The organism is Streptomyces sp. NPDC047017 (genome assembly GCF_040644175.1).
Classification (GTDB): Bacteria; Actinomycetota; Actinomycetes; order Streptomycetales; family Streptomycetaceae; genus Streptomyces.
Genome location: NZ_JBEYVW010000031.1, coordinates 1 through 53,094, shown reverse-complemented (window position 1 = coordinate 53,094; position 53,094 = coordinate 1). Strand labels below are relative to the sequence as shown.

Annotated in this window: 65 protein-coding genes and 3 pseudogenes (1 of these 68 only partly in view); 24 read left to right on the top strand and 44 right to left on the bottom strand. The window is 70.0% G+C overall.

The features are described 5' to 3' along the window. From ABZ858_RS35315 to ABZ858_RS35215, 21 genes are all read right to left on the bottom strand, one after another. Positions 1-262 carry the beginning of a GGDEF domain-containing protein gene (locus ABZ858_RS35315; RefSeq protein WP_361388440.1) on the bottom strand. 419 nt of this gene lie to the left of the window's left edge, so 262 of the gene's 681 nt are visible here — the first part of the coding sequence; the start codon lies at positions 260-262; its stop codon lies off the left edge, out of view. Between the two features lie 89 nt (positions 263-351). Then, positions 352-654 (bottom strand): hypothetical protein, encoded by a 303-nt coding sequence (locus ABZ858_RS35310; protein WP_361388437.1) that lies wholly within the window; start codon positions 652-654, stop codon positions 352-354. 105 nt (positions 655-759) lie between these two features. Next, positions 760-1,170, bottom strand: a complete 411-nt coding sequence (locus ABZ858_RS35305) for an NUDIX hydrolase (RefSeq protein WP_361388434.1) — start codon at positions 1,168-1,170, stop codon at positions 760-762. Positions 1,171-1,235: 65 nt separating this feature from the next. Further along, positions 1,236-2,033, bottom strand: a complete 798-nt coding sequence (locus tag ABZ858_RS35300) for a hypothetical protein (RefSeq protein WP_361388431.1) — start codon at positions 2,031-2,033, stop codon at positions 1,236-1,238. A 43-nt stretch (positions 2,034-2,076) separates the two neighbouring features. Further along, complete coding sequence (locus ABZ858_RS35295; RefSeq protein ID WP_361388428.1) at positions 2,077-2,589, bottom strand: ATP-binding protein; 513 nt, start codon at positions 2,587-2,589, stop codon at positions 2,077-2,079. Then, a complete protein-coding gene (locus ABZ858_RS35290) occupies positions 2,589-3,173 on the bottom strand; it encodes a hypothetical protein (RefSeq protein WP_361388425.1) in 585 nt (194 codons plus the stop codon). Before ABZ858_RS35290 ends, ABZ858_RS35295 begins: the two co-directional genes overlap by 1 nt. Before the next feature lie 76 nt (positions 3,174-3,249). Then, positions 3,250-3,876 carry a hypothetical protein gene (locus tag ABZ858_RS35285; protein WP_361388422.1) on the bottom strand — a complete coding sequence of 209 codons (627 nt, stop codon included), beginning with the start codon at positions 3,874-3,876 and terminating at the stop codon, positions 3,250-3,252. A gap of 84 nt (positions 3,877-3,960) precedes the next feature. After that, positions 3,961-4,659, bottom strand: coding sequence for a hypothetical protein (locus ABZ858_RS35280; RefSeq protein ID WP_361388419.1), 699 nt, complete (start codon positions 4,657-4,659; stop codon positions 3,961-3,963). 96 nt (positions 4,660-4,755) lie between these two features. Further along, a complete protein-coding gene (locus ABZ858_RS35275; protein WP_361388416.1) occupies positions 4,756-5,142 on the bottom strand; it encodes a hypothetical protein in 387 nt (128 codons plus the stop codon). A 109-nt stretch (positions 5,143-5,251) separates the two neighbouring features. Further along, positions 5,252-5,812, bottom strand: a complete 561-nt coding sequence (locus tag ABZ858_RS35270) for a hypothetical protein (protein ID WP_361388413.1) — start codon at positions 5,810-5,812, stop codon at positions 5,252-5,254. A 99-nt stretch (positions 5,813-5,911) separates the two neighbouring features. Next, positions 5,912-6,382: a Pycsar system effector family protein gene (locus ABZ858_RS35265; RefSeq protein WP_361388410.1), complete on the bottom strand. Its 471-nt coding sequence runs from the start codon at positions 6,380-6,382 to the stop codon at positions 5,912-5,914. Positions 6,383-6,474: 92 nt separating this feature from the next. After that, complete coding sequence (locus tag ABZ858_RS35260) at positions 6,475-7,083, bottom strand: hypothetical protein (protein WP_361388407.1); 609 nt, start codon at positions 7,081-7,083, stop codon at positions 6,475-6,477. Positions 7,084-7,183: 100 nt separating this feature from the next. Next, positions 7,184-7,639 (bottom strand): RRQRL motif-containing zinc-binding protein, encoded by a 456-nt coding sequence (locus ABZ858_RS35255; RefSeq protein ID WP_361388404.1) that lies wholly within the window; start codon positions 7,637-7,639, stop codon positions 7,184-7,186. Then, the gene (locus tag ABZ858_RS35250) at positions 7,611-8,114 is read right to left on the bottom strand and encodes a hypothetical protein (protein WP_361388401.1); all 504 of its coding nucleotides are present in this window, start codon (positions 8,112-8,114) and stop codon (positions 7,611-7,613) included. Before ABZ858_RS35250 ends, ABZ858_RS35255 begins: the two co-directional genes overlap by 29 nt. 134 nt (positions 8,115-8,248) lie before the next feature. Next, positions 8,249-8,428: a hypothetical protein gene (locus tag ABZ858_RS35245; RefSeq protein ID WP_164584344.1), complete on the bottom strand. Its 180-nt coding sequence runs from the start codon at positions 8,426-8,428 to the stop codon at positions 8,249-8,251. Continuing rightward, positions 8,425-9,915: a hypothetical protein gene (locus tag ABZ858_RS35240; protein ID WP_361388397.1), complete on the bottom strand. Its 1,491-nt coding sequence runs from the start codon at positions 9,913-9,915 to the stop codon at positions 8,425-8,427. The genes ABZ858_RS35245 and ABZ858_RS35240 overlap by 4 nt, the downstream gene beginning before the upstream one ends. Positions 9,916-10,080: 165 nt before the next feature. Next, positions 10,081-12,261 carry a hypothetical protein gene (locus ABZ858_RS35235; protein WP_361388394.1) on the bottom strand — a complete coding sequence of 727 codons (2,181 nt, stop codon included), beginning with the start codon at positions 12,259-12,261 and terminating at the stop codon, positions 10,081-10,083. Continuing rightward, a complete protein-coding gene (locus tag ABZ858_RS35230; protein WP_361388391.1) occupies positions 12,261-12,716 on the bottom strand; it encodes a hypothetical protein in 456 nt (151 codons plus the stop codon). Before ABZ858_RS35230 ends, ABZ858_RS35235 begins: the two co-directional genes overlap by 1 nt. A 123-nt stretch (positions 12,717-12,839) precedes the next feature. Beyond that, positions 12,840-13,064 carry a hypothetical protein gene (locus ABZ858_RS35225; protein ID WP_361388388.1) on the bottom strand — a complete coding sequence of 75 codons (225 nt, stop codon included), beginning with the start codon at positions 13,062-13,064 and terminating at the stop codon, positions 12,840-12,842. A 298-nt stretch (positions 13,065-13,362) separates the two neighbouring features. Next, positions 13,363-13,617, bottom strand: a complete 255-nt coding sequence (locus ABZ858_RS35220) for a WhiB family transcriptional regulator (RefSeq protein ID WP_361388385.1) — start codon at positions 13,615-13,617, stop codon at positions 13,363-13,365. A 748-nt stretch (positions 13,618-14,365) separates the two neighbouring features. Beyond that, positions 14,366-14,746: a hypothetical protein gene (locus ABZ858_RS35215; RefSeq protein WP_361388382.1), complete on the bottom strand. Its 381-nt coding sequence runs from the start codon at positions 14,744-14,746 to the stop codon at positions 14,366-14,368. A gap of 264 nt (positions 14,747-15,010) precedes the next feature. Between ABZ858_RS35215 and ABZ858_RS35210 the strand changes: the two genes are divergently transcribed. The 3 genes from ABZ858_RS35210 (at position 15,011) to ABZ858_RS35200 (ending at position 17,549) form a co-directional block, all read left to right on the top strand. Further along, positions 15,011-15,763: a GntR family transcriptional regulator gene (locus ABZ858_RS35210; protein ID WP_361388379.1), complete on the top strand. Its 753-nt coding sequence runs from the start codon at positions 15,011-15,013 to the stop codon at positions 15,761-15,763. A 182-nt stretch (positions 15,764-15,945) separates the two neighbouring features. Then, a complete protein-coding gene (locus tag ABZ858_RS35205; protein WP_361388376.1) occupies positions 15,946-16,983 on the top strand; it encodes an AAA family ATPase in 1,038 nt (345 codons plus the stop codon). Then, on the top strand, positions 16,980-17,549 hold the full coding sequence (locus tag ABZ858_RS35200) for a guanylate kinase (protein ID WP_361388373.1): 570 nt from the start codon (positions 16,980-16,982) through the stop codon (positions 17,547-17,549). The genes ABZ858_RS35205 and ABZ858_RS35200 overlap by 4 nt, the downstream gene beginning before the upstream one ends. A 7-nt stretch (positions 17,550-17,556) precedes the next feature. Here the strand turns inward: ABZ858_RS35200 and ABZ858_RS35195 are convergent, their stop codons facing one another. Continuing rightward, on the bottom strand, positions 17,557-18,396 hold the full coding sequence (locus tag ABZ858_RS35195) for a DUF1932 domain-containing protein (protein ID WP_361388370.1): 840 nt from the start codon (positions 18,394-18,396) through the stop codon (positions 17,557-17,559). A 4-nt stretch (positions 18,397-18,400) separates the two neighbouring features. Beyond that, a complete protein-coding gene (locus tag ABZ858_RS35190) occupies positions 18,401-19,048 on the bottom strand; it encodes an HAD family hydrolase (RefSeq protein ID WP_361388367.1) in 648 nt (215 codons plus the stop codon). A 111-nt stretch (positions 19,049-19,159) separates the two neighbouring features. On the opposite strand from ABZ858_RS35190, the gene ABZ858_RS35185 reads away from it, so the two are divergent. After that, on the top strand, positions 19,160-19,468 hold the full coding sequence (locus tag ABZ858_RS35185; RefSeq protein WP_361388364.1) for a helix-turn-helix transcriptional regulator: 309 nt from the start codon (positions 19,160-19,162) through the stop codon (positions 19,466-19,468). A gap of 588 nt (positions 19,469-20,056) precedes the next feature. Then, complete coding sequence (locus ABZ858_RS35180; RefSeq protein WP_361388361.1) at positions 20,057-22,270, top strand: hypothetical protein; 2,214 nt, start codon at positions 20,057-20,059, stop codon at positions 22,268-22,270. An 83-nt stretch (positions 22,271-22,353) separates the two neighbouring features. On the opposite strand, the gene ABZ858_RS35175 is transcribed toward ABZ858_RS35180, so the two are convergent. Continuing rightward, positions 22,354-22,536, bottom strand: coding sequence for a hypothetical protein (locus ABZ858_RS35175; protein ID WP_361388510.1), 183 nt, complete (start codon positions 22,534-22,536; stop codon positions 22,354-22,356). On the opposite strand from ABZ858_RS35175, the pseudogene ABZ858_RS35170 reads away from it, so the two are divergent. Together ABZ858_RS35170 and ABZ858_RS35165 are read left to right on the top strand one after the other, a co-directional pair. Continuing rightward, a pseudogene (locus ABZ858_RS35170) lies at positions 22,498-22,629 on the top strand (hypothetical protein); the annotation flags it as partial. The gene ABZ858_RS35175 and the pseudogene ABZ858_RS35170 overlap by 39 nt on opposite strands. 247 nt (positions 22,630-22,876) lie before the next feature. Further along, positions 22,877-23,086, top strand: coding sequence for a hypothetical protein (locus tag ABZ858_RS35165; RefSeq protein ID WP_361388507.1), 210 nt, complete (start codon positions 22,877-22,879; stop codon positions 23,084-23,086). Positions 23,087-23,131: 45 nt separating this feature from the next. On the opposite strand, the gene ABZ858_RS35160 is transcribed toward ABZ858_RS35165, so the two are convergent. The 7 genes from ABZ858_RS35160 to ABZ858_RS35130 all read right to left on the bottom strand — a co-directional run bounded on the left by ABZ858_RS35160 (position 23,132) and on the right by ABZ858_RS35130 (position 29,669). Continuing rightward, positions 23,132-23,608 (bottom strand): hypothetical protein, encoded by a 477-nt coding sequence (locus ABZ858_RS35160; RefSeq protein WP_361388358.1) that lies wholly within the window; start codon positions 23,606-23,608, stop codon positions 23,132-23,134. A gap of 212 nt (positions 23,609-23,820) precedes the next feature. Next, entirely contained in the window at positions 23,821-24,558 is a 738-nt protein-coding gene (locus tag ABZ858_RS35155; RefSeq protein WP_361388355.1) for an HNH endonuclease signature motif containing protein, read from the bottom strand. Positions 24,559-24,778: 220 nt separating this feature from the next. After that, positions 24,779-25,678, bottom strand: a complete 900-nt coding sequence (locus tag ABZ858_RS35150; RefSeq protein ID WP_361388352.1) for a DUF4231 domain-containing protein — start codon at positions 25,676-25,678, stop codon at positions 24,779-24,781. 27 nt (positions 25,679-25,705) lie between these two features. Then, complete coding sequence (locus ABZ858_RS35145) at positions 25,706-26,266, bottom strand: hypothetical protein (RefSeq protein ID WP_361388501.1); 561 nt, start codon at positions 26,264-26,266, stop codon at positions 25,706-25,708. Between the two features lie 165 nt (positions 26,267-26,431). Beyond that, positions 26,432-28,270: a hypothetical protein gene (locus ABZ858_RS35140; RefSeq protein ID WP_361388349.1), complete on the bottom strand. Its 1,839-nt coding sequence runs from the start codon at positions 28,268-28,270 to the stop codon at positions 26,432-26,434. Positions 28,271-28,419: 149 nt separating this feature from the next. Then, complete coding sequence (locus tag ABZ858_RS35135) at positions 28,420-28,878, bottom strand: hypothetical protein (protein ID WP_361388346.1); 459 nt, start codon at positions 28,876-28,878, stop codon at positions 28,420-28,422. After that, entirely contained in the window at positions 28,875-29,669 is a 795-nt protein-coding gene (locus ABZ858_RS35130) for a DUF4231 domain-containing protein (protein ID WP_361388343.1), read from the bottom strand. Before ABZ858_RS35130 ends, ABZ858_RS35135 begins: the two co-directional genes overlap by 4 nt. 785 nt (positions 29,670-30,454) lie before the next feature. Between ABZ858_RS35130 and ABZ858_RS35125 the strand changes: the two genes are divergently transcribed. Continuing rightward, complete coding sequence (locus tag ABZ858_RS35125) at positions 30,455-30,979, top strand: sigma-70 family RNA polymerase sigma factor (protein WP_361388340.1); 525 nt, start codon at positions 30,455-30,457, stop codon at positions 30,977-30,979. Then, positions 30,976-31,665, top strand: a complete 690-nt coding sequence (locus ABZ858_RS35120) for a hypothetical protein (protein WP_361388337.1) — start codon at positions 30,976-30,978, stop codon at positions 31,663-31,665. Before ABZ858_RS35125 ends, ABZ858_RS35120 begins: the two co-directional genes overlap by 4 nt. 312 nt (positions 31,666-31,977) lie before the next feature. On the opposite strand, the pseudogene ABZ858_RS35115 reads toward ABZ858_RS35120, so the two are convergent. Continuing rightward, a pseudogene (locus ABZ858_RS35115) lies at positions 31,978-32,182 on the bottom strand (hypothetical protein). Between the two features lie 103 nt (positions 32,183-32,285). Between ABZ858_RS35115 and ABZ858_RS35110 the strand changes: the two are divergent. The 4 genes from ABZ858_RS35110 (at position 32,286) to ABZ858_RS35095 (ending at position 36,457) form a co-directional block, all read left to right on the top strand. After that, positions 32,286-32,783, top strand: coding sequence for a DUF721 domain-containing protein (locus ABZ858_RS35110; protein WP_361388334.1), 498 nt, complete (start codon positions 32,286-32,288; stop codon positions 32,781-32,783). A gap of 137 nt (positions 32,784-32,920) precedes the next feature. After that, positions 32,921-35,134 carry a helix-turn-helix transcriptional regulator gene (locus ABZ858_RS35105; protein WP_361388331.1) on the top strand — a complete coding sequence of 738 codons (2,214 nt, stop codon included), beginning with the start codon at positions 32,921-32,923 and terminating at the stop codon, positions 35,132-35,134. Between the two features lie 6 nt (positions 35,135-35,140). Beyond that, positions 35,141-35,698 (top strand): XRE family transcriptional regulator, encoded by a 558-nt coding sequence (locus ABZ858_RS35100; RefSeq protein WP_361388328.1) that lies wholly within the window; start codon positions 35,141-35,143, stop codon positions 35,696-35,698. A 603-nt stretch (positions 35,699-36,301) separates the two neighbouring features. After that, entirely contained in the window at positions 36,302-36,457 is a 156-nt protein-coding gene (locus tag ABZ858_RS35095) for a hypothetical protein (protein ID WP_361388325.1), read from the top strand. Between the two features lie 48 nt (positions 36,458-36,505). On the opposite strand, the gene ABZ858_RS35090 is transcribed toward ABZ858_RS35095, so the two are convergent. After that, positions 36,506-37,108, bottom strand: a complete 603-nt coding sequence (locus ABZ858_RS35090; RefSeq protein ID WP_361388322.1) for a hypothetical protein — start codon at positions 37,106-37,108, stop codon at positions 36,506-36,508. 615 nt (positions 37,109-37,723) lie between these two features. Between ABZ858_RS35090 and ABZ858_RS35085 the strand changes: the two genes are divergently transcribed. Continuing rightward, positions 37,724-37,963: a hypothetical protein gene (locus ABZ858_RS35085; protein WP_361388319.1), complete on the top strand. Its 240-nt coding sequence runs from the start codon at positions 37,724-37,726 to the stop codon at positions 37,961-37,963. Between the two features lie 9 nt (positions 37,964-37,972). Continuing rightward, positions 37,973-38,827 carry a helix-turn-helix transcriptional regulator gene (locus ABZ858_RS35080; RefSeq protein ID WP_361388316.1) on the top strand — a complete coding sequence of 285 codons (855 nt, stop codon included), beginning with the start codon at positions 37,973-37,975 and terminating at the stop codon, positions 38,825-38,827. Between the two features lie 95 nt (positions 38,828-38,922). Here the strand turns inward: ABZ858_RS35080 and ABZ858_RS35075 are convergent. Beyond that, a pseudogene (locus ABZ858_RS35075) lies at positions 38,923-39,096 on the bottom strand (DUF6233 domain-containing protein); the annotation flags it as partial. 597 nt (positions 39,097-39,693) lie between these two features. On the opposite strand from ABZ858_RS35075, the gene ABZ858_RS35070 reads away from it, so the two are divergent. The 3 genes from ABZ858_RS35070 to ABZ858_RS35060 all read left to right on the top strand — a co-directional run bounded on the left by ABZ858_RS35070 (position 39,694) and on the right by ABZ858_RS35060 (position 43,384). Beyond that, positions 39,694-42,936, top strand: a complete 3,243-nt coding sequence (locus tag ABZ858_RS35070) for an RHS repeat-associated core domain-containing protein (protein WP_361388498.1) — start codon at positions 39,694-39,696, stop codon at positions 42,934-42,936. 27 nt (positions 42,937-42,963) lie between these two features. Beyond that, positions 42,964-43,107, top strand: coding sequence for a hypothetical protein (locus ABZ858_RS35065; protein WP_361388313.1), 144 nt, complete (start codon positions 42,964-42,966; stop codon positions 43,105-43,107). 82 nt (positions 43,108-43,189) lie between these two features. Continuing rightward, positions 43,190-43,384, top strand: a complete 195-nt coding sequence (locus ABZ858_RS35060; protein ID WP_361388310.1) for a hypothetical protein — start codon at positions 43,190-43,192, stop codon at positions 43,382-43,384. 836 nt (positions 43,385-44,220) lie between these two features. On the opposite strand, the gene ABZ858_RS35055 is transcribed toward ABZ858_RS35060, so the two are convergent. Further along, the gene (locus ABZ858_RS35055) at positions 44,221-44,739 is read right to left on the bottom strand and encodes a DUF6233 domain-containing protein (protein ID WP_361388307.1); all 519 of its coding nucleotides are present in this window, start codon (positions 44,737-44,739) and stop codon (positions 44,221-44,223) included. 97 nt (positions 44,740-44,836) lie between these two features. On the opposite strand from ABZ858_RS35055, the gene ABZ858_RS35050 reads away from it, so the two are divergent. The 6 genes from ABZ858_RS35050 to ABZ858_RS35025 all read left to right on the top strand — a co-directional run bounded on the left by ABZ858_RS35050 (position 44,837) and on the right by ABZ858_RS35025 (position 47,957). After that, positions 44,837-44,995: a hypothetical protein gene (locus tag ABZ858_RS35050; RefSeq protein WP_361388304.1), complete on the top strand. Its 159-nt coding sequence runs from the start codon at positions 44,837-44,839 to the stop codon at positions 44,993-44,995. 30 nt (positions 44,996-45,025) lie between these two features. After that, complete coding sequence (locus ABZ858_RS35045; RefSeq protein WP_361388301.1) at positions 45,026-45,424, top strand: hypothetical protein; 399 nt, start codon at positions 45,026-45,028, stop codon at positions 45,422-45,424. 105 nt (positions 45,425-45,529) lie between these two features. Then, positions 45,530-46,291 (top strand): hypothetical protein, encoded by a 762-nt coding sequence (locus tag ABZ858_RS35040; protein WP_361388298.1) that lies wholly within the window; start codon positions 45,530-45,532, stop codon positions 46,289-46,291. Positions 46,292-46,464: 173 nt separating this feature from the next. Continuing rightward, positions 46,465-47,292, top strand: coding sequence for a restriction endonuclease (locus ABZ858_RS35035; protein WP_361388295.1), 828 nt, complete (start codon positions 46,465-46,467; stop codon positions 47,290-47,292). Between the two features lie 181 nt (positions 47,293-47,473). Beyond that, positions 47,474-47,710: a hypothetical protein gene (locus ABZ858_RS35030; protein ID WP_361388292.1), complete on the top strand. Its 237-nt coding sequence runs from the start codon at positions 47,474-47,476 to the stop codon at positions 47,708-47,710. Further along, a complete protein-coding gene (locus ABZ858_RS35025; RefSeq protein ID WP_361388289.1) occupies positions 47,664-47,957 on the top strand; it encodes a hypothetical protein in 294 nt (97 codons plus the stop codon). The genes ABZ858_RS35030 and ABZ858_RS35025 overlap by 47 nt, the downstream gene beginning before the upstream one ends. A gap of 187 nt (positions 47,958-48,144) precedes the next feature. Here ABZ858_RS35025 and ABZ858_RS35020 read toward each other — a convergent pair whose 3' ends face one another. From ABZ858_RS35020 to ABZ858_RS34980, 9 genes are all read right to left on the bottom strand, one after another. Beyond that, the gene (locus tag ABZ858_RS35020; RefSeq protein WP_361388286.1) at positions 48,145-48,525 is read right to left on the bottom strand and encodes a hypothetical protein; all 381 of its coding nucleotides are present in this window, start codon (positions 48,523-48,525) and stop codon (positions 48,145-48,147) included. A 37-nt stretch (positions 48,526-48,562) separates the two neighbouring features. Continuing rightward, the gene (locus ABZ858_RS35015) at positions 48,563-48,712 is read right to left on the bottom strand and encodes a hypothetical protein (RefSeq protein WP_361388283.1); all 150 of its coding nucleotides are present in this window, start codon (positions 48,710-48,712) and stop codon (positions 48,563-48,565) included. Positions 48,713-48,732: 20 nt separating this feature from the next. Continuing rightward, entirely contained in the window at positions 48,733-49,230 is a 498-nt protein-coding gene (locus tag ABZ858_RS35010; protein WP_361388280.1) for a nucleoside 2-deoxyribosyltransferase domain-containing protein, read from the bottom strand. Beyond that, complete coding sequence (locus ABZ858_RS35005) at positions 49,227-49,601, bottom strand: HIT domain-containing protein (protein WP_361388277.1); 375 nt, start codon at positions 49,599-49,601, stop codon at positions 49,227-49,229. The genes ABZ858_RS35010 and ABZ858_RS35005 overlap by 4 nt, the downstream gene beginning before the upstream one ends. Position 49,602: 1 nt before the next feature. Continuing rightward, positions 49,603-49,911 (bottom strand): RNase adapter RapZ, encoded by a 309-nt coding sequence (locus tag ABZ858_RS35000; protein ID WP_361388274.1) that lies wholly within the window; start codon positions 49,909-49,911, stop codon positions 49,603-49,605. 41 nt (positions 49,912-49,952) lie between these two features. Further along, a complete protein-coding gene (locus ABZ858_RS34995) occupies positions 49,953-50,300 on the bottom strand; it encodes a hypothetical protein (protein WP_361388271.1) in 348 nt (115 codons plus the stop codon). A 108-nt stretch (positions 50,301-50,408) separates the two neighbouring features. Continuing rightward, positions 50,409-50,891, bottom strand: a complete 483-nt coding sequence (locus ABZ858_RS34990) for a hypothetical protein (protein WP_361388268.1) — start codon at positions 50,889-50,891, stop codon at positions 50,409-50,411. A 218-nt stretch (positions 50,892-51,109) separates the two neighbouring features. Then, positions 51,110-51,514 (bottom strand): hypothetical protein, encoded by a 405-nt coding sequence (locus ABZ858_RS34985; protein ID WP_361388265.1) that lies wholly within the window; start codon positions 51,512-51,514, stop codon positions 51,110-51,112. Continuing rightward, positions 51,508-52,125 (bottom strand): replication/maintenance protein RepL, encoded by a 618-nt coding sequence (locus ABZ858_RS34980; protein ID WP_361388262.1) that lies wholly within the window; start codon positions 52,123-52,125, stop codon positions 51,508-51,510. The genes ABZ858_RS34985 and ABZ858_RS34980 overlap by 7 nt, the downstream gene beginning before the upstream one ends. Between the last annotated feature and the right edge of the window lie 969 nt (positions 52,126-53,094).

Genomic DNA, 53,094 nt, shown 5'->3' with positions numbered 1-53,094 from the left:
GCCCGTCGTTGATCTGCTTGAAGTGGTCCAGGTCCACCAGGACGACCAGGGCGGCGGCGCCGTACCGGTCGGTGATCTGCCGGGCCCGAGCGGTGAAGCCGTCGCGCCCGAGCAGCCCGGTGAGCGGATCCTTCCGGGCGGCGGCGAGCTTGCGGTGCAGGCTGACCGCGTGCACGGTCCAGCCGGTCAGCGGCACGGCGAGCGTGGTGATGATCAGGGCGCGATTTCCCGAACGGGCCTGTACGCGCACGGTGGAGGCCATACTGGTCTCTCCCTCTCGTCTTGTACGGGATGGGTGGCCCAGGGCGGCCGACTGGTTTTCCGGCCTTTGGCGGCCGTCCCGGGGCGGATCTACAGCTCGAAGGACTTGGTGTTGAGCCAGCTGTAGGGGTCGTTCCAGATGCCGGCCGTCGCGGCCTGCCAGTCGAGCGCCCAGTCGGGCCGAAGCCCCCGCGCTCCCCAGCCCCCGGCCTGCTTGCCGGGAACCTCGAGTCCGGCCTGCTGTGCGGCGAGCGCCGCGTCGTACACCTCGTGCGCGATGCGCAGGGCCTCGCTCGTAGACGACGCCTCGCCGGTGAAGACGTGCACGCCGTGCAGCTGGCGGTTGGTGGTGTGGTGTATCGGGACGTCAACCTCGAAGTAGCGAAGCGGCATGACGCCCATCTCCTTCCTGTCGCTGGGCGTGGCGGAACACCGCGACCGCCCCGGCCGACAAGGGCCGGGGCGGCACGGAGGAACGCCGCGCTCGCGCGGGAGGGATCAGCGCTTCACGGCCTCCGCGACGATCTCGGCGTGGTCGAACGCGAGGTCGGGGAGGTCGGCCAGGGGCCACCAGCGGGCGGCGGTGGCGTCGTCCCCGGCGGTCGGTTCGACCAGCGCGGGCAGGGTGGCGGTGTAGGCGACGCTGACGTAGCGGCCGCGCGGGTCACGGCCGACGGCGTCGAAGGCGCCGACCTGCCGGAGGTCGGCAGTCGGGACGGTGATGCCGGTCTCCTCCTCCAGCTCGCGCGCGGAGGCGTCCAGGCTGTTCTCGCCCTTGTCCACGTGTCCGCCGGGCAGCGCCCACCGGCTCTTGAACGGGTCCCAGCCCCGCTCGATCAGCAGGACGTGCCGGTCGGCGAACAGGACCACGTCGGCGGTGTAGCGGATCGTCTCGTCGGTGGTGCTCATCAGGTGTGTCTCCTGGTCTCGGAGCGGAGCCCCGGCCCGGGTGGCCGGGGCGGAATGGAACGCCGTCAGGCCGGTACGGGGGCGGGGGTCTCCAGTCCGGCACCGAGCAGCAGGCCGCGGATCGACTGCTCGTACTCGCCGTTGCGGATCCGGTCAAACATCAGCTGGCCGGCGGCCAGGCAGCGGGCCCGCAGCTGGATCAGGGCGACGGCGTGCGGGGCGGCCCCGGCCTCGGTCGCGGCCTGCGCGGCGGCGTCCCCGGCGAGCTGGTTGGCCGCCTGGAGGCCAGCCTCGCGCCGGGAGTACTGCGCCCGGCAGAACGCCCAGCCAGTCAGGGCCCGGGTGTCGTCCACCCGCTTCTCCCACGCCTTGTACGTGTGGCGGGTGCCCTCGGGGTCGGCGGCCCACTCGGTGGCCCACTGCCGGGCGAGGTCGGGCAGCTGCGCGAGGACGGCCAGGACCTGCTCGCCGCAGTGCCCGAACGCCTGCCACGCCTCGGTCTCCTCCACGACGCGGACCTGCTGGGACATCAGCCAGTATGGGTAGTACCGGCCGCCCCAGTTGCCGGTCTCACCGAGCGGCTCCACGATCCACAGCCGGATCGGCCAGCCGTCCTCGATGCGCTCCAGGATCTCGCCGGGCCGCGTGTACATGTGGAAGTACGAGAACGGCTTGTCGGTGTACCACTTCTGGCCGGGGCTGGGGTGCTCGATGCTCTCGCCGATGTGGTCGGCGAGGTTGACGGTCGGGATCGTCTCGCCCAGGCCGCTGTAGTAGCGGGCGAGGTGGTTGCAGGTGGGCGGGACGGTGCCGTCGGGCCGGGTCGCCATGTAGTGGACGACGGGCCGGGCGCTGGGTGCCATGGGTTCCTCCAGGTCGGGTCAGGACGTGCAGGTGGGGATGGGTTCAGCGGCGGGCGGACCGGCGCAGGACGCCGGAGTTGGCCAGGAGTTCGGAGACCAGGTGCACCGCGGCGAAGCCCTCACTGCGGAGCTGGTCGGCGTCGGGCAGCAGCTGGTGGTGTTCGCGCACGATGTGCAGCGGGACCACGCGGTCGCGGCCGGCGTTCTGGGCCTCCACTGTCGACAGCGGGATGTCGAACAGGACGGCCACGGCGGGGCGCCGCCAGTAGCGGGCGCGGGCGAGAAGCCCGGCCCTGACGTGCGGGAAGACGTTGGTGGAGTCCACCAGCACGTTCAGGTTCCGGGAGAGGCGGGCGTCCAGGAGCAGGTTCTGGATCTCGGCGGCGACCGGGGTCGCGGACTGGTCGGCCTCGGAGTCGGTTGCCAGGCGCCGGTAGACGTCCAGGCACACGCGCCAGCTGTCCGGGTAGCGGGCGGCGAAGGTCGACTTGCCACTGCCCGGCGGTCCGACGAACGCGCAGAGGGCGCCGGCGGGCAGGTTCAACAGGTCGTCCATCAGAGCCGTCCGGCGGTGTTGGCGGTGGCCGAGCCGCGCAGCTCGTCCACGCGGATCGCGGTGTGCGCGAGGTCGCGGGCGAGGGTGGCGAGCCGCTGGGCGTCGTCGCCGACGGGCTGGGACCAGATGAGGCCGGCGGCGAAGTAGGCGGCGTCCGCGGCCAGTTCCCTGGCCTGCTCGGCCAGGCGCTCGCGCTCAGTCTGCAGCGGGTCGGCGAGGGCGACGCGCTCGGGGAGCGGCAGTTCGATCAGCCGCTCCAGGATCACGGCCAGGGCGTCGGCGACGGCGGCCAGGTCGCCGTCGGCGAGCCAGCCGTCGATGCTGTCGTGGCCGGTCAGGTCGGGGGTGTACTTCGCGAACAGGCGCCGGTCGAAGTCGCCCGAGGCGGCCCCGGCCGGGGACAGCTCGAAGATGAGCCGACGGTTCTTCCGGTCGGGGTAGAGGGTGAGGTCGCGGTCGGCGGCCTCGCTCGTGAAGACGACGGGCCAGTCCAGCTCGGTCGGCGGCGTCCAGTCGATGCCGAGAACGTCGGCGATGACGGCGGCGAGGCGAGCGGCCGGGGCCTGGGTGGCGGTGCTGGGCAACAGGTCCTCCTGCGGTGCGGCTGACGGGGCACCGCGCCGTCCCGGCCGGGGAGGGCCGGGGCGGCACGGTGCCGGGTCAGGCGGCGCCCTGCGAGGCGGTGGTGCCCGCGGCTTCGCGTTCGGCGGCGGCCTCGGCCTGCCGGTTCTGCCGGATCACCTTGCCGACGATCTGGCCGGTGGCCTTCTCGGCCTCGGCCTCCCAGTCCGCCTCGATGCGGTACAGCGCGCGGGCCTTGTGCTTGGGCAGGACGTTAGCGCCCAGTTCGTGGCGGGTCAGGGTGAGGCGGTGGTCCCAGGCGCCCTTGCGGCACAGCTGGTCGACCTCCACGAACGCCCAGACGAGTGTCGCGCCGATCTCGCGCTGGCGGCGGCGCAGCCGGGTGGCGTTGACCAGGACGCGGACGACGTTGTTCGGCGCGATCACCGCGACCGAGTACAGGTCGTTGGGGCGGGAGGTCAGGGTGAGCGTCTTGCCGTCCCACGCTTCCGGCTTGAGCTTGGCCGCCGCGCCCTGCGCCATCGCGGCGAGCATCGCGATCCGCTTCGTGGAGGTGACCACGACTTCCACGGCGGTCAGCGGGCGCCGGCCGAAGTGCTCCTTCACCAGGCGCTGCGCGGTGGGCACGGTCTCGGTGATGTCGGCGGTCAGGCGGCGGGAGGTGAACAGGCCGTCGCGGATGACGGTGATCTGGGCGGGCTTCATGCGGGAGGGCCTTCCGGCTCGGGGACGGTCTGATTGGCCACCGCACCGCCCCGGCCGCGGGGCCGGGGCGGAACGGGTAGCCCGTCAGGCTTCGAGGGCCTTGAGGTGGTTGTCGAGTTCGGCGATCGTGCCCGCGACCGTGTCCTCGGTGTCGCCGGTCACCGGGACGGCGGGGAGGCCTGCGGCGCGGGCGGCGAGGCGGTGGCGGATCTGCTCCATGCCGGTGATGACCACCGGCTCCTCGCTGTCGCCGGTCAGCAGCGTGAAGTGGCGCTTGTAGTCGTCCCTGTCCGCGCGGTGGTGGAGCACCACGCCCGGGGCGAGGTAGAAGGACGCCTCTCCATCCTCGTAGCCGCGCCACCGGTCCTCGCTGCGCAGGAAGTTGTCGCTGTCGTCGATGCGGAAGGCGGCGCTGGCGGCACGGTGCGCGGCGTCCTCCTCGGTCGCGACGACGACCTGGGCGAGAGCCTCGTCCAGCGTGGCGGCCGGGGCCGGGGCGGTGTTCCTGTGCGGGGTGGTCGGCCGGGCGGTGCTGCGGGCCTTGGTGAGCAGGCGGCGCAGCGGCGTCAGGAACAGCTCAGCCAGGGAGTTGACGGCGACGGCGGCCACGACCGCGACGCAGCCGGCGAAGGCCAGGCGCCAGTCGCCGGACCAGGTGTCGGGCGAGTAGGTGTAGCCCGCCCAGGCGCCGATGGCGCCGCCGACGACGACGGTGACCATGTCCAGGCCCTCGGTCGCGGCGTCGGCGACGGCGAGGGTGGCGCGGCGAACAGCTCGGTTCATGATGGGGGTGCTCCTTCTTCTGTCGGATGCGCTCTGGCGGGGGAAGGGGTGGCTCCGGGACGGCCGGGCCGCACGCCAGCGGCCGTCCCGGGCGTCTCAGTTGCCGCTGCTCGCGTGGGCGGCGGCGGTGGAGCGGACAGCGTCGGCGAGCAGCACGGTCATCTCGTGGCCGTGGTCGACGACGTCCTCCAGGCGCTCGATGACCTCGCTGGGCAGGCCGCGGTTGCGCGCGTCGGCCAGGACGCCCTCGAGGTAGAGGACGTCGGCGAGGATCCGGCCGCGGGCGTCCAGGACGCCGGGCTGCACGGCCAGGGCGTCGGTGTTCTTCGCGGTGGCGAGCGCGGTGTGGTCGGCGGCGGCGGTGTACGCGGCCTCGGACTGCTCGGTGAGCAGCGCGTCGACCTCGGTGGTGTCGCCGTAGGCGCAGCGCCAGCCGAAGCGCGCGGCGGCGGCGTCCATCAGGGAGCGGCGGGTGAGGGGCACGGTGACCTCCAGGGGAGGGCCGATCGCCTGGTCCGGGTGACCGGGCGGACACCGCACGGCCCCGGCCGCCGGGGGAGGGCGGCGGCCGGGGGCGCACGGAGAGCGCCGGTCAGCTCTCGATCAGGCGGCGGGCGAAGTACCGGGCACGACCGCTGTACTCGCAGCGGTCGGTGCGCAGGATCTCCGGCTGGTCGACCGCGAGCTGCTGGAGCGCGGCCTCCAGTGCGTCATCGGTGCGCTGGAGGGTGAGCCTTATCAGGTCCAGCGACTCGATCCAGATCTGCTCGTCCGCCCCGCGGTTGCGGGAGGCGGTCACCCAGGTGCTCAGCCGCTCGCGCACAGCGTTGTCGTCCGGGCGGGCCGGGATGTCGCGGGGGAGCGCGCGGCAGCTGGTGGCGTGTTCGTTGGCGACCGCCGCTGCCTCCTTCAGTTCGAGCCACCCGTGGCTGGTGAACTTGTTGCTGGCCTTGGCGAAGTGGCAGCCCAGGCACGCGACGATGTGGCGGTAGTCCTGCGCGGCGGTGTAGACGAGGACGACCGCGTGCGCCTGGTTGTAGTACCGCTGGGCGATGGTGGCGCCCTCGGGCGTCCAGGTCTCGCCGATCTCGGGCCACGGCTCGGGCTCGACGACCGGCGGTTCGGGGTGGCGGGAGAAGAGGGTGAGGGCCACGGGCTTACTCCTTGTCGGTGTCGGTGCGGTGGGTGTGCCGGGCGGCGAGGGTGGCCGCCACGGCGATGAGGACCAGGGCGAGCGCGTACGGCCAGCTGCTCATCCGGCGACCGCGAGGACGGCGGCGACCAGGAGCAGGGCGAGGGAGGCGAGGATCGTGTCGACCGCGCGGGCCAGTCGCTCGTACTTGGCGACGGCGATGGTCGACAGGGCCTTGATCCGTGCGGGCCGCGTGTCGTCGTCCATGGAGGCCCGGATGGTGGCCGCGTCCAGCTGCGCCCAGTTGGGGAACGACCCGGGCGCCGGGGCGCGGCCTCCGAGGTTGGGCCGGACGACGAGGAGCAGCAGCACGGCGGCGGCCGCGAGGGCGAGGCTGGCGGCGCCGCCGACGAGCTGGGCGGGCAGCGGCAGGTTCTTGTCGGCGAGGCTGGCGAGTCCGGCGAGGACCGCGCCGTCGAAGGCCAGTAACAGCGACGCCTTGTTGTCGGTGCGCCCGATCTCCGTGGTGACGGCGGCGCAGGCCGCGTCCAGGTTCTTGTCCGTCACGGAGGACTCGGTGCTGAAGGTCATGGTCGGCTCCCCTTCCGGCCGGGCTGTCCGGCTCCCCGTCACCACCCGGCCCGCGTACGGCGGGGCGGGTGGATCAGGCAGCCGCCAGACCGTCAGCGGGCGGGGTGGTTGTGCAGGTTGAGCACCGGGCGCAGGGACAGGCCGCGCAGCGCGAACAGGCTGCCGATGGTCCAGGCGAGGACGATCAGCGCGGTGGCGACGGGGCGTCCGGCGGCGGGGGCCGCGTCCCAGACCATCGCGGCCGTGCAGGCGCCGTGCGCGATCCACGTCAGGCGCGCGCCGACCGCGCCGGTGAGCCAGGCCAGGATCAGCGCGGCGAGGCCGACGCCCTGCCAGATGACGAACGCGCTGGAGGCCGTCAGGGGGAGGCCGGCGGTGTGCGCGGCGAGGTAGGTGTGGACGGGGTCGGCGACGGTGGCCACCCACTGGGTGAACCAGCGCCAGTCCTGGTGGTGGGACCAGTCCATCACCTTCGGCACGCCCTTGATCAGGGCGAGCAGGACGGCGGCGCTGCCGATGACGCCGAAGGCGACCAGGGCGCCGGTGGGGACGTCGTCGCGCAGCCGGATCGGAGCCGGCCGGGGCGGCGCGGTGCGCGGTGTGCGCGGCGGCATCCGCTCGCTGTCGGCGATCGTGTCCAGCGGCGGGATCGTCGGCTCCGGCTTGTTCGGGTCGGGCTGGGGCTGGTTGGGCTCGGTCACCGGTGGGCTCCTTCGCGGTGGTCGGCGGCGTAGTCGGACGTACCGGGGCTGTCCGGCTCCCCTTCACCCCCCGGCCGCGGCGGGTGCCGGGCCGGGGGGATCAGGCAGCCGTCAGACCGCCCTCGCAGTGCTGCGCGGGCGCGGTGGGGCGGGGGTTGAGGTAGGAGTGCGGGTCGGCGGGCGTGCCGTCGTAGCACTCGAGGCAGGAGCCGAGCGTCTTGAGCGGGGGGCAGTGGAAGTACCGCCGGCGGCACGAGGGGCACCGCTGCCTGGCCTCCATCGCCTTGTCGAGCGCGATCTCCTTGGCGAGGGTCATGGGCCGTATCGGCAGGGCCTTGTCGACCTCGTAGAGCCAGGCCCGGCGCTTGCCGCCCCGGCACTCGATCGCTGCGACCGGGGCCTGACCGCCGGGGCGTAAGCGCTTCTCGCGCAGCTGCCTGCGGGTGGCCAGGCCCTTGGGGGCCTGGCGCCAGCGGTAGACCGGGAAGTCGTTGGTTCCGTACGGGTCGACGTCCCGGAGCACCGGATCAGCGGCGGCGGCCACGGTTGTGTCCACGGCCGGTGTGGACCTGGACCTTGGCGCGGCCGCGGGCCTGGACGTGCACGTTGGTGCCGCCCCGGCCGGAGCCGGTGCTGAACATCTTCAGCAGAACGAAGCCGCCCAGGCCCGCCAGGGCGATGAGGCCGAGGGTGACGAGCGCCTGGACGAGCGCGACCAGGGCGGTGACGAGGAAGTAGAGGCCGACGCCGCCGACGCCCAGGATGAACGCCACGAGCGCGGCCTTGACCAGCAGCGGGGAGACAAGCGGCTGCGGGGCCGGGGCGGGCGGCGGGGTGTAGTAGGCGACCGGCTGTCCGGCCGGGCCCGGGACGACGACGACGCCGTCGATGCCGGCGGTCGGCGGGTAGACGACCGTGTCCTGGGGGAGCGGGACGACGTACTGTCCGTACGCGGGGGCGGGGGCCTGCGCGTACTGCGGCGGCATCGGCGTCGGGTAGTAGGTCTGGGGCTGCTCGCCGTTCGACGGCATGATGGTGTCCTCCTCCGCAGTGGGGAGCCCGGACGGATCGCTGGCGTGTGAGGTCCGGGACGAGGCTTCGGCCTCTTCACCGGCCCCCGAGGTGGCTTCAACATCTCGGGGGCCAGTGGAGCCGTCGAAGCGGTTCAGGCGAGGGGCCGGTAGCGGACCGGCATCAGCCGCTCGTTGCGCGCCAGGATCAGCGGCGGGCGGTCGGCGCCGGCCTCCGGCAGCAGCTCGATCGGCTCGGGCCGCTGCTCGGTGAAGTCGAACGTGATCTCCAGTTCCACGGTGGTGTCCTCCTCTTCTGCCGGGGCGCCGCTCATGCCGCGCCCGCGGCGTCGTCGCTGTCGTTGTTGTTGTCGTCGGTGAAGCCGTCCAGCGCGTCCTCGATCACCGAGTCCTCGAACCCGTCCTCTTCCGCGAGGCGGCGCTTGGCGGCGCGGACGCGGTCTCCGACCCACGTCTCGCCCTTCTCGTAGTGCTTCGCGAGGCCGTCCAGGTCCGGCGTGAGGCCGGACAGTTCGCACTTCGCGATGTACCGCTCGGCCTCGTCACGCTGCTTGGCCCGCACTTCGCGAGGGACGCGGCCCTCACTTTCCGAGGCGGTCAGCGCGGGCACCGCGACGAGCGCGGCCCCGTTTTCCGAGGCACTTTCCGAGGTACGGCCCGCAGAAATCGAGGTGCGGGCGCCGCCGGTTTCCGAGGCGGGGCGGGTGCGTGCGGCGGCCCGCTCCAGGGCGCGCTGCCGCTTGAGCTTCTCGGCTTCCTCCAGGGCGCGGGCCTCGGCCTCGGCCTTGATCCGCTCAGCCTCCGCAGCGGCCTCGGCCTCCTTGCGCAGCGCCTCAGCCTGGGCTTCTGCCGTGGTGATCTCGGCCCGGCGCTTGGCCTCCCGGTCCTGCTCGGCCTGCTCCAGCTCCCACTGTGCGCGGCACTGCTGCGTCTCGATCTCGGCCTCGGTCTTGCGCCGGGTCGCCTCGATTTCTGCGGTGCGCTCGGCCAGTGCGATCCGCTCGCGTTCCGCCTCGATTTCGTCGCGGCGGGCCTGAGCGGTCGCCTCGATTTCTGCCCGACGCCGCTCGTTTTCGAGCCTCGCGTTCTCCTCGCGTTCCAGCCGGGCGGCCTCGCGTTCTTCGCGTTCGCGTTCCCGCTGTGCCTCGCGTTCTGCGGCCTCGCGCTTATCGGCGGCCTCGCGTTCTGCGTCCTCGCGGGCCCGCTTCTGGTCGGCCTCGCGTTCTGCGGCCTTCGCGGTCTCGAACCGGGCGATGATCGCGGTCAGTTCACCGCGGCGCCGGGTCGCGTACTTGCGGTAGCCGGTGGCGGCTTCCGCGAGCAGGATCAGCAGGGCCGGGGCGACGGAGTGGAGCAGGATGCCGCCGGCGTCCGGCTTCTGCGGGATGAAGTGGAAGTGCCCGTCCGGGTAGAGGCTGGTCCAGCAGTTCATGACCCAGGTGGACAGGCCGGCCGTCCAGCGCAGCAGGAACGGCCAGCCGCCGGGCTTGTAGTCGCCGCCGTGCTCGGCCAGGACGCCGTCGACGTACAGGACGGTGATCAGGGCGAGGCTGGCCAGCGGGTCCAGCATCCAGGCGATGTACCAGGGGATCTCGTGGGAGACGCCGAACCGGGTCACATTCACGCAAGTGAAGATCAGCGCGCCCCCACCGAGGGTGAGGAGCGCCTTGGTGACCATGGCCAGGACCTCGTCCAGCTTGGCGATGGACTTCCGGGCCTTGGCGGCGTCGTCGGCGGTGACGGGCGGGAGGGTTCGCGGCGGGCCGGCCACCTTCGGCCGGAGAGCGTTCGGGGCGCTCATTCTGATTACCTTCCGTAAGGTGCGCGGAGGTGCGGCGCGCACCGTGCGCGCAGAACAAATGGGTACACATTGGGTGGTGCGCGGCTACGGTTCGGGCCCCCTACCTGGGGCGGGGACGGGTGCGCACGGTGCGCGACGCAGCGCACCATGCGCACCCGGTTTTCGTCACTCTCCGTCGTTGCCAGAAAGGGGAGAGCGGAGGATGTCGTACAGGCCGAAGCCCTCGTCCGACTCGTCCACGGAGATCACCTCGGCCTCGATCAGCCGATCGCGCTCGCGGTAGAACCAGCGCTTCGTGTCGCTCAGGCCGACCCGCATGAGGATGTCGGTGACGTCGCGGGGAGCGAAGCTGTTTTTGCCTTCGCGAACCCACTTGTCGAGCCGCTCGTAGAGCTCCTGGCGGCCCTGCTCGCTGGTCAGCTTGTCGGCGTCGTCGACGTCGCCGCCCAGGCTGAGCACCGGGGCGTCCTCGGCCGGGGGCTCGATGTCGTCCTCGATGCGCAGGTGGTCGTACTGACCGGGCTCGGGGTCCTCGTCCAGCACGTTCTTGAGCATCTCGTTGAGCTCCTCGACCTCGGCCGCCATCGTGTCCTCGTCCACGTCGTCCATCTCCTCGTCCGGCGGTCCGGAGAAGGCCGGCGCCGCCGGGGCGGCCGGGGAGGCCGACGTGGCGACGGGGGCCGGGGACGGGGCCGCCTGCTGCGGGGTGCTGTCCTCTCCCTCCTCCTGGGGCAGCAGGGGGGCGTCGTACGTGGTGCGGTTGACGTACAGGTCGCCGAACGCCTCGGCCGTGACCGTGTCCAGCGGGGTGCGGATCGCGGCCCCGGCGGTGACGGCGTCGGCCTGGTCGCGCTTGCTGGCCAGCTCGGTGCGGGCGGTGATGTGCCACCGCTCCTCCGGGATGCCCAGACCGGCCGCGTAGTGGTAGCCGGGCTTGCGGTTGCCCCACTGCGGCCAGGCGCCGGCGTCGGTCGCCTCGTCCGGGAGGCAGTACTGGGCGTCGGCGCCGTCACGGAGACCGAAGCACAGCCCCGCGGGCGAGTTGGCCCGGGAGTCGGTGTCCATGTTGTTGTGCGTGGCGCGCTGGATGGAGGTCAGGATCCAGATGCCGGCCGCGCGGGCCGTGCGCAGGATCTTCTGGTAGTGCTCGTTGTCGGCGGCGAAGTCCGCGGCCTCCTCACCGATGATGACGAGGAAGTTCAGGCCGCAGCCCGGCTCCCACTTGCTCAGGCCCTTGGCGGCGAGAAAGTCGGTGCGCTTCTCGATCGCGTTGGGCAGGAGCTTGAAGAACCGCCGGGCGGCGTCCTTCTTGTCGATCGGCCACTCGATGCCGTGCCGGACGTGCCCGAAGTCCTGCTGGAACTTCGAGCAGTCGATCACGATCGTGGACACCTCGGTGCGGGTGCCGCACTCGGTGACGATCAGCTGGTTGCCCTGCGTCTTCCCAGCGCCGTTGACGCCCATCGCGATGCAGTGCTCCACGTTGCCGTTGGCCAGCGGCTCCTGCTCCAGCGGAGCGCCGGTCAGGTTGAGGCAACGCAGCTGGCCGGTGAGGTTGAGGAGCAGGTCCTCGCCGTCCTCGTAGCGGCCGGTGCGGATCGGGACATCGCCGATGGACGCGCCGAACGCCGACGGGCCGCGCCAGGGGAAGCCCTCCTTGAGGAGGTCGGCGACCTGGACGCGCATGGTGACCATGGAGGAGTCGTCATCGTCCACGACATGGGTGATGCGCCCCTTGCCGATCTTCATGGCGGCGGCCATGGCGGGGATCCGCCGGGCCAGGTCCTCGGCCGTCGCGCCGTCCTTGGCCTCCACCGTGGCGATCACGGTGCCCTTGCCGTTGGACTTCGCTTCCTTCAGCTCGTGCTTGGCCAGGCCGATCTCGCTCTCCAGCTTCTCCCACTTGGAGGCGCCCTTCTCGGACCCCTTCTTGTGGAACGAGCTCCAGAGGTTGTTGGCCAGGGACAGGCCGATGCCGCCCAGCGCCCAGGCGCCGGCGGTCTCGGCCGTGTCGACGCCAGTGATGGTGCCCAGCGTGACGGCCGCGGTGACCGCGACCGTGTTGACCTGGTGCAGCCGGACGGTGTCCTTGTCCCGCTTGGCCTTGCCATCCAGGTGGTTGAGGAAGCGGCACAGCGCCGTGCCGGTGCCCGCGACGCCCAGAGTGGCCAGGGCAAGCGCGGCCGGGTTCCCGGCGACCGTGACGTGCGCGCCCTCCACCAGGACGGGCCCGAGGGCGGTGATCGCCCAGGGCCCGACGTAGCGGAGTCGCCGCGCCCGGTCCTGCTGCTGCTCTTCCTCGGTGCGGGTGTCGATCGTCTTGGACTTGGAGACGCGGCGTGCCATCACGCAGCCCTTCCTGACTCACCGGGGCGGCCAGCGCTGCCCGACGGCTTGTCGCCGATGGAGAAGCCCGGCTTCTTCGAGCCCTTGCCCTTGCGGGCCTCGGCCTCGGCCTCCTGCTCGGGCTTGATGAAGTGCTTGACGAACGAGGCGTACATCTTCACGCCCGAGAGGCCGAGCACCTTCGCGGCGGTCGCTCCGGCCTTGAGGTGGCCGCCGACCAGCTTGGCGCGGATCTTGCTCTGCGCGCCGAACGTCCACCACTTGCCCTTGTACTGGGACAAGATCGCGGTGACCATGTCGGCGTCCATCCCGATCCGCATGTACAGCTCGAAGCCGATGGCACGCAGGATGCGGGCGTAGTTGTAGAGGTCGCGGTCGGTACGGAACTCGATGGCGTCCAGCTGCTTGATGAGCTGGCCGAGGTTCGAGCCGACCGGGGCGTCGCCGTCACTCATGAACGGGTTGTCCTTCCTGAAGAGGTGCGAGGGAGTCGTGCGGGGCGAGGGGTTGTGCGGGCGGGGGCTCTGTCACCTCCCCGCGGTCCCGGCCGGGGCCGGGGCCACAGGCAAGTGGCAGGTTCACCGGCTGCTGCTGGCGGGCACCGTGTCGGGCTTGTCGTCGCCGGCGTTCTGCACGGCGGTGCTGATGCCGCTGCCCATGCCGTTGATGGCCCCGGCGAGCGGGGACGTGGCGAGGGCGTAGCCGCAGATCAGCGCGGCGATCAGGACACCGGCACGCATGTCAGCGCGCCAGCACAGGTAGGTGATGCCACCGGCGATCAGGAACAGGGGCAGGGCGATCACAGGTCCTCCAAGGAAGGGGAGTTGGGTAAGGAGCTCTCCAGCCACGAGGGCCGAACCGAGCGGGGAACGCGGGTTCCGACGCTCTCCACCGCTCCCGGACCGCGCGGGCGGGCCGGGGGCGACTGGGCAACGCAGGAAGCGGAGCGGGGCTGTTGCCGTTTCCACTGGAAACGGCGGTGGGTCGGGAGTCGACGGGGTCAGCGGGCCAGGAGGACCGCGCCGATGACGATGAACGGCCCGGCCATGCCGAGCAGGTAGAGGAACCGCATGTCGCCTTCTTCCAGAAGGAGTTGGATGGTCAGGCAGCCAGGCGGGCGCGGTTGCGGGCGGCGCGGCGCTTCATCGCCCGCCGCTCGTCCTCGCTGAGGCCGCCCCAGACGCCGTCGTTCTGGCCGGACTCCAGCGCCCACTGGAGGCAGTGCTCCATGACCGGGCAGCGGCGGCAGACCGCCTTGGCCTCCTCGATCTGCAGGAGCGCCGGTCCGGTGTTGCCGATCGGGAAGAACAGCTCGGGGTCCTCTTCGCGGCAGACCGCGTTGTGTCGCCAGTCCACCGGGGTCACTTCCCCTGTCGGACGCGGCGCAGGGCCTCGTCCATGTCGGTGTCGGAGTCGCCGTTGTTCCGTGCGATGCTGATCTGCATCGGGGCCTCCATACAGGTCCTGGACAGCCCCGGGGGTCCGATCCCTGGGGCTGTCGCCGTTGGTAGAGCCGGTGTCCACCGCGCTCTCCACCGCCCACCGAACGGCCCGGAGGCCGGCGGTGGACGACTGGGCAGCGCGGGGCTGCAAAACAGGGGCGCGGCCTCTGCCGCCGCGCTGCTCGCCTTGTGATCTGGGAGGGAGAACGAGGTTCCCTCAGTCCCGACGCGGCTCCTCGCCTCGGCTGGGACCGGGTGCCGAGGGTCTGGGAGTGTGTCGCGTCGTTCTTTTACGTCGTGGGGATGTCGGCCCTCCACGCTTTCCGTCAGTAATGAGCGCCCGGTTGGTACTGCACCGGGCCGCCCCCAGGAGCTGAGCGCCTGACGGGTCATCGCGTGTGCCGACTGCCACCACCAGCGGTGATGGCGCCGCACGACGGGTTTCCACTCACCTCCGGCTGGTGTGGACACGGCCGGTACTGCGGTGGTGGATCACGCTGTGGAGTTCTCAAGGAACAGCCGCTGCCTTCCAGAGCCAGCCCAAGGGCTGGATGTCCGGGCGGATGCTGTCGGGAGTCGCGCTTCCGGCTCCCACATCCGGCGCCGCCAGAGGCGGTTCCGGGTGAAGGAGCCGGGTCCGAAGACCCGGCGTGGTGCGGGGGTCAGGCCGCGATCGGCAGGGGCGCCGCAGCGGCCGGCCGCGTGATGCGCAGCTGCGTGGCGTAGGGGAGGAGCACGTCGACCAGGCGCTCGCGCACCAGCTCGGTGGCGGTCGGGTCGGTGGCGACGATGTCGCGGGCGGCCAGCATTCGGTTCTCGCGGGCCTCGATCGCGGCGACGGCGGCGGTGATGTCCAGGCCGTCCAGCCGCTCGTGGGGAAGGGCGCCGGCCTCGAACATCTCCAGCGGCATCCCGAAGGCGACGTCCAGGTCCAGGCCGCCGAAGTCGGGGAGCGGCACCTCCACCGACTCCAGGAGCGCGAGCGTCTCAGCGTCGAAGGTCTCGGTGACGAGGCCGGCGGCGGGGCGGCTGGTGGTGTTCATGGGGTGGTGCTCCTCTCGGAGGTGCTGAGCTCGGGAGGCGTCCCGATGGCGTGTGGGCAGGGCGAAACAGCACCTCTTCGGCACCCCCGCCCCGACCTCGTTAGCGAGGTTCGGTGCGTCTTCAGTACACCGATCCTCGTTAGCGATGTCAAGAGGTACGTTAACGAGGTACGCTCTCCCGGCGGCTCCCTCACACACCGGGGCGCCCTTGCCGGTTCCTCGATAGCCAGCGGCCGTAGGATCGCTAACGAGGTAGGGAGACGTATGGCGAGTGACATGGGCGAACAGCGGCCCAAGTACCAACGGATTGCCGACGACCTGAAGGCGGCGATCGAGTCCGGCGAGTACGGCCCCGGCGATCGGCTGCCGGGGGAAAGCGCGCTTGCCGCCCGGTACGAGGTCGCTGTGCTTACCGCTCGCCAGGCGCTGAAGATCCTGCGGATCGAGGGCCTGGTGGAGACGAAGAAGGGTGCCGGCGCTCGGGTCATCGAGTTCCGCCCGATCCGACGTCACGGCATCCAGCGACTCGCACGCGAGCAGTGGGGCGCCGGCAAGTCCATCTGGTCGGCTGACGAGGAACGCCCCGTCACGATCGACGTCCGCGTGGACACCGTGGCTGCGCCCGCGCACGTCGCGCGGATGCTGGACGTGGACGAGAACGAACTCGTCTGCGCTCGGTCCCGGCGCTTCGTTCTTGCCGACCGGCCCGTCATGCTCGCGACCTCGTACCTGCCTCTTGACCTGGCTGAAGGCACGGCGATCATGCGCGTGGACACCGGCGAGGGCGGCACATACGCCCGACTCGCTGAGCTCGGGCACGCGCCGGCTCACTTCCGCGAAGAGATCCGGTGCCGGCTGCCCGTCGCTGAGGAGGCCGAAGGGCTGGCCATGCCCCTGGAGCGTCCCGTCATCAAGCTGTGCCGCACCGCCTTCGACGCTGAGCTCCAAGCCGTCGAAGTGAACGAGATGACCATGGACAGCGCGGCCTACGTGCTGGAGTACGCGTTCGATGCCTGAGCGGTCCAACTCGCCCATCCCGTGCCCCCTCATGACTGGTCGTCGTGTGGGGGCCATCACACTCGCGAGCGCCGCAACGCAACATCACAAAGCCTTGTCGAAGCTCGTGCACACTTGCGTTCACGGGTTTTCAACATCTACGTACACATGGGATTTGCGGGCCTAGCTCTAGGCTCACGGCCATGACGATCACGGAGGGTCACAGGGTGGGGAAGCACCGAGCGGGCTGGCGTCCGGACAAGCTGCGCGAGCAACGCGAAGCCCACGGACTGACCCTGGAGAAAGCCGGTGAGCGCCTCCGTCAGGTCGCTGAGCAGGCCAAACTCAAGGGCATCCCCGCCGCGAATCCGCAGACCCTCTGGCAGCACGAGCAGGGCGAGGTCTACCCCGGCCCGCACTACCGACGTGCTTACTGCCTTCTGTACCGGGCCACCGAGCCCGACCTAGGCTTCCGCACTGCCCTGCCAGGTGAGGAGACGTCCTTCAAGCTCACGCCGATGGACGACCGTCTCAACGGCTCGCACGTCCTGGCGGTGGAGCGAGCCATTCACCGCATCGCGCCGGGCTCCGGCGAAGCCGACCACTTCGACTTGCAGCAGCGGATCATCGACGCATGGAAGCGTCGGCACACGGGCGGCGATCCTCACCGTCCCGTACTCATCTTGGTCGGTGGCTTCGCGGGCAGCGGTAAGACCGAGCTGGCCCGCTTCTTCGTTCAGCTCACCGGCTGGCCGCTGCTCGACAAGGATCCGCTGACCCGCCCGCTGGTGGAGCGCCTCCTGGTCGCGCTGGGCGGCGATGCGAACGACCGGCACACCGAGCTCTACCGCGAGAAGGTCCGGCCCGTGGAGTACGACTGCCTGATGCAGTCGGCCATGGCCAACATCAAGTGCGGCATCTCCACGGTGCTGACCGCCCCGTTCATCGCCGAAATGACTGACTCGGACTGGATGCAGCGGCTGGCCAACCGTGCGGGCTCGATGGGTGTCGACGTCTTCCCGGTGTGGGTGCGATGCGACGAAGAGTCGATGCGCGAGTACATCGGGTTCCGCTCAGCGGCCCGCGACGCGTGGAAGCTCCAGCGGTGGGACGAGTACATGGCCACGATCGACCTCGACCTGCGCCCGGCGGTGCCGCACCTGGTCGTTGACAACCGGCTGGGGACCGCCGTGACGCTCGCGGACCAGGCGCGGCAGGCGATGGGGGCGATGTACGCATGACGGAGAGGCAGGGCGTGGTCCTCTACGGCCCGCCGGCGTCGGGCAAGGACACCGTCACCGTCGCGCTCAGCAACCTCGATTCCAAGTACGCCCAGTTCGCGCGGCTCAAGGTCGGGACCGGCAAGTCAGCCGGCTACCGGATGGGCACAGCGGAGCAGCTGCACGCGCTGGAGACCGCCGGCGACGTCGTCTACGCGAACAGTCGCTACGGCAACACGTACGTCATCGACGCGCCCGGCCTGGACGCGGCGTTCGAGGCCGGGGTGCCCGTAGTGCACCTCGGACAGGTCGACGGCGTCCGCGCGCTGGTCGACGGCTACTCGGCCGGCTGGTCGGTGGTGTTGCTGTGGTGCCCGCGCGAGGTGACCGAGCAGCGGTCGGCGGGGCGCGGCGACAGCGACACCGCGGCGCGCCTGGCGGCGTGGGACGCGACCCGCGAGGACCTGGACGCGCACCCGCGCATGGCCTGGGACCTGACCATGGACACCACGACGTTGGGGCCGCAGGACGCGGCGCGGCTCATCGACCAGCTGCTGGCGCAGCGGGCGGGAGCGGCGACGGCATGAACGTCGGCTACGGCTGGGCAAGTCGGTCCAAGGCGTCGGTGAGCGTGAGCTCGCCGTCGTCCTTGGCGTCCTCCCACCGTGTCAGCGTGGACGCAGCCGCGCGCAGCATCTCCGACGGAAGGCCGACGGCCGCGAGCGCGTCGGCAGCCTCCTCCAGCTCCGGGCCCCAGCGCCAGGCGCGTGCCGCCGTCTTGGCCACGTACTCCGGTTCCGCGAGGTACGAGTCGGTGCGCCGGGAAGCGACCTCAATGAGTTCCTGGTCGACGCCGTGCTCGCGCGCCATGCCGACCGCGAGCGCCGTCAGGACCCGCGAGGTCTTCTGGAAGCTGGCGTACGCGAGTTTCAGCGCGGACGCCTTCCCAACCTCCGTGCCCAGCACCGTCGTCTGGACGGCGGTGCCCCCGAACAGCGCCTCGATGCGGTCGGTCCCGGCGACGGGCCCCGATAGGTACAGGGTCGGTGTCTTGCCGCGCACCGGCGGTGAGCCGACGACGCCACCGTCCACGACGGTCGCGTCCGGTACGAACAGCCCGGCGATCCGCTGGACGCGCTCCGGGTTGATCGCATTTGCGTCTACGAACACCCCGGCGAAGCCGTGCCCGGCGACGTCGCGGGCCAGGTCCTCGGCTGCGGCTGGCGGGCAGAGGCTGATGACGATGTCGCTGCGGTCCAGCAGCTCCGTCATCGTGGCCACGGGCGTCAGCCCGGCCTGGGCGGCGCGCTCCGCAGACGCGGTGCTGCGCCCGGTCTCACACCACAAGGCTGCACCCGCGTTGGTCGCGGCGCAGGCGGCGACGGCGGCGCCCATGCTGCCGGGGTGGAGGATGCCAACGGTGGGCTGGTCCACGGTGCTACTCCGTCTCGTTGAGCAGGATGGTGATGGCGTCGGTGACGTCGTCGACGACGTGGTGCGCACGGGGGAGGTCGTCAGGCCAGGGTCGGCCGCGGAGCCAGATGGTGCGCAGGCCGGCCTGGTGTCCGCCGCCGATGTCTCCGGCCGGGTTGTCGCCGATCATCCAACCGCCGTCCGCGAGGTTGACGCCGCACCGGGACGCCGCGAGCTCAAAGAGCTCCAGGTCCGGCTTGCGGATCTCCAGGTCGCCCGAGACGGCGACGCCGTCGGCCAGGGAGGCGAGGCCGGTCCTGGCAAGTTTGGCGCGTTGGATGTCGCTGGCCCCATTGGTGATGATGCCGATCGTCCAGGCGGCCGCGCGCAGGCGGGCCAGGCCCTCGAGGACCTCGGGGCGGCAGGTGACGGCGGTCGACATGAGGTCGACGTACTCCTGCCACAAGTCCGCGGCCGATGCCTCCAGGTCGAAGGCGTCCCGCAGCCGAGCGAAGTCACCGGCGGTCGCGCGGTCGGCCAGCTCGATGCGCAGCCACTGCTCGGCATCGAGGGGAAGCGCGCGGGAGCGGGACAGGCCGGACACGGCATCGCTGAGCGCCGACTGACGGTCGGCCAGCGTGCCGTCCAGGTCGAAGAACACGGTGCGGGCCACGGGCACGGACCCTATCGGGTGCCGAAGAGGCAGTTCGTACTGATCGCTTTCCCCAAGCGGAGATCAGATCGTGTATCTTTCGTAGTTACAACGATCATGGAAGGCGTGGCTATGTCCGACTCGGACCGCTCGCAGCGGGTGGACGCTCTGCTGAACGGCCTACCCGAGGCTCTGCCGTCTCCGCAGGTGCGCGCGAAGCTGCGCCTGGCGGCCGGCCTCACTCAGCAGGACGTCGCGGACGCCGTGGGCGTGAAGAGGGTCGCTGTCACCCGCTGGGAACTGGGTCAGACCAGCCCTCGACGCCCGCACCGCGAGAACTACCTGCGCCTCCTCAAGGGTCTCGCCGCGCGCTTCCCCGAGGCCGCGAAAGCGGATGAGGGCACGCCGACGCCAGCCTCGGATTCAAGGGGGTCGGGGTGACGTAGCCGCCACCGGCCGCGCGGCCACCTTGCGGACTGACAATCCGCTTCGGCCAGCGCGGCCCTTCGCACCGACTGGGCGTGACACCTCAGTTCGGCTGCTCAGTCCCGGTTGACACCGGTCCTGGGCTCCAGCTCTTGAGCTGGGTCTCTTCATCTCAGCAACACCGGTCCGCAAGGACCAGCAACACCGGCAGTCGCCCCTGGCAGGGGGCTTCGGCCAATCCGTTCCAGCAGCCCTGGCAGGGGCCTTTGGAACGTCCGTTCGAATCACGCAAAGGAGAGAGGACTCGCCTCTGGTTCTTCGTCCGGTCGCCCGCTCCTCACGGAGGGGGCGCCCCGCCCGTCCACGAACCGGTCCCCGTGAGGGGGTCGGCCCTTGTTGATCTATATGGAAGGCGGTTATCGCCATAGTGCACGAGGTCCAGGCGTTCTGTCAGCTTGACCACGGGGTGGGGGATGCCCCCTCGGGGGGATTCGCCGCAGATGGTGGTGTCCCCCCTCGCGGGAACGTGACATACATCACACCCCTTGACTGTCACACCGTTGCCGCCAGGTCTGCGGGCGGCTCGATCACGGCTGTGGCTCCGTGAGCGCGGGGGCAGCTTCGGCCGCCGTCCTGGACCACGACGTGCGGGAGATCTTCGGCAACTCGGTCGACGGTCCGCGGGGCGGGACCCGTAGTCGGCTGCGGTCGGTCCCGGCACAGGCCAGTCCGGTCGCGCGGCTGGAGGTGGGCAACCCGCTCCAGCTGACCGAGACGATGCGCGCCCGGCTGCTCGCGGCGGTGCGCGCGCTGCTGTCGGACCCCGGCTTGAAGGGCGCGGACGACCCGGTGCGTCTGGCGGCCGTCGTGCTGATGGCGAAGGCCAAGGTGGCGACGAACTACCGCGCGACGATCACCACGACGGACCTCGGTCGGTGGGTCGGGCTGAAGCCGTCGCGGATCGCGCATCATGTCCTTCCGCAGCTGCGTGACCGTGGCGTGCTCGGCTCGAACGAGACAGTCAGCGCGGCCGGGCGGGTGACGGGCCTGGAGTGCTGGGTGATCCCGATGTACCGGGCGCAGCACGGCGGTGACCGTCGGCACGTCCTGGCGCTGTCGCGGGTGGAGCTGATCGTGCTCCTGAAGCTGATCGAGGCGCTGTTCGCACCGGGCTGGGCTCACAAGGACGGCCGGGTGACCCCGCCCGGGATGCTCGCGGACCGTACGGGGCGCGGGGCGGCGACGGACCGGCTCGGGCTGCTGCTGATGGTGCTGTCCTCGAACTCGAAGGGCTGGCTGCAGCTGTGCTCGGGCAGCGTGGACAGCGAGCGGGGCCGTCCGGCGGCGACGGCTGCCCGGCTGCTGGGCTGCTCGCCGGCGGGCGGGGCGAAGCTGCTCTCCCGGCTCCAGGAGCAGGACGTGCTGTCGGTCGACCGGCGCGAGACGGCGTCAGGGCTGAACGCGCGCAGCCGGGTCCGGCTGCTGCCGGTCGCCAAGGCGCACGGGATCGCCGTCCGGGAGGCCCGGGAGGCCGCCGACGCCGTGTTTTCAGACCTCGCCGATACTGCATCCGGTGATCTTGAGGCAGCGGTGGAGACTGTGACCCCTGTGGTTACTGGGGTTCAGGGCGCCGCGGAGGGCCTGGAGGGCGATTCGGCAGACCGCGCCGATGCTGCACACCTTCACGCCTCTCACGCCTCTGTGGTTACTCCCGGTGGGTCTCTCTCGCTCTCTGGTGGTTTTTCCGGCGAAGGCCGTGGTGGGAACCACGGTCTGCCGGACCGCGCGTGTGTGCGCGAGGACGGCGGCCCGCTCCGCGGGGAGAAGCCGAAGAAGTCCCCGTCGATCAGCAGCGAGAAGCCCGACCGCGGGCCGGTGGCCGGCGGCCCGGTGCGGGTCGTGGACGGTGCGGGTCAGGGCAGGCAGCAGCGGGGGAGGGTGCCTCTGCCGCCGGAGATTCTGCGGGCCGTCCTGGCCCCGGTCGACCTGGTCTGGGTACGGCTGGACCGTGCGGCCGCCCGTCGCCTGGTGGAGGCCGCCGCCCGCAGCGAACTCAAGCGGGTGGAGGGCTTCGCGGGCCGTACGGACGCCCCGCAGGTGCTCGCCGACCGGCTCGCACGGCGCTTGGACGAGCAGCTGCGCACCCAGGGTCCGATCACCGAACCGGTCGGCTGGCTGCTGGCCCGGGGCCTGCCCCAGCGGCAGCAGTGCGGCGACGCCCGGTGCGATGACCGGGTGCTGCTCGACTCCGGCCGGGTCTGCCCGCGCTGCGAGGACCGGCAGGCCGACCGCCGTGCCCAGCGCCACGCGGTCGCGGTCGCAGTGGACGCCGCGATGCCTGGGGCCTCCGAGGACGAGCGCCGCGCGGCCGCCGACCGGCAGCTGCACGAGCGGGTGACCGCCCAGGGGTGGACCCGCGAGCACGAGTGGGAGCAGGTCCGCGCCCGGAAGGCCGCCGCCAAGACCCATCGCGCCGAAGCCGCGGCCGCGCAGCTGGCCGACGGCGTCCCGGCCGCGCCGGTGGCTCCGGTCGTGCTGCCCGCGCCGCGTCCGGCCGTCCTCGACCCGGAGCCGCAGCCGGAGGTCGGCGCCGACACCGACGACCAGGAGCTGGTCCTCGAGGACCTGACCCCCGACCAGGTGCGCGACTGGCGGGTGCGGGCGCTGAAGGACCACCAGGTGGTGTTCGACCACATCGACCGCTACGGCGAGCCGTCAGCGAGGCGGCTGTTCAGCAATCGCCTGGTCGACCAGGCACAGCACCTTTCCCGCCTCGGGCACCTGGACCTCGGCTACACCACCTGGGGGCAGGCGTGAGCGAGGGCGAGGTGTCCGGCGTTAACCTGGCCCGGGGTCGCGCTGCGGGCCGCGATGGAGCAGGCCCGGAAGAACGGCGCAGGTCAGAAGACGAAGAAGAAGCCGCGGACCAGTACGTCGGTGCGGCGCGACGGACGCGAGCCGATGGGCCTCGGAGCCGCCATCGGCGCGCTGGTCACCGAGCGGGCCTGGGAGCTCCCGGCCGCCGGCGCGACGCTGCGGGAGCGGTGGGCGGCCATCGCCCCCGACCTCGCTTCGCTGGACACGTCGCTGCCGTGGCGTACGACCCGGACTCCGGCCGGCTCACCGTGTGCCCGGAGTCGTCGGCCTGGGCGACGAAGGCCCGCCTGGAGCAGACCCGCGTCATCGCGGCCGCCAACAAGGCGGCGGGCCGCACCGTCGTGAACTCCCTGCGGATCCTGCCGCCCGGCGCCGCGACCGTTTCTGCTTCAGCTTCCGACGTGGCCCCGGCAGACCCGGCCCCGGCCACGCCCACCGGCCCGGTGACGACCAGGGAGATGGCGTCCGAGGGGCTACCGCCGCGCGCTCGCTGCGCACCAGGAGGCCGCCGCACCGCGCCAGATGGACCCGGGCATCGCGGATGCGGTGGAGAAGCAGACAAGGGCGATGCGCGAGCTGTCCCGCAGTGCGTTCCCCGAGACCGACGTCGTCCCGGGCGATGCGCCGGCCCCGATCGAGCAGGTCCGGGCGCAGCGGCGCCGCCAGGCCGCGGCGACGGAGGCCGCCGCGCTGCACCGGGCCCGCGCCGAACGTGCCGGGGCCATCATGCCCTCGGGGCTTCACCCCGGCAGGTGACCGGTGAGGTGGCGTGATCAACCACGCTGGGAGTCGCCGCAGTCCTTACCTGCCGGTCGCGCTCAACTGGGCCACCCGTGCGGAGAATGCCTGAACGTTGGCGCGGATGTGGCGCTCCTCGATGAGTTCACACGCCCTGAGCGCTGCCGCGATGCACAAGCGAAAGACGTCTCGTTCGTCGCCGTTCAGCAGCCGGTGAGCTCCCGTCAGGGCGGTCCATGCCGACAGCCGGCGCGGAGAGCGGTCGCAGTGCGCAGACCACCAGGACGGCAGGTTCGCGGCGAGCCGATCGCTGTACGCCGTCGGCGGGAAGAGCGCGGGGGTGTCGTCCAGGAGGGCTGCCTCCGCGCGGCGCAGGAAGTCGACCGCCTCGTCGTCATCCATGTTCTCGTCCCCCAGGCACGCCAGGACAATGCCGAAGTAGGGGATGGACAGCAGGACGCCGTCAGGCCAGTCGTCGGGCTGCTCACCGAAAGTCTCGGCGAAGGTCTCCATCAGGACGGCGTTGGGGTCACGGTGCACGGCCCACATGTACTCCCTGGCCCGGACGGTGAAGGGCAGAACACGGCGGTCCGGGAAGCGGATCGCCCGTACGAGCTACCCGCAGCTCGTGGGCCGGGCCTGTGCCGAGCGTGCCGTCCTCGAGCTCTCACGTGCTCCGCAGGCAGCCGGTGAAGTGGCATGAGCCGACGCCATGACGATGTAGGCGAGGCCGTGTGATCGGCGCTGGAAGCTCAGTAGCCGTTCCCCATACTTTCCGCAGCTCGTGCTGCTTTGTCTGCAGCTGCTTGAAGGAGCCGAGTGCTGTCAGGAAGCCCCCCAAGGCTGTCCATCAGTCGGTTTGCTGCTCGCTCGGCCTTGGCTGCCGCCTGATGCAACGTCGACGCGTCGTCAGACAGCCCTACGAGGTCGCTGGCGGCGTCGGCCAGCGTGCTCGCCGTGTCCTGTAGGTGTGCCAGCCTCTGCGACGCATCAACCAGCAGGAAGGCAGTGTCCTGCAGGTGAGCGAGTTGGTCAGAGGAGCGGCTCAGCGAGTTGATCTCGTCTGCGGAGAGCCCGAACCCATGGATGCGAGGGTTGGCAAGCTCTTCGAGGGTGACCTTCAGCAACGCCGCAAGCTCGGGAGCTGTCTTCGCAAATTCGTCCAAGGCCGGCTCGAGGCGGGAGACCAGTGCCGTTTGCGCTCCACTGATCATTTCTCCGAGTCGATCTTCGGTCAGGTCGCTCAGCCCTGCCAGGGCGCTGAGTCCGTCGGCTTCGCGCTCGTGCTTCCAGCGCTCCAACAGCTCCACCGTGTACTGCTCGCTGTTCGTCCCATCGATCTCGGAATGATGCGGGTGGCAGAGCAGGATGAGGTTGGCGAAGCTGTTGCGCTCGCCGACTGACCAGTCCGGGTCGTAGCGCTTACCTCCTTCCTCGAACGCCCGAATATGTGCGATCTCCAGGTTCAGACGGGGTACACCGTTGATCATTCGAATAGTCGGCACGCCACAGTCGGGCCAGTAGCACCCGCCTCGGGCGAGTGTCATCAGTCCTGCGATCGTTGCGTTGCTATAACTGCGCCGCGGTGTGCTGGCCACGAGATCCCCCCAAGTCACGAGGAGCGACCATCCCATCACTGTCCTTCGCGCGCAGGAGAGGTTCCGGCCATCTACTCAGCAACTCTTCCAAGCCGACTCAGCGGGGCCTTTCTCATGCTGGCGGCTGGCTGGAGGGGAGGGCCTGGTCGGCAGGCTGATCCAGCTGCTGTTGGCGGCGCCGCTGCTCGTTGCGGTGGTCTTCGACGCGCTGGGTGAACAGCTTGAGTGCCTGCTGCTCCTGGGCGGCGTCGAAGTCGCTGTAGGGGCCGACGCCAAGGGTGAAGGCGTTGGCCTCTTCCTCGATGGCGTCGGCGGTCTGGAGCAGGAAGTAGCTGCGCTCGCGGTACTTGTAGTAGCCGTTGAAGGCGGCTGCCAGCGTGACGGTGAAGCCGATGACGACGATCGTGATGTTCTGCCAGGTGAACTGGTTGCGGGTGTCCAGGGCGGCGACGGTGGTCGTGGACGCAGCCCCGATCATGATGACGTTCTGCAGCGTGTTGTGGATGAACCGGTATCTGCGGCTGTCCGTCCGGTGCTGCTCGATCACCCCGGCCACGTCTTCTCGGTAGAGGCTGCGCCGCTCCTTCAGCGTCGGGTGGATGAGCGCGCTGAGGAAGCGGAGGGCCTCGCGGTTCGTCGCGAGCATGTCCTCCAGCTTCGCCAGACTCAGCTGGCCGCGGGGAGGCGCGGCAATCCAGGCGGCCGCGCCGGAGACCAGCGCCACCACTCCGCAGGTGATGTCCACCCGGAGGAACCGGGAGGGGGAGCCCCAGGTCAGCACGGTCCACAGCAGGCCCGCGAGGACCGCACCGCCGGCCACGGCCAGGGCGACGCCCACCGTGCGGATCCTTCTCCTGCGTCGCGCCAGATCCCGCTCCGTCTGCCTCACGTCGTGCCGCAGCTTGCGCAGCGAGGAGTGTTCATCGGCTTCGGCCTGCCGTTGTTCGGCACTCAGATGGTCGTCGGCGTCGCTGAGTCGGCGGGGCGCATCGTCATCAAGACTGCGGGCCACAGCTTCGGTCCTCTCGTCTGCTCAGGCTCAGCGGGCGAACGCTTCGGTCAGGCTGATGCGGTAGCCGTCCTCTTCCATCAGCACGACGGTGACGCCGAACGGGTCGGGATGGTCCAGCTCGATCGGGGTGAAGGAGAAGTTCACCGCGGCCTGGATCGGTGGCACCAGTTCGCCACCGGGCTGCGGCGCGTGGGCCGGCCTCCAGTCGGGTGCGACTGACGCCCAGCCCTCGAGGTTGCGGGACAGGAGCTGCTCGCTGTAGGGGAACTGGTGCAGCACATGCCCGGCCGGGGTGGCGAGCACCATGTTCAGGCACGGCGCCGGGCCGACGATCGGCAGCTCGCAGGCGGTGGCGACGTCGTGTGTCTCCCACGCGAGGACCACCTCGTCCGCGCCGGCCGCCGCGGCGATGTTCGCGAGTTCGGCGATCCCGGCGAGCGCGTCCTGGCCGGCCTTGAGCGGGCGGACCCAGATCAGCCCGACCAGCTGGCCGCGCACCAGCGGCATCATCAGCGGGCGCGGCACGACTCCCTTGCTCAGCGACGCGGTGTACGTCTCCTTCGCGACGCCGACCAGTCCGTTCCACATCCGTGCTTCCACGGGAGCCCCCTAACTTCCGCCGATCCGATCACCGCACCCTGCCACGGAGTTCGAGGACCTGTCAGCGGGATGATCAGCCAGCTCCCAACCGGGTACAGCGGGGGAACTCTGCCTGCCCGTGCTGGCGCAGGGGCACGCAGACAAGCTTGGTGTTCAGGCGCAGCGTGGGGCGTGGTCGAAGAACCGGTTGTCGGTGTCGACGGGGATCTCGCGGACTCCTGTGTAGGGGTGGGGGAGCGGGTCGTTGATGGCGGCGATGACCTGGCAGGCGTATCCGTCGGAGGAGGGGTCGCCGGCGATGTCGATGAGGGTGTCGATCAGCCGGAGTCCGGTGGCCTGGTCCACAGCTCCGAGGTCGGCGAGCGGTGAGTCGATGATCATCAGAGGGGGTACGCGGACGGCGGGGTCGGCGCGGCCGAGGTCGCGCAGGGACAGCAGCATCGCGACGTTGGTGACGACCTTGGGGCTGCCGGCGACGGAGCTCTCGGCGAATGTCTTGTCGGGGTTGTCGCGTTCCTTGATCCGGGTGGTGAAGTCGGTGGGGTCGATGTAGGCGGTCTCGACGTCTGGGTTGATCTGCTGGAGTCGGGCCAGGAAGAGCTCGGTCCAGCGGGCGATGACCTCCTTGCGGCGTACTTCATGGGCGGTGAGGGCGGCGTCCCGGGCGGCTTTCGCCTTCTCCATCTCGGCTTTGGCGGCGTCGATGATCTTCTGCTGGGTGTTGATGTAGTCGGACGACTCCAGCCACTCCTTGAGCCGGGCGACGTCTCGGCTCAGGCCATGAGCCGTCTTCTCGGCCTGCTGGGCGGCGACGCGGACGGGCTGGAGGTCGTGCTGGTCGTAGGTGTCTCGTGCTTTGAGCGCGATCGCGGCCGCGTCCTCGGCCTTCTCCGCTGTCGCGATGGCGGCGGCCAGGGCTTCCTTCAGGGAACGCAGCTTCATCCGGAGGCGCTCAACCTTCGCGCGGGCGGCGGCGATCTTCCGCTCGCGCTGATCGGTGGCGTCCTGGCAGGCTTGCCCGCACTGTCGGCACAGGTCCGGTCCCCGTTCTGGAAGGGGCTGGCCGCATCGGGTGCAGTCCTCGGACGGCGGGGTGAGCAGCTCGCCGAGGGCGCCTTCGGCACGGGCATGCTCGGCGGTCGCTCCTTGTAGCTTCTCGTGCGCGATGGTGGCCTGCTTGGCGGTCGTCTTGCGATCGGCGTTGGCCGCCTTGTGCAGCGCGATGAGCCGACCGTGCTCCCCGACCGCGCTCTTCAACGCCGTGTCGGCCTTCTGCCAGGCGTTTGCCGCCGCGGCGTGCTCACGCTGCTTCTGCTCGTAGTCGGAGCGGACTCGGTCCGGGTCGGCGAGGCCGCCCTTGTCCCTCAGCTTTTTGAACGCCGACAGGTCTGCCTTGGCCTTGTTGAAGCGGGACGCGGTCTCGGTCGCGTTCTTCTCCAGGCTGGCGAGGTCTGCGTCCCACAGCCCGAGGATCGCCTCCAGGACGAGGATGCGCACCTCGTCCTTGGCCCCGCCCAGGAAGGCGGAAGCGATCGTGTGCTGACGCAGGGCCAGGACGGTGTTGTAGTAGTCGTCCAGGTCGAGGCGTGTAGCGCCCCGGGCCGCCTGCGGGAGGCCCAGGAGGTCCTGGACGAAGGCACTGGCTGTCTCCTCGCCGGCCTTCGCGTTCTTCACGGGCAGCGAGCGCTCGGGCTCGGTGTCGTCGTCGAGGTTTTTCACCGACACCCGGGCGCGTGGGTTGGAGCCGCTGCGGGTGACCTGCCACCGGGTGCCGGCGACGCGGAAGGTGAGCCGGATCTGCTGACAGGCGCTGACCTCCGGCATGATTGTTGCCGTGGTCAGGCCCAGCGGGTAGAGCAGCGCTTCCAGGGCGGTGGACTTGCCCGCCCCGGAGTGGCCCACGAGGAAGGCCACCAGGCCCTTGATGTAGCGGACTTGCCACACGTCGCCACGCTGGAACTCGAGCTTCTCGATCACAAACGACAGGCCCACCAGGGCTCCTTCGCATCAGAGTGCTGATCCACATCTGAAACGACCATCGGCCGAATGAGTGACGACCATGTACTACGGCCCCCCACGCGTGTCAGAAGGTGGGGTGGCGAACGAGCGCGAACTCGCCGCAGCGGGCTGAAGGAACGTAGTCAGTCGGTTCTTCTCGGCCAGGACCGCTGCTGGACAACCAGCGAGATCGATGGCACGTCCGGCGGGAGCGCCCATTCGACGACGTGCAGTCCCGCCAGCTCGATCACTTCCTCTGGGACCCCGAGCGCGTGCAGTGGGGTCCGGCGGTGACGGGCCAGCCAGGCCCGGCGCCGTTGCTGTTCCGCCGGGTGGAGCTGCGCCCACACATCGACCATCACCCCTGGCGGCACGCTGGGCACAGGGTGGGTGCGGCGCCGCACGTAGGGCAGGTTGTCCACGTCGTCGGCGAGCGCGACCAGGCTCCAGGCGACTTCGTAGGAAAGAGTGGGTCCGTGGGCGGCCCGCAGTCGGCGGGTGCGCCACTGCCAGCGCGGTGCCAGCAGCCAGCGGACCGTGGTCAGCGATACAGCCCGCTCCCGGGGGCGAGAGCGTTCGGCGTCTTTTCCTCCGCCGCTCATTGCGCTGAGCGCTCGTCGCGTGAGGTGCTCTGCTCCAGCTGGATCTCGCGCTTACGCTGTTCTTCTTTGATCCTTTCGACCGTTCCGGCGTAGAGGATGAGCCGAGGGATTTCCTCCATTTCCGCGTAGTCACCAAGCTGGAACCCGCTGGCGTTGTAGTTCTTCTCGATGTCGTCTGCTGTCGACTGGGAGGTGGTGCCGCGCTCCCGGAACTTGAAGTATCCGGTGACTCCGGCGGAGATTCCGACCAGCGCACTCAAGGATGAGGTGACGATTGACAGGACTGCGTTGGATCCTTCATTCATCGCCGTGAGGGTGGACACCACGATTGATCCGGTGATAATGACGAGCTGGAATGCGTTGTGCACGCGCCTGTTGCGGCTCGCCTGGGCCCGGTAGGAGGCGATGACATCGAGCGATGCCTCTCGGTAGACGCGCAGGCCCGAGGTTGTGTCGAGGGGGAGCTGAGCAGCCGCCGTCTGGCGCTTCTGCAGTGCGTCACGGAAAGCACTCGTCTTTTCGGCAAGAGTTTTGTGATTGCTGTACAGCCACCACGCGCACGCAATCAATAACGCGTTCACGATGATCATGGAGAGCCACCGGGTGACTCCATCATTCGCCTTCCATAGGCCGACGATGACGGTGTACCCGAGTATCCCCGTCAGGATTAACGACCCTAACAGGATCAGCCAGCCGATCCTCTGAAGCGCCTTAGCCGCCCGCAGCTCCGCCTCTTTCAGGCTGAACGCGGCAAATTTTTCCCTGTAATCCTCGTGCGGATCAGGCGTCAAGTGACTCTCCCCCCGGCCGAATGAACCTCCGAAAGTACGGGACGTGAAGAAGGGGCCGCAATAGCGCCTTGTGATTGGTGAGATCCTGCTCGGCGTGAGTTGCGAATGAGACACATGGGGTTTAAGGAGTTTCCAGGTAGGCAAGGACGAGACCGAGGTCACCCAGCGCGGGGCCCGGCCCGTGCGTGGCTTCCTCCCGCCGGGTGGATGCGGAGCTGAGGCAAGCGGCGCGAGCACCGCCCGCGCGCCCCACTCGGGCCGGCCGACGAGCGCCCAGCCCTCGCCGTGACCGTTCAGCTCAGCCGCCGACTGGTCCGGCCTCGACCCGCGGGCACCCAGCGACCTGAGCACCCGGCAGGTTCCCAGACTTGCCGGCGTCACCTAGAGCGCCGTTCTGCCCGCCTCGCTACAAACGGCCCACGAGAGGCTTTCGAGCGCACGCCGCGCCGAGTGCGACAGCTTTTACCCGCAAATCCCGCGCGCGGGTCGGGAATTGCCATAGTCCACCCGTACGTGGCTCTGCCCTGCGCGCGAGCAAACCGTGCCCCTGTGTGACCTCCATCACTTGGAAGCGTTCGCATGTCAGCGCCATGTCACGTTGGGTGATCGAACGTTGCTGGTCAGTCCATGCTGCACGGTACAACGATCGTCACTCTGGGCATTTCGTTGATCTCTGAACGTGAAACTCACCGACTGGCGCATGCGTGTTCGGGGCTCACGGACGGTTGAGTAGTTCACGCCCGGCGCACCTCCGCGCCATCCACTGAACCTCATGAAGAGGACCGATGACCGAAGAAGTCGGCGAGGACGGCCGCATGCCTGTGGCTGAAGAAGCCCCCCTCCCGCTGCCCGTGGAGTTCGAGGCGCTCTACATCCTGCATCAGGAGGCTTTCCACGATCTGGCCCTGGCCGTTCTGGGGACGAACGACGCAGCGGAACGGGCGGTCCACCGCGCTTTCCTGGAGATTCTGAACCTCTGGGACAGGCTGCGGGAGCAGAGCGAGAACCTGGACCAAGAGGTCTGGGCGATCGTGCGGCGCACCGTCATATCGGAAGAGCTCCTGTCCCTGCGCGAGCAGATGGCGGCTCTGGACAGCGGCAGCGGCCTGTACGAGGCGCTCGGCGCTCTCCCGCCACGCCAGTTCGACGTCATGGTCCTGCGCTACATCGGTGGCCACGACACGCGGCACATCAGCTGGTACATGGGGGTCACGCCCAGCACCGTCGACTACCACTGCCGTAGGGCCCGGGAGCGGCTGTCCCCGATCTATCAGAAGATCCTGAAGTGCCAGCGGGAGGACAACGCGTGAACACATGGGAAGAACGTCTGGCAGGTGCCTCCACATGCGAACCCCGCCGGTCCTTCGACGTGGCTGCCGGCCTGCGTCGCCTGGCTCAGGACGCCGGATATCTGCCGCCCCCGGCCGCGGAGCGGCCGGAGAGCACGTCGGCGCGGCGCCGACTGGAGGCCGTCACCGTCTGGGGCGTCACCCAGGCCGGTGCAGCCTCGCACATGAAAGACCTCACCGACGTCATCGGCACCCCCTGCACCGTCTTCGAGGGGTGGACGGATGATCTCGACATCGACGGGATCCACGTCTTCGCCTGCTCCCTCCATCTCGCCGACCATCCCGAGAGCGCCCGTTTCTGGTGGCAGTTCGCCGCAGGCGCCGGCCATGGCGCAGCCGCCTACTGCCTGCACCTCCAGCACCTCATCAGCGGTGAACTGCGGGAAGCCGAGCTCTGGTGGGAGCGAGTCGGGGATGCCCTGACCGACTCGGAGGGCGACGACCTCAACGCGATCGAGCTGACGAAGCTGATCGAGGTGCTGGAGCAGTTCGCCGGCTACAGCGCCCGTACCGGCGCCCACCGGGCGGTCCCCATCGGCGGCCTGCTGGAAGAGGTCGACCGCCTGGCCGACCTGTACGACGACGGTCTGCTGGGCCGGCCCGACCGCCGCCTCGCGGACCGCCTGCGCGAACTCACCAGTCACTGACCCCACCCACCCCCGAAGGGGGCCTCCCCCGGGCACCACCCCATCTCGGAGGCTCCCTTCACCTGTGTCCGTAAAAGGGGATCCGCACCGTGACCGTTCCGCCTGCACCGTCAGATGATCAACGGCGCCCTTCCCGGCGTGGCCCGTGGATCCGGCCCCAGCACCGCGCAGCGGCAGGGCACTTCATCCGCGGCCTCGCGTACGGAGCCGGACTGGCCGTCGCCAGCCTGATCAGCTTCTGGCTCCAGCAGACGCTGTAACCCCGAGCCGACCGGTGTCCCGGGACGGGCCGTCGTGGCTGGGGCCAGTCCCTCAGAGAAGGTGGTCTGCTCCACCTGCCTTGATCTCCAGGATCAAGGAACGGAGCGCGTCCTGACTGTCGACCAGGTAGCGGTCCTCCTTTCCGGCGACGGCGATGTAAGCGTGGCCCTGGTCGGTCGTCGATGCCGAACCGGAAGCAGGCCGATCCGTTGGCGTAGCGGAACGGCTCTTGTCTTGCCAGGTGATATCCATTCATTCTCCTCATGGGGTGATGCCGGCGGCCCTCCACACGGCAGCCAGGCGGAGCTGGCCGGGCGCGTCGCCGCGGTCGGCTACGACGCCGACTCCGGGCGGCTCACATGTCCCCGGAGTCGACGGCCTGGGCGACGAAGACCCGCCTGGAGCAGGCCCGCGTCATCGCCGCCGCCAACGAGTCGGCCGGCCACACGGTGGTACGCGCCCTGAAGATCCTCGCGCCTGGCACGGTGGCGACGCACGAGCCGGCCGACGCCGGACCGGAGCCCGCGGCCGCGCCCGCCGGGCCGCCGCGTACCCGGGAGACCACCTCGGACGGCTACCGCCGCGCGCTCGCCGCGCACCAGGAGGTGGCACCGCCGCGCCGCGTGGACCCCGCCATCGCGGACGCGGTGGAGCGGCAGACCGCGGCAATGCGCGCGCTCAGCGCCCGAGCCTTCCCGGAGACCGGCGAGTCGGACGAGCAGCCGGCCCCGATCGAGGCGGCGCGCGCTCAGCGCCGCCAGGAGTCCGAGCGGACCCGGCTCGCCGCGCTGCGCCGTGCTCGCCGTGAGCGTGCCGGGCAGGCGCCGGGCCCTGCCGAGCTGGGGCAGACGGCGTGACCGCCGCATCCGTCACCGCCGCTGTTGCACGGCTTGCCGATCCGCGTGGTGCACTCCTGGCCAATGTGCGATTCATGCGCGATCCAATGTGCGAATCAGAGCGCGATCGGGTAGGGTGTCTATTGGAGGTGACCTCTGTGTCCACTGAGAACGAGCTGTTCAGCGCCGTCGATGCGCTGCTGGAGCAAGTCGCGCAGGACGACCTGCCGTCCCCTGCGGAGCGCAAGCGTCTGCGTGAGGCGGCGGGCCTGAGCCAGGCGCAGATCGCCACGGCGCTGGACGCCCGCCGGGAGGCGGTGGGGAACTGGGAGACCGGCAAGACCGAGCCGCGGCCGCCGAAGCGCGCCGCGTACGCCCGGCTGCTGGAGGGCCTCGCCGCCCGCTTCCCCGCCCCGGCCGCCGACGAGCCCGCCGCGCCCCCGGCGCCGTCGGTCCCGGAGTCGTTCACCGGTCCCGCGCCCGTTCCCGCCCCGGCGGCCGAAGCGCCGGCGCCCCCGGCCCCGGCTGCTGCCGTACGCCCGGCGCCCGCCGCGAAGCCCGCCGCGTCGTCGCGGCGCCCGGGTGCGAAGAAGGCGGTGGCGAAGAAGACCACGGCGGCCGTGACCGCCGACCTCGACCCGCGCTTCGAGAACGGACCGCTCGCGGTCATCGACTGCGAGGACGGGCAGGTGTCGGCGTACTGCATCGGCGGCCTGGTCCTGGACGTGCCCGCCAAGACGATCCCGGCCCTGGTCGACTGGACGCTGACCGAAGGCCGCCTCGGGCAGGCCCGCCTGCACCGCAACGGCCGCGACGCCGACCCGATCCTCGTCCTCACCGCAGCCGCGATGGAGCGCTACGGCCTGCCGGTCGCCCTCTCGGAGGAGGAACGGCACGCGGGTCGCATCCCGGCTGGCCACAAGGTGGTCAAGCAGATCGAGCGCGCGGGCCTCCAGATGACCCAGCGGGGTTTTGGCCCGTGGGCCCGTCTCTACCGCGACCCCCAAGGCTCCCGGCGGCGCTGTGTCCAGCTGTGCGTCTTGCCCTGGCACGCCCTGGACGTCCGCGAGTGGGGGCGCAAGGACGACCCGGAGCTGCTGCTGACGATGCACCCGGCCGACCTGGTCCAGTACCTCGGCCTGTACGCGGCCCGGGTGATGACGCCGCGTGGCTCCACCGCGACGACCGGCTTGGAGCTCATGACCGCGCTGCGCCCGCCCACGCGAGCGGAGAAGAACCCGGCGACCGGCGAGTTCGAGCGGGCGTACAACGAGGACGCGCTCACCCAGCTCTACCCGGTGGTGCCGTGCGAGGTCCCCGACGAACACCCGGTCCTCAAGGGCCAGTTCGCCCGGCACCACCTGCGCACCCCGGCAGAGATGCTGATGGAGGAGCCGTACGACTGGTGCCGGCCGCTGACCGATGAGGAGTGCGCCAACCCGTACCTGGTCGTCGTCGACCTCAACATGTCGTTCGCCGCGGCCGCGAACGGGCTCACGGTCGGGCTGAACGGGCCGACCCACCTGACCGGCAACCCGCAGTTCGACGCGGCGCTGCCCGGCTCGTGGCTGGTCGACCTCTCCCATGTCGACCTGTCCCGCGTGCGGGTCAACGGCCGCACCGTCGACGGCTCCCGGCTGCCGTCCCCGTTCACGCCGAAGGGCGACCGCCCCGAGGGCCCGGCCTGGTACGCCACGCCCACCGTCGCCTACGCGGTGGAGCTCGGCTTCGACGTCGCGCCGATCGAGGCGTACGTGCGCACCCAGACCGGCCGCTACCTCGACTCCTGGTACAAGCGGCTGCGCGACGCCTACGTGGCGACGATGGCCGACATGGGCGTCACCACCGACCTCCAGGGCCAGGAGTTCCTCGAGGCGATGGCGCGGCGCAAGAAGGCCGACCCGACGATGGCCCTGCTGGAGACCGCGATCAAGGCCACGGCGAAGGGCGCGATCGGCAAGCTGCGCCAGCGCTCCCGGGGGCAGGTGCCGTACTACGAGCCGTACCCGGCGCTGGACCGGGTGAACTGGCGCCCCGACATCCGGGCCGCCGTGCTGGCCAGCCAGCGGGTGGGCCTGCACCGCAAGCTGATGAAGACGGCGGCCGCCGCCGACCTCTACCCGGTCGCGATCGGCACCGACGCCATCGCCTACCCCTCGCCCGGATCGTCCCCGCTGGACGTCCTGCCGCTCACGCCCGAGGGCAAGCCAGCGCCCGGCACGTTCCGGCTCGGAGTCTCGCCCGGGATGGTCAAGCACCAGGGCACGCAGACCGTCCTGTGGGCGGAGCAGCTGTTCGAGGAGCGCGGCGAGGTCTTCAACATCGCCAACCTCATCAAGACCGCTGACCCGACGGCCGGAGAAGGGGAGTAGCAGGTCATGGTCGACTCACTCGGGGACAGCCTGGACCGCGCGCTGGAGGGGGCGTTCACCCGCCGCATCCCGCAGAGCGCCCAGGCGCAGATGAAGTACCTGGTCAGGCAGCTCAAGGGCACCAAGGCCGCAGCACAGGCGCTCGGGATCTCCCAGCGCACGGTGGAGCGGTACGTCTCGGGCAAGCTCAGGCGGCCCCGCCAGGACCTCCGAGGCCGCCTGGAGGGCGAGGTCAAGAAGCGGTGGCAGCCACAGGTGCGGGCGAAGGCGCGGAAGAAGGCGGCCTCCACCGGCGGCCTGGTCGTCTCCACGCGCGCGCGGTTCGGGTTCACCGCGGCGCCGGGCACCACCGACGACGCCCGGATCCGCGACATCACCCAGGCGCTGCCGCCCGAGTACGCGGACCAGCTGTTCACCGCCCGGGACCAGGGCGCGAACGAGGACCAGCTCCGGCAGATCGCCGCCGACGGCCTCGCCCGGATGTACTTCCGCGCCAACAACTCCCGCGCGCACGGCCTGGGCGTGGAGTTCACCGACGTGGAGCACATCCAGATCGAGCTGTAGGCCGGCTCCTGCACAAGCGCCTCGTCCCCGGCATTGAAGCTGCCGGGGACGAGGCGTTTCACATTCCTACGGGGAGCAGACCGCGAGGCCTCGGCTCCCGAGGCGGCCTCAAGCCCGGTACTCCTGCCGTAACCCCTTGTAATCCATTGCATCTCATCTCATCGCGATGCGATGAGATGGATTAGCTTGGAGCGCATTGAAGCCTGTATTTCCCTGCGTTTTCCGCAGGAGAGAAGACCCTTCCTGCGTTTTCCGCAGGAGAGAAGACCGGCGAATGCCCCTGCACCTCTTGATGGTGACCAGGTTCACATCAACGCGTGTGAGCTGCGGGTTTCCCGTTCTGGATGTGTCGCTGGTGCGCGAGAAGGTAGGCAGAGTGTAGGCAGAGTGTTGTCTGGTGCGCGTATCCCCGCATGCGCAACTACACTGATCAGCTTCTCGCCGATAGACTCCGCAGAACGTGAAAGGAGCCCTGCGCCCCAACGGGTTTCTCAGGCCTCTGAGTTGGGAGGGCTCCTCTCGCGGTGTCCCTAAACGCACGCTAACGCAAGGAACCGCATGACCGAGCCTAGCGCGAATTCAGATCCGAAGCACCCACGCCGTGTGGACAGATGGCGCTCGTCCATCAGCACTCACCTGCGGAAATGGAGTGGGGGCCGTGGACACGGTGTCCATCACCACTTCCTGCACGGCGCCGCCTACAAGCTGGGCAGCGGCACCGTGACACTGCTGATCCTGTGGTGGGAGACGCGGTACTGACCCGTCCGCGGGCCCGCAGCCAGCTGCGGACCCGCACTGCGGGCGGCATCATCCGGACGAGACGGTGCGCCGACGTGCCCGCCAGGACAGTCGCGGTGCGGTGGCCGTGTTGACGGCCCGGCCGAACGCCTCCAGGGCGGCCTCCAGGCGCGCGGTGTCCTCCACGTCGGACAGGGCGTTCAGCAGCTGCTCGGTGGTCGTGACGACGGCCGGGTCGGAGCAGCGCACGAGCGGGGCGGCGGCGGTGGCGGCCCGGGTGAGCGGCTCGCGCACGGCGGCTACGGTCTGCTTGCTCGCCACCCGCTCCCGGCTCAGCAGCTCGGCCGCGCGCCCGAAGCCCACGAGCCCGCTCTGCACGTCCGTTCCGCCGGCGACCCGGGCACGGGCGGCCCCACCGGCGAAGGCGACCACGGCCAGCACGAACGTCCGGCCCCGCTCAGCCGGCCCCTCCCACAGCAGCCGGTTGGCGGCGACCGCGCCCTGCAACTCCATCACCGCCACCGTCAGCGCATCCGCCTGTACCCGCAGGGCCCCGATCTCAGCCTGCTGCTCCTGGTGGTTGCGGGCGCGGTTGGTCAGCCACGCCGCCAGAACGGCGATGACCGCCCCGGAGACGAGCGAGCTGTTCAGCAGCTCGATCAACTTGTTCATGCCCGCAGGCTGATCGCGCACCGGCCCCGGCGTCCGGTCCGTTGCGCACCTGACGCACAACCAGCACGCTTCCGTTGCCGATGCCGTGTCCACCCGGTCGGCCGAGCCCGGTGCCGCCGGCGCCGGGCCGGAAAACGCGGACGAGCCGACAGCGGGTGCTGCCGGCTCGTTGCTGCGGGCCCGGAGCCAACCAGGGCCCGCACAGTGTCCCTGATCAACCTGGTTGGAACTACGCGGCGCAGGGGCTTAGAAAAAGCGTCCCAGTGCCGGGGCGTGGAGGGCAACCCAAACTGGTTTACGTCTGGGTGTTTACATGATCATCTACGCGGTTGCGGCGTTCCGCCGAATTGGCACTGGTGCACGACTCCGTGGCCACCCTGGTCGACGCCTCGTTCATTACACAGCGTGCTTGCGCTCTGGCCAATGATCTACCTCGGTGCCCTCGCATATGCCTGTTGTGCAGCGGAGTCGAGAGTGGGATGCACATGAATAAAAAGCCTTGATCTGGTCGTGACGCATGGTCATGGGGTGGCAGCATTTCCGTTACCGCGACCGGCGAGCCAACCGCCCAGCGGCACAACCTGGTTGGAACCGACCTTCACGTAGGAGCTAGTCATGCTGAACACCCTCGTCGAACCGAGGCCACGGCCAAGCGGTCCTGAGGCCGCCATCATCACGGTCGTGGTCCTCTTCGTGACCGTGCTCGTCCTCACGGGGATGAAGTCGGCCACCGCCGTCTTCGTCGTCGGCTGCGCCGCCCTGGTCGGCGCAGCCGTAGCACGAGCCTGCACGACCGGCAGGCTGACCGCGTTGTTGCGCCCGGCGTTGGTTGAGGTGCGGGCCACTCCGATCTGACACCGCGCCATGAGTACCGTTCGGAAGGTCCGGCGCCTCAAGAAGGTGCCGGACACCGACAACGCCGTGGGCCAGTTGGCCTGCGCCCTGCGCCGCAGCCGTGCCGTGCTGGGGCTCACTCAAGCTCAGGCGGCCGACGTCATCGGGAAGTCGACCTCCACCGTTCAGCGGGCCGAAGCCGGAGCTGTCGCACCCAAGAAGTCCCTCGTGGACGGGTACGTCGACAAGCTTGGTCTCGCCCCCGAGGAAGCGAAACGGCTGTACGAGAAGGCCACCCGGGCCCCCGGACGGCAGCGGCGCTCCCTGACCCAAGCTCCTCACCCGCGCATGGTGAGCACACGAGACGAGCTCGGCAGGGCGCTGGCCAGGGTCTGGGAAGAGAACAACCGCCCTTCCATGCAGCAGTTGCAAGACCGGGTCCAAGCTGCGCGGGAGGCAGACGAGAAGCGAAAGCGGTACGCGTTTCTGTCCCGGAGCGCTGCGTACCGAATATCTCACCGTCAGCAGTTGCCCAGCGGCGTTGAGCAGCTGCGAGCGTACTTGTACGCCTGCAGGGTCAAGGAGCGTCAGTTCCCCATCTGGATCCAGGCGTATCAGCGGGTGAAGGCCAAGGAGAAGGAGGAGTCGGCGGCCAAGAAGACGGCCGGCAGCGAAGAGCGCAGAATATGGCGCAGGTGGATAGGCCGACGCCGGGCCACCAGCATCATGCTGAACGCTGGTCTCCACCCGGCCGAGCCCTTCCCCCGTTCTGGCACCGCACCCTGGACTGCGCAGTGCATGCGCTGCGGTCTGATCGGCCGGTTCCGCCTCTCGTCCGTGATGCAAGGGCGCGGGTGCCCCAAGTGCACAACCCTGTCGCCGTGAAGCTGACCCACCTCTCGGTGCCGGGCGCCTCGCGCCCGGTACCTTCTCCCCGCTCTCCCATCGGGTCCCTTAGCCCATGTACACCCGGGTGGAGATCAGCCGCCGTCGACGTGGTCGAAGCCGCGCAGCACGGGATTCAGCTCCTGCGCCGGGCCGCACAGGGAGCACAGGCGGGTGCCGGGCTGTTCCGCGACGTCCAGCGCCCGCTCCGGGGGCAGCAGCGGAGCGTTCTTCGGGGCCTCGGTGCAGTCGACGGCGTGGAGCACGGCGCCGCCGGCCTTCTGCAATGTCCGGTCACCGCTTGCGTGCCGCCTGCTGGCTCATCCTCATGGCCTGCCCGAGGTCTGCGTAGGTGGCTCCGGCGCGGCGGTCTGCGCGGCGTGGCGGTGGAACTGCGCGCCGATGCCTTGCTGGGGCGGCTGGAGCAGGCGGTCCTCGTCACGCGTCGACTTTCGGCCGTTTGCTTTAGAACTCGCAAAGTGCCCTTTCCCCTTGACGAGGTTCTGCAGCGCGAACCTGCTTCCGTTTTCCGCGTATTTGCCCCCTGAAGGGGAGGGGCGGATTCTGGCCCGTATGTGAACGGATTCGGTGGGAACGGGGCGGATCTTTGTGCGAATCCTGTGACAACGTGTGCGGGCCCGGTTACCGCTGGGGTTGCCGGGGTTTGACTTCCTGTGGGGGGAAGCATGCATATGCGTGCCTTCGGCACGTCTCTTCGACGTGCCCGGAAACGATCGGGATCGGCCGCGACGACAGCGGCGGTGGTGACGACGGCGCTGGCCGCGGCCGTCCTGCCGGCCGCGAGCGCGACCGCGGCCGACGGCAAGCCCGTCTCCGCATGGGGCAAGAACAGCCCCCACTTCGCGATGCCGGCGGTGAAGGTGGGCGCGAACCGGCCGGTGAAGTCCGAGCCGTCGAAGAACCCGACGGACGAGGTGTACGTGCCGTGGCTGCGCCAGCAGCGTGCGCACGCCGAGAACGCCGCGTCGGGCAAGGCGGCAAAGGCCGGTGTCGCTGCGGGCGCCTCGGTGCTGAACCTGGTGCCGGAGGGGCAGGGCAACGTGCCCTGGCACCGCTACACCAGCTTCGCCATCACGGACGCGCTGACCGCGAAGATCGACTACTCGACCGGCAACCTGATGCTGACGGCGACGGACTTCGACATCGCCGGCGTCGGCCAGCGCCTGCAACTGGCCCGCACCTACAACTCGTTGGACGCTCCCTTCGGCCGCGTCTCGCAGCGCTGGTGGCAGCAGTACGAGCGCTACCTGTCCGTCTCCAGCAGCGAGGTGATCTTCTACGACGCCTCCGGCGCGACGGTCCGCTTCAAGAAGAACAGCGACGGCTCCTTCACCACCCCCAAGGGCTACTCGCAGGACCTGAAGAAGAACTCCGACGGCACCTACACCCTCACGAAGTGGAAGTCGGGCTCGAAGGAGACCTACGACGCGGGCGGAACGCTGACGAAGGTCACCGACCGCAACCACGGCAGCGTCACCGTCACCCAGAACACCGGCGGCGGCTACAAACTCACCGAGACCCGCTCCGGCCGCTGGATCGACCTGAAAAAGGTCAGCGCCACCCTGTGGCAGGCCAAGGACAACACCGGCCGCACCGCTGCCTACGGCCTGGACGCCGACGGCAACCTGACGACCACCACCGACACCGAAGGCAAGACGACCACCTTCGGCTACGACACCTCCGGCCGCATCAGCAAGATCACCACCGCCGAGGGCCGGGTCACCGTCTTCTTCTACGACGACGTCAACCGGATCACCTCGATGCTGCGCGCAACCGGCTTCAACGCCTCCGGCAGCACGGGCCCGACCTGGACGTACTCCTACACCAGCGACTCGGCCACCGCGGCGGGCAAGACCACCGCCACCGACCCCGAACTGCACGCCACGCAGTACGCGCACGACGGGGACGGCCAGGTCACCGACGTGACGGACGCGCTCACCCACAAGCGGTCCACGAAGTTCGACGCCAACCACAACATCGACACCGCCACCGACGCCATGGGCGCCGGCACCACCCCCGGCAACGTGGTCGACTACGGCTTCAACTCCCGCAACAACCTGGAGACCGTCGCCCTGCCGACCGGCGGCAAGACGGTCAACAGCTGGCAGACCATTGCCGGCGGGGACGTGCCGAAGGACTCCACCAACGCGGACGGTGAGAAGACGGCCTTCACCTACGACACCGTCGGCAACACCAAGACGGTCGCCCAGACCGGCACCGGCGGCGGCAACGTCTCCTACGACTACAACCCCGCCACCCCCACCTGCGGCGGCTTCGAGGGCCAGCGCTGCGACCAGAAGACGAAGATGACGTCGTCGAAGACGGTGCAGACCGACTTCCACTATGACGCCAAGGGCAACCTCGACTGGGCCAAGGCCCCGGCGCCCCTGGGCAAGACGACGTACACCTACGACGACCTCGGCCGCACCAGGACCGTCACCGACGCCCGCGGCGTGACCGTCACCTACACCTACGACAACCGCGACCGGATCCGCATCGTCGACACCACCAACAAGGCCCGGGTGCAGTACTGGTACGACGGCGACGGCAACCTCTCCCAGCGCACCGACGCCACCGGCACCGTCTCCTACGAGTTCGACCCGCTCCAGCGCGAGACGGTCCGCCACCTCCAGGACGGCTCCCAGACCCTGCTCGTCTACACCCCGGCGGGCAACGTCGACTACTACCAGGACCCGGCCGGAAAGGTCGACTACACCTGGAACGAGGTCAACAGGCTCACCGAGCTCAAGGACCCGCGGGGCGCGACGACGACGTACAAGTACAACAACAACGACGTCCGCACCACGACCACCTACCCCGGCGGCACCGTGCAGAAGGTCGACCCGGACAACTCCAGCCGGCCCAGGAACATCAAGGTGACCTCCGCCCAGGGCACCCTGGTGAACCTTGACTACACCTACGGCTACGGCACCAACAACGCCACCGACGGCAGCAAGATGCGCACCATGACGGACAACGTCACCGGCCGCAAGCGCACCTACACCTACGACGGCGCAGGACGCTTCTCCTACGCCAGCGAGGTCAAGGACGGCGCCGTCACCGACTCCTGGCAGTACTGCTACGACCTGGCCGGCAACCTCACCTCCCAGGGCACCGACCCCAGTTGCCCCCGCACCACCACCTACACCTACAACGACGCCCAGCAGCTCACCAGCAAGTCCAGCTCCACCGGCCCCTGGTCCTACGACCCGATCGGCAACGAGAGCGCCGGCTCCTCCACCGACGACTACCTGCGCACCAACGAGACCTGGACCGACCACTCCCAGATGTCGTCCATCACCGTCAACGCCAAGACGTACGTGGGGCAGTACGGCTCCACCGACCAGAGCGAGCGCATCAGGCTCGGCGACACCCTCTTCCACAACGGCCCGCTCGGCCTGTCCGCGAAGACGACCGGCGCCGTGGACATGGGCTTCAACCGCGAGCCCGGGGGCACGCTGAACTCCATGACGACCGGGGGCAAGAGCTACTACTACCTCACCGACGCGATCGGCTCCGTGATCGGCCTGGTCGACGTGGACGGCAACAAGGTCGACACCTACACCTACAGCCCCCGCGGCGTCCGCCTCCTCGCCCAGTCGTCCGAGCCGGTCGCCCAGCCCTACCGCTTCGCCGGCAACTACCAGGACCCCACCGGCCTCTACCACCTCCAAAACCGCTACTACGACGCCAACATCGGCCGCTTCACCCAGCCCGACCCCTCCGGCCAGGAACAAAACCCCTACCTCTACGCCGAAGGCGACCCCGTCAACCGCATCGACCCCAACGGATTGTTCAGCTTCTCGGCTGATTTCCATGGAGAGGTTTGCTACTACCTTTGCGTCGGGGGAGGAAAGGAAGAGGACAATAGCGGTAAAGAAGCATGGTTTGTCACGTTTGGTGCCGGAACTCCCGGTGCTAGCGCCGGGATTGGCGGCTCAAGCGGTGACGTGAGCAGCGGCTGGACCGGAGAGTGGTCCTGCGGCGCAGGGGCAGCCAGTATCACCGGAAATACGCAAGGCGATGCCGGCTTCGAATCGGGCGGCAGTACCGGAAAGTGCTCGGTTAACGCCAAGTACACCTTCTGACTGGCAATGAATCGAAGGGAATTCATCATGGTTTCCACCATGCAGGCCGCCGCATCCTACTACTTGGCGAAGCCTAAGGGCCCCTCATGGAGTCCCTATCTGGCGATGGGCATGGTGATTCTCTTCGGCGCCATCATCGTCTTCCTCCTGATGAGAAGCCGTCGCCGCTGACCGTTAGTTCCGGAGGCCGGGTGGCCCGCGCCCTTCGGCGCGAGCCACCCGGCTTTTCCTGATAAATCGAAGGGAAAAGTGAATGCGCATCCTAGTAGGCATTTTCATGTGCCTCTTCGGTATCTTCTTCTTCTTTGTGGGTCCTTTATTCGCCCAGCGCCAGACCGGGGCGAAAACGGGAAGGGCTTTCGACACCTATAACCGCATCATCTTCAGGCTGGTCGGCAGTCTTCTGGCTGTGGGCGGTCTTCTCTATTCCATGGGAATCTACGGATGAGGACTGCCGAAATAGCTGAGCGCGGTCGACGTGGGTATCGAAGTGCTCAGCGACCACGGCGGCGAGAAAGGATCCCGTGCCTCGGTTGCCATCGACACAGTCTCCCTGGCTGCGGGAAGCGGATCTACCTGGCCTGCATATGTGGGAGGAATCGACGCCGTTCTCTTCTTCCTCATCATCTTCTTCGTGGTGCGGAAACGGGGTCAAAAGCGGAACTGACCGCGAGCCGGGTGACCGGAACGGAATTCCTTCGCCCTCCTGTACGTGAGAAGTAACCCGCATCACCGCGGTGGCCGCCCCCAATCCGGGCGGCCACCGCGAACTTCGTATGCGGTAGTGCTGGCCCGTTGTCGGCGCCGCCCGACGATCGGCAGGACCGCAAAACCCTATCGAAGGACACGTCGTTGTGGTGCGCTGCGACTGGCCGACACCACCGCCTGCTCGCCCACCCCGGCCATGTCGCGTTCTGGGCGGCCACCAAGGCCGCCAGCACCCACCGCTCCAGCAAAAGCGATCCAGAGCGCGCCACCGTGACTTCTACCAGGTCCCGCCCGCTACAACGCAGAAACACCACGGCAGTCGGCAGCAGCATCTCCGGTGCCCACCACCCCGTGTCGCCTGCGGACAGCCGGTGTCCAGCCCGATACCCGACCCGGGTCAGCCGCCCCAGTTACAACAGAACGGCGACCCCGACCAGCATCCACAGCTCGGCCCGCAGCTACGAAACACTCCCTCCCGCACCTTGGCTGATCCCCCTCACCTCGTACGGCCACCGGGAACGCAGAGCCCCCAATCTCCACGCCGACCAGGGCGCCGTCACCCGCAAGGGTTGAAGGTCAGCCGCCGTCGATGTGGTCGAAGCCGCGCAGCACGGGGTCCAGCTCCTGCGCCGCGCCGCACAGCGAGCACAGCCGGGTGCCGGGCTGCTCCGCGACGTCTAGCGCCCGCTCCAGGGGCAGCAGCGGCGCGCCCTGCGGGGCCTCCTCGCAGTCGACGGCGTGCAGCACGGCGCGGCCGGGCCCGCGGCCGCCGGCCTTCTGCAGCACCCAGCCCGAGGGCCGGCGGGGCCCCAGCGCCTGGCGCACCGATGACGGCGGCGGCAGGCGCTCGGTGGGCACGGTGTCGTAGGCGACGCCGTCGACCGGCCGGACGTGCTCGGGGGCGCGCACCCACACCCGGTACTCAGCGGCCTGGACGTCGCCGTTTTCGGTGTTGCGGTACGCGGGCAGCCCCACCTCGTACAGCCAGCCGCGCGGCGTCTCGCGCCTGGCCCACAGGCGGGCGGTGAGCTCCTGGCCGTCCGGCAGGACCACCCGCACCGGCACCGGCGGGCCGTCCGGGGGAGTCGTCGTCATACCCCCCACGGTAGGCAGCCCGCCCGGAGCGCCGTCACCCGCGCGGGGGGAGATCACCGGTCTCTGTCCACAGGCGGACCGGCGTCTCGTAGGCGGCATGGACGACGCCACACCGCCGCCGGCCCCGCGCCCCGGCAAGATCCGCGCCGCGCTCGCGCGGGCCGAGCAGGCTCTGTTCACCCGCCCCGCGCCGAAATCCGCGAAAGCCCAGATGAAATTCCTGCACACGCGCACCAAGGGCTCGGCGAAGGCCTAGGCCGAGCGTCTGGGCGTCTCCCGCAGTACGGTGCACCGCTACCTCGCCGGCGCCTCCACGAAGCCCCACAAGCGACTCCAAGAGGCCCTGACGCAGGAGACCGAAGACCAGTGGCAACCCCAGGTCAGAGCACAGAGGAGACAGCGTGCGGCCACCTCCGGCGGGCTCGTCATCACCTGCCGGGCCACGTTCGGCTTCACCGCGAACGGCACCTCCGACAACGCCCGGGTGCGGGACATCATCAGCGCCGTCTCCCCCTCGCACGCCGCCCGGATCCTGGACGCGAAGGAGCGCGGCGCGACGGATGACGAGCTGCAACCACTGCTCGCTGAGGCCATCACCGAGTCCTATTTCCGCGAGGGCGGAACGACCCGAGCGGGCCTGCACGTAGATTTCCGGGACGTGGAACACCTCCCGATAGATTTCTGACCACCCGGAATTCGAGGCTGCTATAAACCTGTCTACGGCTGCCGCGCTCCCGCCCGACAGCCGGGAATTCCCATCACCCGTTTCCGCGACGATTGGGAGGCTCGCGTGAGCACCCCTGTTCCCCGATCCCGCCGCCGGCGCTTCCCGGCGCCCGGCACGCCCGCACCCCGCCGGCCGATCGACCAAGCCAAGGTCGGCCGCCGCTCGGTGCGCCGCCGCGCCGCCGGGATGACCGCCACCGAGGCCTCGGCCGCGCTCGAGGACGCCCGGCTTCAGCAGCACATGGACCGCGACCGCGAGGACCTGGCCGACGACGAACGCGGCCCGGCCGAAGTCACTGAGTGGGAGCGCATCACGCAGCTGCTCGTCACCGCCGGCGGCGTCTACGACCCGGAGACCGACGCCGTCGTCCAGGACGAGCTCGCCGCCGACCGGCGAGCCGAGGAAGCCGAGCAGCAGCGCCTCCAGGAGCAGCAGCTCGCCGCCCGCGCCGACCACCTTGCCGCGCTCGCCCGAGCCGGCCGACTCGACCGGACCGTGGAGACCCGGTCGGGAGACGAGGCCGCCCGCGACTTCCTGTACCACCGGGCGGTCGACGGCTGGCTGGCACAGGCCCTCGCCGACCGCTCCGGCCACCACGCCGACCCGGCCGCGCGCACGGCAGCCGCCGACGGCGAGCTGGAGTTCGCCAGCCGCCTCGCCCAAGCCGACACGGCCGCCACCGATGCGCTCGCCGCCTGGCTGGAGCGCGTCCTAGCGCCCGCCGAACTGGCGGAAGCGGGCGAGGGGCGGCGTGCGGTGAGCACGGTCGACCACGTGGGTACAGGTGACCGGCTGCGGTACCCGGCACGAGAACCTGACGGCTGACGGCCGGGTCCACGTCGACTACACGCCGCCGCTCGGAGAACCCTGGCCGCACGGGAAGCGGCTTGGGCGCCGATGAGGCCGACCAGCTCCAGGCGCTGTGCGACCACAGCACCATGAAGTGCAGGCCCCGGGAGCGCGCGGACATTGTCAGTGGTACCTGAGACCGTGTCGGCATGTATGCCGTCTCCGCTGTTCCACCAGCCATCCTGTGGTTCCTGCCGCTCGTGCTCTTAGCGTCAACAACTGCTGGTTGGCTGCTAGCAACGAAACATCACAGACGCCAGCAGCCCGCCGTCTTCCAGTGCCAACGTTCGTGCTGCTCCCCGGCACGTGTTGATGGGCTGGACCACCGAGAGTTCGAGTACCTCGTTCGCGACCTCATGATCCGCGATGGCGCGACCAATGTGCGGAGAGTCGGTGGAGCAGGAGATAACGGGGCAGACGTCGTGGCGACGGATCCTGCCGGTCAGCTCTGGATCATTCAGTGCAAGCATCGCAGGCAGGGACTGGGCGGAAAGCTGGTTGGGGTTCAAGAGCTCCAGGTCCTCAACGGAACCGGCCGACCAGTGCACAAGGGCAACGTCGTCGTGTTGGTGAGTAACGGCGCAGTCAGCAGGCGGGCCCATGGCTTCGCCAAGTCTCAAAAGCTCAAGATCATCGACCGCTTCCTGCTGGAGGATTGGATCGCGGGCGACCGTCCGATCTGGGACCTGCTCGGAATCAAGGGCAGCGCCGCCCCTTTCGCCCTCTCCGATGTTGAATCTGGAGCGCTCGCCGGTTCGAGCGAACCCGTCTACTCACTCGCCGAGGCTTACAACGCTGGGCTGGTGCCCTGGAAGCCAGCCACGATGCGACAGTACCTGTTGCGCTCACAGCGGCGTGGCATCCCGCTTCCCCGCAGCAGAGATGGGTTGGGACACCTCTACACCGCCGCGGAACTTGGCGAATGGCTCGGCCACTGGCGGGCTCAGGGAACTGCTCCTCACCAGCAACCTGAGTAGGTGATGATTCCGTCGTTGTTCGGAACCTTCCAGCCACCCTCTACTCGCAGTAGTCCTGGCCCGCGAGGCGGCAGGGCCCTAGGCTGGCCGACGGTGCCGGGTTTCGTCCGTACCGTCCCAGAGCGCCCCGCCCCGGCGCTACCGTGAGGACACACGCCAGCAACCCGTCCAGGAGCCCCGGATGAGCCAGCAGCCGGCCCCCGCGCCCGCCCCCGACCGCCAGCCCCTCGATGAGAACGCCGCCGCGTCCGTCCGCGCCTACGCGGCCGACCAGCGGGCCCGGGTCGATGTCCTCGCCTCGGTCCTCGAGGACATCGCGGAGAACGGCTACCCGGCCGCGGAGTCCGGTGTGCTGTGGGAGGAAGCACGCGATGCCCACCTGGAGCGTCTCGCCGGCGAGCAGCCTCGTGTCGCCTGAGCACGCACCGCGCCGCTCCCAGGTCGTCATGGTGGAGCCCGCGCTGAGCCAGCTGGAGAAGCTGACCGCGGCCGAGACGCACCGCCTGGACCGGGCGATCGTCGCGATCAGCGTCAACCCCGAGCTGGGCGCGCCGGTGCCCGGCACCCTGCTGTGCGACTACGCCGACGACGTCGACGGGGTCCGGGTGATCTACTACGTAACCGCGCTTCGCCAGATCACGATCGTGGCGTACGTCGAAGCCTGAGCAGCGGACACAGCAGCGCCCCGGACGACGGTCCGGGGCGCTGCTGTGTCCGCTGCACGGCGGGCGGTAGGTGCTGCACGGCGAGGCCGGCGGCCGGGCGGCACACGGGTGCTGCTCGTGCAGCAGGGCCGGTGCAGCGGGCAGCGGAGTCGTGCAGCGCCCGGCCCGTGGGCCTGCTGCACGGCGGTCAGTCGGCGTCGGTGGCCCACCGCTCCATCTCGCTCGGGTCCTTCTTCAGCAGGGTGTCGCGGCGGGACTGGGCGGTGGCCCGGGTGACGCTCATGGAGTTCGCCAGGTCGCCGTACGAGCCGCCTCCGTCGGCGTGCTGACGTACGGCGGCGTCCCGGATGCCCTCCAGCCGGTTGATCAGGCCGTGGGACATCAGGACGGTGGTCGCGAGGTCGTCGGTGCTCGCCCCGCCGGCGCGCAGCTGCGCGAGGCCGTGCAGGACGGCACCGAGCCGCATGGCGAGCTGGCCGACGTCGTCGCCCAGCGCTCGGGCGTCGGCGGCGGACAGCGGGATGGTGAGGTCGGGGACGGGGTCGGTGTGCTCGGGCTCGGTGGTCACCGGGCTCTCCTCCTGGTGGTGCGGGGCGGGGTGGGGCTCAGCGGTCGACGACGTCCTTGTCGAGGTCGCGGTGGTGGAGGCCGACGGCCAGGCCGCGCCCCTTGTAGCGCTCGGCCAGGTCGGCGACCCGGTACGCGGCGGCGGTCTCGGTGTCGCCGGACAGGACGGCGGCGAGCGCGTCGGCCACCGTCGCGGAACTTTTCCGGACTACCGGGCGCACGTGGCACCGACCAGGGAGAGAGCGGCGGTTGCGGCGTCGGGGAGGGTCTCGCAGACGGGCACGCTGTGACGGCGGGCAACGTAGATCAGATACCGGTTCCGCTCCGGGTTGGGGCAGTCGGGCGGGCAGCCCAGCACGGCCCGGCCGCTGCTGACGTCCAGGCCGAATTCCACGTTGGTGGTCATCCCCGGAAGGGTTCGCAGGTCGCGGGGAATCCAGAACAGGATCGCCGTCGCCGCCGCGCGGGCGTCGGTCTCCCAGTCGACCTGGGTCTCGTACCGGTCGGCGCGCTGGCCGTTCCGGGACTCGGGACTCAGCACGGTAAGCGGCTGATCGCCGGTCCACAGCGCATCCAGGGCTGCCGCCGCGGCGGGCCGCCAGGACGGTACGGGGGCGCTCTTGTCCGGTGTGGGCCCGGCGAGGAACACGGACGGGGACGACGCGGCGGGGAGTGGTTCGCGGGCCATGATGAGGTCGACGGTCATGAGCTGGTTCCGTTCTGTGCGGCGCGGGCGGCGTGCTGCGGGGTCCAGGGCAACGGCAGGCCGTCGTCGATCTCCCTGGGCACCACGTGGACGTGCAAGTGGTAGACGCTCTGGGTCGCTGCCTCCCCCTTGGATGTGATCAGGTTCGCGGCGGGGTGCTCGGCCATCAGCTCGGCGGCCCGGCGCATCACCGCGGCGGTCACCTCCGGGTCGGTGCCGGCGTCCTCAACGTGAACTCGCGGCAGGACGAAGACATGACCCGGGTGGACGCCGCCGCTGCGCGGGCGGACCGCGACGGCGTCGGGCCATTCGCGCACGATGGCGGCCGGGGCCTCCCCAACGGCGATGGCGCAGAAGATGCAGGTCTTCACGTCAGGACTCCTTGGCCCGGTCAATAGCGCGATGGCGACCGCCCGCGCATCCGAGCGCGACGGTCAGCGGCTCGTCCTGGCGGGGCCCGGCGAGGTAGGCGTCCACGGTGGCGGCGATGGCGTGCACCAGCGCCGGGACGCCGTCGGTGGACATCACCGCCTCGCGCACGGCGGCGTCCTGGGCGGTGAGGTAGCGCAGCTCCGGGCGCAGGTGGGGGTCGCGGAACTGGTGGCGCAGGTCGTAGCAGGCGCGGGCGTCCGGCTGCGGGCCGTGCAGGTAGCCGAACGAGGTGATGGCCACGGCGGGCATCGAAGGTCCTCTCAGGGGCGGTGAGGGGGTGCGGGCGGGGTTCAGAGGCACTGGAAGGCGCGCCGGACGTCGCCCGCGGCCCCGGAGAGGTTGTCGGCGTGCAGCCGCGCGTCGAAGTCGTACGGGTCGTCGGCCGCGTCCATCACGCGCTCGGAGGCGGCGTCGAAGACCCTGGCGAACGCCTCGTGGACCCCGGCGGCCTTGAGGGCCTGGACGATGTCGTCGTGGTCGGCGCCGCCGCGCCGGACGGCGTCGGCGAGCAGGTTGAGCGCGGCGGCCGCGGCCGGGGCGAGCACGGCCAGGTTCTCGCCGACGGCGGTGGTGGCGGTCCGTTCGACCCCCGTCTCGATGTGGCTGATCCGGGCGAGGGCCTTCGGCTGCTGCTCCATGAGGACTCCGATCAGGTGCGCGGTGGACGGGGGAAGGTGGCGGTGGAGTGCGTGCCGGAGAGCGATGACATTCGGGGCCGGCGCCCGGCGAGCACGGCGGTGGAGCGGTCAGGCGTGCTGGGCGAGGTAGCGGGCGGCGACGTCCACGAACTGGTCGTGGACGACCATCGCGGCCTCCCGCGCGGCGGTGAGCTCCTCAGTGCTGCCGAAGTGGTCCCGGATCGCGTACGTCAGCGTGATCATGTGGTCGGCGGCGGTGCGCACGGCCGGGTCCGTGATCAGCACGCGCATCGCGACCAGCGGCCGGGTGACCTGGGAGCGGGTCTGGTGGCTCTCCCGGCGCAGCGACTGGATCAGCTCAGCACCGGAGCCCTTGAGGACGGCGTCGCCGCGCGCCCACATGGTGCGGCGGTGGTCGCTGACGGCGCAGGCCAGCGCGGTGACGGCCTCCAGTCGGTCCCGCCGGATCGTCTCGCCGTGGTTCACGCGGACGGACCGTTCGGCGGCCCGCTCCTGGAAGCGGCCGCTGATGAGCGAGCCGAGCAGCGTGCCGACGACGGCGATGGCGGCGGTGACGAGGGCGAGTAACACGGCGGGTCCTCCCGTAGGTGTATGAACTTCAATACACTGTATGGAAGTTCATACACCCAGGGAAGAGGTTCGCTCATGATTCTTTTTGCGGGTCTCCGACCTGCGCGTTTCCCGCCCGCGGGAACCGTGTGCACCGATCTGACACACCCCGCCCGCAACGCGAAGCGGCGCCGCACCCCTCGGGAGGATGCGGCGCCGCTGACTTCGGGGCTGCCGGGTTACGCGGTCCGGCGGGTGGGCACGGCGGCCAGGTGACGCTGCGGGGCGGTCGGAGCGGGGAGCGCCGGGGCGGGCAGAGCGCCGGCCTGGATGGCCTCGGTTGCCTCGCGCAGGGCTTCCTCCATCTCCTCCTGGGAGGCGTACCCGGCGAAGTACGGGTGGATGAAGTAGCTGCGGTACCGGCCCTCGGGCCGGAGCACGACGTTTCGCTCGACCAGCTGGTTCATCGCGATGGACGTGCGGTTCTTGCTGAGGCCCACGCGCGCCCGCAGCTCGGCCTGTGAGGCGTTCACCTCGCCGCCGGGGCGCTGGACCTCCATCATCGCGCTCAGAAGGTCGTAGTTGGCCTTGGAGAGCTCGAGGTGGTGCAGCTGCGCGAACCCGAGGGTGGCCTGGATCAGCATGCCTGCTCCTCCACATCGTTGTCGCCGAACGCCAGCTGCCGCGTACGCGGGGCCGGCGCGGCCGGGGCCGTGAACTCCGGGAAGCGCTCGCTCGCCGCCTTCTCCAGCGCCATCACATCTTCCCGCATCTCCGGGAAGTGCTTCCTCAGCGCGGCCCTGGCGTCCTGGCGCAGCTGCTCCAGGGCCTCCTGCTGAAGGTCGCCGTTGCCCTTGAAGCAGATCAGCGGGTTGACCACGATCACCGAGTTGGTCCGGCGCTGGAGCATGTGCCAGTTCTCCAGACTGCCCAGCGCCCGGGTGACGTTCGCCCGCTCGACTCCGAGGTGCCTGGCGACCTTGATGTGCGTGATCTTCAGGCGGCCCTCGACCTGGCGGCCCATGCAGAACAGCAGGACCGCCGACTGCACGGGCGACATCCCGTACCGGGCGATCAGCACGGCCAGGACGTCGGAGAGGAACGCGTTGCTGACCATGCTGTAGCCGCTGCGGCCCCAGGCGTCGTGGGGCGCCCGGTACGTGTAGTCAACCTTCGCCGACCGCACCGGCCGACCAGCCTTCGGCGGCGTACGGTCCAGGGCCTTGGCGAAGCTGTCCGCCAGCGGCGACGTCACGGGCTCACCGCGGTCCACGGACCGCCGGCCTCTGCTGGTGGAGCGACTCGCGTCCCCGGGCACCCTGGCTCCTGCTGCTCGATCTCGTGTGATCCCCGAGACCCTAGCCGAGATTGTCCCCGCCCAGAGGGACCTTTGTCCCTGTCGGCGTGGCCCCCTGGTGTCGACGCCGACACACCGCCTTCGACGCGGTGACGATCGAATGTGGCCCTGAGCAGGCAGAACGGAATTTGTCCCTCTCTACGGGACCAAATGCGGTGCTGCTGTGTCGGAGGAGGCACAAAACCGCTGGTCAATGTGTCAGGGCCAACACATTGCCTCTCACAAACCCGCAGGTCAGACCACATTTCCGCGCGGTGCCCTTTTATCAGTAAGACGCGCACGCGCGCGCGAGCCAGCCAGCGCGGGTCGGCGCGCCCCGGCGACCACTCGCACCGGGGGCCGGCCACACGCCACCGACGGCACCCCTCACCACTGCCCACCTTGCGCATCCTTCGTCACCACCGGCACCCGAACGCCACCCGGACCATTTCGGCTAATCACTCGCACACGCACCCATTCGCGTTTACCGGCATTTCTCCGGCCATCATTCCGCGCGTATTCTCGTTAATCACCTGATGTATATTCGAAACATTCCGCGAACGTCCTTTCTCCTGGTCAGGGGTGGCCGGGCACCATTCCAGTCTTAAGCTAGCTTCTATCTTTGAAGCACACACCCCGGAGCCTCCATCCACCCCCTCCGATCTGCGTTCGACCCCTCACCCGTCCCGACCGCCCGTCACCACCCCTCCCTGTTGCTGCCACTTGTGGCGTGAGCCCCGATGGGTGGGCCGCGCGGAGCGTGGCACGCCTGGCCCGTGCGGGAGTTGGGGCGCGCCCTGAGTGGCTGGAGCGCAGCGGAGGCCACTGGTCGGCCGGAGGCCGACCCCGGCCCGCAATGCGGACCGGATGCCCTGCGGTTGGTGGGGC

Bases quoted from the DNA above. Each gene is read 5' to 3' on its own strand.
- ABZ858_RS35310 (WP_361388437.1), bottom strand. From the start codon at position 654: ATGCCGCTTCGCTACTTCGAGGTTGACGTCCCGATACACCACACCACC.
- ABZ858_RS35305 (WP_361388434.1), bottom strand. From the start codon at position 1,170: ATGAGCACCACCGACGAGACGATCCGCTACACCGCCGACGTGGTCCTG.
- ABZ858_RS35300 (WP_361388431.1), bottom strand. From the start codon at position 2,033: ATGGCACCCAGCGCCCGGCCCGTCGTCCACTACATGGCGACCCGGCCC.
- ABZ858_RS35295 (WP_361388428.1), bottom strand. From the start codon at position 2,589: ATGGACGACCTGTTGAACCTGCCCGCCGGCGCCCTCTGCGCGTTCGTC.
- ABZ858_RS35285 (WP_361388422.1), bottom strand. From the start codon at position 3,876: ATGAAGCCCGCCCAGATCACCGTCATCCGCGACGGCCTGTTCACCTCC.
- ABZ858_RS35280 (WP_361388419.1), bottom strand. From the start codon at position 4,659: ATGAACCGAGCTGTTCGCCGCGCCACCCTCGCCGTCGCCGACGCCGCG.
- ABZ858_RS35265 (WP_361388410.1), bottom strand. From the start codon at position 6,382: ATGACCTTCAGCACCGAGTCCTCCGTGACGGACAAGAACCTGGACGCG.
- ABZ858_RS35250 (WP_361388401.1), bottom strand. From the start codon at position 8,114: ATGCCGTCGAACGGCGAGCAGCCCCAGACCTACTACCCGACGCCGATG.
- ABZ858_RS35245 (WP_164584344.1), bottom strand. From the start codon at position 8,428: ATGAGCGGCGCCCCGGCAGAAGAGGAGGACACCACCGTGGAACTGGAG.
- ABZ858_RS35240 (WP_361388397.1), bottom strand. From the start codon at position 9,915: ATGAGCGCCCCGAACGCTCTCCGGCCGAAGGTGGCCGGCCCGCCGCGA.
- ABZ858_RS35235 (WP_361388394.1), bottom strand. From the start codon at position 12,261: ATGGCACGCCGCGTCTCCAAGTCCAAGACGATCGACACCCGCACCGAG.
- ABZ858_RS35230 (WP_361388391.1), bottom strand. From the start codon at position 12,716: ATGAGTGACGGCGACGCCCCGGTCGGCTCGAACCTCGGCCAGCTCATC.
- ABZ858_RS35215 (WP_361388382.1), bottom strand. From the start codon at position 14,746: ATGAACACCACCAGCCGCCCCGCCGCCGGCCTCGTCACCGAGACCTTC.
- ABZ858_RS35210 (WP_361388379.1), top strand. From the start codon at position 15,011: ATGGCGAGTGACATGGGCGAACAGCGGCCCAAGTACCAACGGATTGCC.
- ABZ858_RS35205 (WP_361388376.1), top strand. From the start codon at position 15,946: ATGACGATCACGGAGGGTCACAGGGTGGGGAAGCACCGAGCGGGCTGG.
- ABZ858_RS35200 (WP_361388373.1), top strand. From the start codon at position 16,980: ATGACGGAGAGGCAGGGCGTGGTCCTCTACGGCCCGCCGGCGTCGGGC.
- ABZ858_RS35185 (WP_361388364.1), top strand. From the start codon at position 19,160: ATGTCCGACTCGGACCGCTCGCAGCGGGTGGACGCTCTGCTGAACGGC.
- ABZ858_RS35155 (WP_361388355.1), bottom strand. From the start codon at position 24,558: ATGATCAACGGTGTACCCCGTCTGAACCTGGAGATCGCACATATTCGG.
- ABZ858_RS35145 (WP_361388501.1), bottom strand. From the start codon at position 26,266: ATGTGGAACGGACTGGTCGGCGTCGCGAAGGAGACGTACACCGCGTCG.
- ABZ858_RS35135 (WP_361388346.1), bottom strand. From the start codon at position 28,878: ATGAGCGGCGGAGGAAAAGACGCCGAACGCTCTCGCCCCCGGGAGCGG.
- ABZ858_RS35125 (WP_361388340.1), top strand. From the start codon at position 30,455: ATGACCGAAGAAGTCGGCGAGGACGGCCGCATGCCTGTGGCTGAAGAA.
- ABZ858_RS35110 (WP_361388334.1), top strand. From the start codon at position 32,286: ATGTCCCCGGAGTCGACGGCCTGGGCGACGAAGACCCGCCTGGAGCAG.
- ABZ858_RS35100 (WP_361388328.1), top strand. From the start codon at position 35,141: ATGGTCGACTCACTCGGGGACAGCCTGGACCGCGCGCTGGAGGGGGCG.
- ABZ858_RS35090 (WP_361388322.1), bottom strand. From the start codon at position 37,108: ATGAACAAGTTGATCGAGCTGCTGAACAGCTCGCTCGTCTCCGGGGCG.
- ABZ858_RS35085 (WP_361388319.1), top strand. From the start codon at position 37,724: ATGCTGAACACCCTCGTCGAACCGAGGCCACGGCCAAGCGGTCCTGAG.
- ABZ858_RS35080 (WP_361388316.1), top strand. From the start codon at position 37,973: ATGAGTACCGTTCGGAAGGTCCGGCGCCTCAAGAAGGTGCCGGACACC.
- ABZ858_RS35070 (WP_361388498.1), top strand. From the start codon at position 39,694: ATGCCGGCGGTGAAGGTGGGCGCGAACCGGCCGGTGAAGTCCGAGCCG.
- ABZ858_RS35065 (WP_361388313.1), top strand. From the start codon at position 42,964: ATGGTTTCCACCATGCAGGCCGCCGCATCCTACTACTTGGCGAAGCCT.
- ABZ858_RS35060 (WP_361388310.1), top strand. From the start codon at position 43,190: ATGCGCATCCTAGTAGGCATTTTCATGTGCCTCTTCGGTATCTTCTTC.
- ABZ858_RS35055 (WP_361388307.1), bottom strand. From the start codon at position 44,739: ATGACGACGACTCCCCCGGACGGCCCGCCGGTGCCGGTGCGGGTGGTC.
- ABZ858_RS35050 (WP_361388304.1), top strand. From the start codon at position 44,837: ATGGACGACGCCACACCGCCGCCGGCCCCGCGCCCCGGCAAGATCCGC.
- ABZ858_RS35035 (WP_361388295.1), top strand. From the start codon at position 46,465: ATGTATGCCGTCTCCGCTGTTCCACCAGCCATCCTGTGGTTCCTGCCG.
- ABZ858_RS35030 (WP_361388292.1), top strand. From the start codon at position 47,474: ATGAGCCAGCAGCCGGCCCCCGCGCCCGCCCCCGACCGCCAGCCCCTC.
- ABZ858_RS35025 (WP_361388289.1), top strand. From the start codon at position 47,664: ATGCCCACCTGGAGCGTCTCGCCGGCGAGCAGCCTCGTGTCGCCTGAG.
- ABZ858_RS35010 (WP_361388280.1), bottom strand. From the start codon at position 49,230: ATGACCGTCGACCTCATCATGGCCCGCGAACCACTCCCCGCCGCGTCG.
- ABZ858_RS35000 (WP_361388274.1), bottom strand. From the start codon at position 49,911: ATGCCCGCCGTGGCCATCACCTCGTTCGGCTACCTGCACGGCCCGCAG.
- ABZ858_RS34995 (WP_361388271.1), bottom strand. From the start codon at position 50,300: ATGGAGCAGCAGCCGAAGGCCCTCGCCCGGATCAGCCACATCGAGACG.
- ABZ858_RS34985 (WP_361388265.1), bottom strand. From the start codon at position 51,514: ATGCTGATCCAGGCCACCCTCGGGTTCGCGCAGCTGCACCACCTCGAG.